Raw genomic sequence first — 56095 nt, forward strand, 5'->3', positions numbered from 1 at the left:
ATGGCGGCATCCAGCGACGCGGAACAGAAGTTCGAACGGGTCAAGGCCCAGTTGAAGGCGCGTCTTGGGGCGGAAGTCTATTCGAGCTGGTTCGGTCGCATGAAGGTTGCCGAGGCGTCCCGCGGCATTGTCCGTATCTCGGTGCCCACCGCCTTCCTGCGGTCGTGGATCAACGGCCACTATCTCGACCTTATCGCCGAGCTGTGGAGGCATGAGGATGCCGACGTTCTCAAGATCGAGATCGTCGTGCGGACCGCGACGCGGCAGGGCCGCAATCATGTCGAGCCGGAAATCGCCCCGGCGCGCAAGATGACCAAACAGACACAGACCGTCCTTGCCGCCGGCACCGCGACCGCAGGCCGGGTGGAACGGGCGCCTGCGCCGCGCCCGGGCGCGGCGGTGGAGACCGAGTTCCGCCACAACGTGCTGGGCTCGCCACTCGACCCCCGCTACACCTTCGCTTCCTTTATCGAGGGGCCCTCGAACCGGGTGGCCTTCGCGGCCGCCAAGGCGGTGGCGGAATCGCAGTCGAGCGCGGTGCGTTTCAACCCGCTCTTCCTTCACGCGACCGTCGGGCTGGGCAAGACGCACCTGCTGCAGGCGATCGCGGCGGACTCGCTGCGCCACAACCCGAAGTCGCGCGTCGTCTACCTGACGGCGGAATATTTCATGTGGCGCTTCGCCACCGCCATCCGCGACAACAATGCGCTGACGCTCAAGGAGCAGCTGCGCGACATCGATCTCCTGATCATCGACGACATGCAGTTCCTGCAAGGCAAATCGATCCAGCACGAGTTCTGCCACCTGATCAACATGCTGCTCGACAGCGCCAAGCAGGTGGTGGTGGCCGCCGACCGGCCGCCGTCGGAGCTGGAATCGCTGGAGCCTCGCGTGCGCTCGCGCCTCAATGGCGGCGTGGCGCTTGAAATGTCGGCGCCGGATTTCGCCATGCGGCTTGCCATGCTCAAGCTGCGCCTGGCGACCGCCAAGGTCGACGACGCCTCGCTCGCCATTTCGGAGGAGATCCTGAACCACGTCGCGCGCACGGTGACGGGAAGCGGACGCGAGCTCGAAGGCGCCTTCAACCAACTCTTGTTTCGCCAATCCTTCGAGCCGCAGATCACCATCGACCGGATCGACGAGATCCTCGGCCACATCTACCGCTCGGGCGAGCCGAAGCGGGTACGCATCGAGGACATCCAGCGCATCGTGGCGCGCCACTACAACGTGTCGAAGACCGAACTGCTCTCCAACCGGCGCACGCGCACCATCGTCAAGCCGCGGCAGGTGGCGATGTATCTGTCGAAGGTGATGACGCCACGCTCGCTGCCGGAAATCGGGCGGCGTTTCGGCGGCCGCGACCACACGACGGTGCTGCACGCGGTCCGCAAGATCGAGGATCTTTCCGGCGCCGACAATACGCTCGCACAGGAGCTCGAACTGCTCAGAAGGCTGATCAACGAGCAGGCCTGAGCGGTCCGAAAACGGCGAAGCGCGTCGCGCGACGCGCTTCGCCGGCTTTATCCCCAGAAAGCCCGCGCAACCGGCCGGAACCGGTGTCGCGGGCTTGCGTTTGCAGGTTTTTTACTATCAGCTTACACAGATTCTGAGCTTTTCGGAGCTTTCGCGGGCGCCGCATGCCGGAGACCCGTCCATTCATTGAAGCGAGCCTGTTTGGTCATGCGTGTTATCCTGGAACGGTCAAATCTCCTGAAGTCCCTCAACCATGTTCACCGGGTGGTCGAGCGGCGCAACACCATACCGATCCTGTCGAATGTGCTGCTCAACGCCGAAGGCGGCAGCCTCGAAATGAAAGCCACCGACCTCGACCTCGAAGTGACGGAGGCGACGCCCGCCAAAGTCGAGCGCGGCGGGGCGACGACGGTTCCGGCGCATCTGCTTTACGACATCGTGCGCAAGCTCTCCGACGGCGCCGAGGTGATGCTGAAGACGGACGAGGACGGCAACGCGATGACGGTGACGTCGGGCCGCTCCAGCTTCCGCCTGCAGTGCCTGCCGCAGTCCGATTTCCCGGAACTCTCGGCGGGATCCTTCTCGCACATCTTCCGGCTCGATTCGGTGGCGCTCAAAGGCCTGATCGACAAGACGCAGTTTGCCATCTCGACCGAAGAGACACGCTACTATCTCAACGGCATCTTCCTGCACACGCATGAAGCCGGCGGCAAGCTGAAGCTCCGCTCGGTGGCGACCGACGGGCATCGCCTGGCGCGCGCCGAGATCGATGCGCCGGCCGGATCGGAGGGCATGCCCGGCATCATCATTCCGCGCAAGACGGTGAGCGAGCTGCAGAAGCTGGTCGATGACCCGGATGTGGCGGTGACCACGGAATTGTCGGACACCAAGATCCGCTTCACCATCGGCAGCGTCGTTTTGACGTCGAAGCTGATCGACGGCACCTTCCCCGACTATCAGCGCGTCATTCCGACCGGCAACGACAAGAAGCTGATCATCGACCGCCAGAGCTTCGCCGCCGCCGTCGACCGCGTCTCGACCATTTCCTCCGAGCGCGGCCGCGCGGTGAAGCTTTCGATCAATGAGGGCCAGGTGACGCTTGCCGTTAACAATCCCGATTCGGGCAGCGCCACCGAGGAACTGGCAGCCGACTATTCGTCGGACCCGATCGAGATCGGCTTCAATGCCAAATATCTGCTCGACGTCGCCGCCCAGCTCACCGGCTCGGAAGCGAAGTTCATGCTGGCCGATGCCGGCTCGCCGACGCTGATCCACGATATGGCCGACGAGACCGCGCTCTACGTGCTGATGCCGATGCGGGTCTAAGGCCCGCGCCGGCCAGACATGCCGCCGTGATCGGGGATGCCAAACAGCTTCGGCAACAAAGCTACATAAGTAAGCTTACACTTACGAATTTCCGCAATTATGCGACGCTCTCCCTTGACCTTGCCGCCGGCGCGGTGGTGCTCTCCGGCGACAATGGCGCCGGCAAGACCAACCTTCTGGAAGCCATCTCGCTGCTGACGCCGGGGCGCGGGCTGCGCCGCGCACCCTACGCCGATGTGGCGCGCGAGGGCGGCGACGGCGGCTTTGCGCTGCACGCCCGCATCGAAGGGCCCGAAGGCGAGGTCGAGATCGGCACCGGCGTTGCCGGCGGCGATGCCGCCGGAGAAGGCGGCAGGCGGGTGCGGATCAACGGTGCCGCGGCGCGCTCGGCCGAGGACATGCTGGAATGGCTGCGGGTCGTCTGGCTGACGCCGGCGATGGATGGGCTGTTTCCCGGGCCGGCGGCCGACCGCCGCCGCTTCCTCGACCGGCTGGTGCTGGCGATCGATCCCGGCCACGGCCAGCGCGCAATCGACTACGAGAAAGCCATGCGTGGCCGTAACCGGTTGCTTACGGAAGGCTCGCGTGACGGCGCCTGGTTCGATGCGATCGAGACGCAGATGGCCGAAACCGGGGTGGCGATCGCGGCAGCGCGAACGGAACTGGTGCGGCTGCTCGCCGCCATGATCGACAGGCTGCCGGGCAGCGGCCCGTTTCCCCAGGCCGATATCAGCCTATCCGGCGAGCTGGAGAGCGAGATCGCCTTTGCCCCGGCGGTCGATGTCGAGGAACGATACCGGGCGACACTTGCCAACGGCCGCGAGCGCGACCGCGCCGCCGGCCGCACGCTCGACGGCCCGCATCGCTCCGACCTGATGGTGCGGCACCGGCCGAAGTCGATGCCGGCCGAGCTCTGCTCGACCGGCGAGCAGAAGGCATTGCTGGTCGGCATCGTGCTGTCGCATGCAAGGCTGACCGGCGAGATGTCGGGCCTGACGCCGATCCTTTTGCTCGACGAGATCGCCGCGCATCTGGACAGCGGCCGGCGCGCGGCGTTGTTCTCGATCCTGGAAGAACTGAACTGCCAGGCCTTCATGACCGGCACCGACGCGGCGCTGTTTTCCAGCCTTGCCGGCAGAGCGCAATTCCTGACGGTCGATCATGGCAGCGTCGAGCCGACCGGCTGAAAGTCTTGACGGGCTCAGGGCGCGTCGCCACCTGCCGGCGCATGACAAGGTTTGCTACCCGCTATATGGTCCGCCTATGACCGAGGCCGCCCTCACCGACGAAGAGCTCGAGCGCTATGCCCGCCACATCGTGCTGCCCGAGATTGGCGGCGCCGGCCAGCAGAAACTGAAGCGCGCACGTGTGCTGGTCATCGGCGCCGGCGGGCTGGGCGCGCCGGTGCTCGAATATCTCGCAGCAGCCGGCGTCGGCACGCTCGGCATCGTCGATAGCGACACCGTTTCGCTGTCGAACCTGCAGCGGCAGGTGATCCATGACAGCGACGCGATCGGCATAGCCAAGACCGACAGCGCCTCGGCGGCGATCATGCGCATCAATCCCAATGTCGCGGTGGAATTGCACCGCCTCAGGCTGACGGCGCAAAACGCCCCTGCCCTCGTCGCCCGCTACGATATCGTCGTCGACGGCTCCGACAATTTCGAGACGCGCTATGCGGTGGCCGATGCCTGCGCTGCGGAAAAGAAGCCCCTGGTGCACGCCGCGGTCGGCCGCTTCGACGGCTCGGTGACAGTGCTGAAACCGTTCGAGACGGGCACCGACGGCATACCCAATCCGAGCTATCGCGACCTTTTCCCGGAAGCGCCGCCGGAGGGACTGGTGCCGTCCTGCGCCGTCGCCGGCATTGTCGGCGCGCTGACCGGCGTCATCGGCACGCTGCAGGCCATGGAAGCGATCAAGCTGATTGCCGGCATCGGCGAGCCGCTGGTCGGGCGGCTGCTGCTTTACGATGCACTGACCGCCCGCTTCGACACCATCCGCTACAAGGCGGTCTGAGCGCATGGAACGGCCGATCTCAATCACCATGCGCAAGGTGCTGCCGTGAGTCTTGTGCTCAGTGCCGAAGAACAGGCAATTGCAGCCGGGAACGACGGCGCGGCGATGGCGATGCGCATCGTTGCCGAAAGCGGCCGCCTGCTCGGCGCGCCGCGGCTGATCCCGATCGCCTCGGCGCACATCGATGGGGCGCTTTACCACGGCGATTCCGGCACGCTGTTTGCCGAGCGGCTGGTCGTGGGCGGCGCAAAAGTCGCGGTGCGCTCGACGCTCAATGTCGGCGCGCTCGACCTCATGGGCTGCTCGCGCGTCCGCCTGGAAGAGCCGCAGCGCGGCATGGCGCGGCGAATGACGGAAGCCTATCGCAAGCTCGGCTGCGAGCAGAGCTGGACCTGCGCGCCCTATCAGGCCGGGCACCGGCCGGCGCAGGGCAGCGACGTCGCGTGGGGCGAATCGAACGCGGTGGTGTTCTGCAACTCGGTGCTGGGCGCGCGCACCAACCGCTACGGCGATTTCCTCGACATAGCCTGCGCCATCACCGGCCGCGCGCCCGACTATGGCCTGCATCGTGCCGAGAACCGGCGGGCGCGGCTGGTGTTCGACGTCTCGGGGCTTCCGGCCTCCTTCCTCGGCTCCGAGATCGCCTGGCCGGTGCTGGGCAGCCTCTACGGCCGCGAGGTGGGCAATACGATCGGTGTCGTCACAGGCGTGGCCAATCATCCTGGCGAGGACGCGCTGAAGGCCTTCGGCGCCGCCGCAGCATCATCCGGCGCAGTCGGCCTCTTCCACATTGCCGGCGTGACGCCCGAGGCACCCGACGCCCGGAGCATCCTTGCCGACGCAAAACCGGAGACGGTGATCCGCGTCACGCCTGAGATGACGGCGAAGGCGCGCGCCGGCCTGTCGACCGCCGCGACGCCGCCGACAATCGATGCCGTGGCGATCGGCAGCCCGCATCTGTCGCTTGCCGAATTCGAGCTGCTGGAGCGATTGATCGCCGGACGGCGTCTCGGCGTGCCGATCTATGCCTGCACCGGCCGCCATGTGCTGCCCGCGATCGAGCAGAGCGGTCGGCGCAAGGCGCTCGAGGCATGCGGGGTCATCATCGTCGCCGACACCTGCGTGGTGGTGACGCCGATCATGCCGGACCTTGCCGGCGGCACCTTGATGACCAACTCGGGAAAGTTCGCGCATTACGCGCCGGGAAATACCGGCTATGCGGTGCTTTACGCCTCGCTCGCCGACTGTGTTGAGAGCGCAGTGCTTGGCAGGCCGGTATTCACGGATATAGCGGCATGAGCGCGACCGCGGAAATCCTGGTTCCAGGCAAGGCCGGCGCGGGCGAAGCGCTGGTGCTGACGGCGCCGATCAGCTTCTGGGGCGGCGTCGATGCCAAGAGCGGCCGGATTGCCGACGTCCGCCATCCGCAGCATGGGCAAAGCATATCCGGCCGCGTGCTGTTCCTGCCGGGCACCATCGGTTCGTCGTCCGCATCGGCCGTGCTGATGGAGCTTGTCCACAGCGGTCACGCGCCGGCGGCGCTCGTGCTGCACGAGCCTGATGCGATCCTTTTGCTCGGGCTGATCGTCGCCAGGGAAATGGGCTGGGAGACGCCGATGGCGGTCCAGCTGGCTCGAAACCTGTTCGAGACCTATCGCGGAAGGACTTTGACGGTCACCGAGGACGGCGCCCTCATCGCCAGGTGAAAAAAGCTCAGGTCCGCAGCGGCAGCACGCGATCCGGCGGGCGGTGGCCGTCGAAGAAGGCGCGGATGTTGATGATCACCTTCTCGCCCATGTCGATGCGGCCTTCGAGTGTCGCCGAGCCCATATGCGGCAAAAGCACGACCTTGCCCTTGTGAGCGAGCTTCAAGAGTTTGCTATTGAGCGCCGGCTCATGCTCGTAGACATCGAGCCCGGCGCCGGCGATCTTGCCGTCCTGGATAAGCTTGATCAGCGATTCCTCGTCGATGATGTCGCCGCGCGCGGTGTTGACGATGTAGGCAGAGGGCTGCATCAGCGCCAGGCGCCGCGCCGAAAGCAGGTGAAAGGTCGCCGGCGTCGAGGGGCAGTTGACCGAGATGATGTCCATGCGGGCAAGCATCTGGTCGAGGCTTTCCCAATAGGTCGCTTCCAGTTCCTCCTCGACCGCCGGCAGCACGCGGTGGCGGTTGTGGTAGTGGATCGACAGGCCGAACGCCTTGGCGCGCCTGGCAACCGCCGTGCCGATGCGGCCCATGCCAACGACGCCGAGACGTTTGCCCCAGATGCGCCGGCCGAGCATCCAGGTCGGCGACCAGCCGGCCCATTTCCTGTCGCCGGTGAGCACATTGGCGCCTTCGGCCAGCCGCCGCGGCACCGCCAGCATCAGCGCCATCGTCATGTCGGCGGTGTCCTCGGTGAGCACATTCGGCGTGTTGGTGACGGTGACGCCCTTCTTGGCCGCCGCCGCCACATCGATCTTGTCGACGCCGTTGCCGAAATTGGCGATCAGCTTGAGGTTCTCGCCGGCCTGGGCGATCAGCGCCGCGTCGATATGGTCGGTGATGGTCGGGACAAGCACATCGGCTTCCTTGACGGCGGCGACCAGCTCCGGCTGCGTCATCGGCCGGTCCTCGACATTCAGCCGCGCGTCGAACAGCTCGCGCATGCGGGTTTCGACCGGATCGGGCAGCTTGCGCGTTATGACGACGAGGGGCCTTTTCTTGCCTGCCATTTTATTCCCGAAGCTTCCTCGAAGGCGATCTCGTTGAGACCTCTTTAACCAAGACAAGCGAAACTTGTAGCCAGTCGCGGTATCAGCCCACTCCTGTAACAAGCGGTGCCGCCGAAGACAAAGAAAAAGGGGCGCTCCTGCCGACGGCAGGCGCCGAAAGGAATGAAAGTGTCTGCTTTCGCGTCGCTTCGCCTGGCCTTCAGCGCAGCCGCTCTCGGCGCGCTCATTTGTGCGCCGCAGGCCTCGGCGCAAAGCGCGGCGGCCGCGCCCGCGCAAACAGTGACGCTGGGACCGAGCGGCCTGCCGCTGCCGCGCTTCGTCAGTCTGAAGTCCGGCCGCGTCAACTCGCGCGTCGGCCCCGGCGCCAATTACTCCGTCGACTGGATGTACATGAAGGCCGGGCTGCCGATGGAAATCATCCAGGAGTTCGACACCTGGCGCCGCGTGCGCGATGCCGATGGCTCCGAGGGCTGGATCAATCAGTCGCTTCTCTCCGGCCGCCGCACGGCGATCGTCGCGCCGTGGCAGCGCAGCAAGGGCAACCGAATCAATCTGCTCGACGATCCCGATAAGGATGCCGGCGTCGTCGCTATCCTCGAGCCGGGCGTTATGGGCGCCATCAAGAAGTGCGATGGCCAATGGTGCGAAATGACCTTCGATGGTCATACCGGCTGGATCGCCCAGTCGCAGGTCTGGGGCGCTTATCCGGGCGAGAAGGTCAAGAACTAGGGCCCCTATCGGACCGCGCCAGCGCGCTCGCGACCGATGCGGCCGAGATGGGTGTCCTGAAAACCCGTGGACAACTTTAGACCATATCCCAGCGCCCGGTCGATGGCGATGTGGGCAAGCCAGATCAGTGCGACAGCGGTGGTGGTTGAGCTGGCAAGCGGGCTGCCCGCGAGCAGCAGGGCAAGCGAAAAGATCAGCGTGTGGAAGGCATTGTAGGCGATCGCACCGACGCGCGGTCCGGCCAGATAACCCAGCATCGAGAGATCCGGCGCCAGGATGAGCAGCGCAAACAGCCACCAGGACACGCCGGTCGCCGCATAAAAAACGACGGCCGCGACAGTGGCGGCAAGCCATTCGAGTCGTATCACAAGGTCGACGGGGCGCATCGCAGGCAGATCAATCGCGGCTCTTGGGGCGGAGCCTCACCACAATGTCGACATTGGCGATTTCCATGCCTTCCGGGGGGTCCGGCAGGTTGGAGACGCTCACCGGGCCGCCGGCGATATCGAAAATCCTGTTCTCGCCTTCGATATAGAAATGATGGTGGTCGGACGTGTTGGTGTCGAAATAGGTTTTCGACCCCTCGACCGCGAGGATGCGCAGCAGGCCGGCCTGGGTGAACTGGTGGAGGGCGTTGTACACGGTGGCCAGCGAAACGGGCACCCCGGCGGCGATCGCCTCCTCGTGCAATTCCTCGGCCGACAGATGGCGGTCGCCCTTGGCGAAAAGCAGATCGGCCAGCGCGATGCGCTGGCGTGTCGGCCTCAGGCCGGCTTCGCGAACCCGCTTGTCCACAGTGACTATTTCCTTCCGGCAGCCCGAATCCATCTATCCCGTCGAAGCTTGTGGCCCAGCCCCTCTAAACAGGTCCGCAATGGCGAAAAAACGTCAAAAGCCAAAAACGAACGCCACCCGACATATATTCTGTCGCCCGAATGCGATCAATAGCGCGCATTGACCCCGGCAGGCGCACGGGTTAAGCGCAAACGCCGGTTTCCGGCCACAAACAGAGTGTGTTAGGAAACCAGCGAAAATGGGCGCCCTGCCGCCCGGGACGAACACGGGGTCAGAATAGATGGCGGGTCAAAAGTCCAGCTATGATTACGAGGAACTGCTTGCCTGCGCCCGCGGCGAGCTGTTCGGACCGGGCAACGCCCAGCTGCCCTACCCGCCGATGCTGATGTTCGACCGCATCACCGAGATCAGCGAGACCGGCGGCGCCTTCGACAAGGGTTTCATCCGCGCCGAATTCGACATCAAGCCGGACCTGTGGTTCTTCGCCTGCCATTTCATCGGCAATCCGATCATGCCGGGCTGCCTCGGCCTCGACGCCATGTGGCAATTGACCGGCTTCTATCTCGGCTGGCTCGGCGAGCCGGGAAAGGGCATGGCGCTGTCGACCGGCGAAGTCAGATTCAAGGGCATGGTGACGCCTTCGGTCAAGAAAGTCGAATATGGCGTCGACTTCAAGCGCGTGATGCGCGGGCGCCTGGTGCTCGGCATCGCCGATGGCTGGCTCAAGGCGGACGGCGAACCCATATACGCAGCAACGGATCTGAAGGTCGGCCTGTCCAAGCAGCCAGCCGCCTGACCGTTTTTCGCCACGGCGCTCGAGTCCCAACGGAGGGGAAAGGGTGCCGTCAGCTGTTTATTTTGCGTATGAACCCTGGCCAAAACCGATTACGGTCCTCGGGAAATACGCTGGAAGGAGTTGCGAATGAGACGGGTCGTTGTGACAGGCCTAGGCATCGTGTCGTCGATCGGCAACAATGCCAATGAGGTGCAGACCTCGCTTCACGATGCCAGATCCGGCATCAGCTTCTCCAATTCCTTCGCCGAGCACGGCTTCCGCTGCCAGGTGTGGGGCGCGCCGACGCTCGACCCGTCGGCGATGATCGATCGCCGCGCCATGCGCTTCCTGAGCCAGGGCGCTGCCTGGAACCATGTTGCCATGGACCAGGCGATCGCCGACGCCGGGCTCGGCGAGAGCGACATAACCAACGAGCGCACCGGCATCGTCATGGGTTCGGGCGGACCGTCGACCCGCACCATCGTGGAGGCCGCCGAAACCACGCTCAAGAACGGCAGCCCGAAGCGCATCGGCCCGTTCGCCGTGCCGAAGGCGATGTCGTCGACGGCCTCGGCGACGCTTGCCACATGGTTCAAGATCCACGGCGTCAACTACTCGATCTCGTCGGCCTGCTCGACCTCGGCGCATTGCATCGGCAACGGTTACGAGCTGATCCAATGGGGCAAGCAGGACATGGTCTTTGCCGGCGGCCACGAGGATCTCGACTGGACGATGTCGGACCTGTTCGACGCCATGGGCGCGATGTCCTCGAAGTTCAACGACAAGGCATCCACTGCATCGCGCGCGTATGACGTCAACCGCGACGGCTTCGTCATTGCCGGCGGCGCCGGCGTGCTGGTGCTGGAAGAGCTGGAGCATGCCAAGGCGCGCGGCGCCAAGATCTATGCCGAGATCGTCGGCTATGGCGCGACCTCCGACGGCTACGACATGGTCGCGCCGTCGGGCGAAGGCGCTGTCCGCTGCATGCGGCAGGCGCTTGCCACCGTCTCCTCGCCGGTCGACTACATCAACACCCACGGCACCTCGACGCCGGTCGGTGATTCCAGGGAAATGGGCGCCATCCGCGAGGTGTTCGGCGACAAGATGCCGTTCATCACTTCGACCAAGTCGCTTACCGGCCATTCGCTGGGCGCGGCCGGCGTACAGGAATCGATCTATTCGATCCTGATGATGCAGGGCGGCTTCATCGGCGAGAGCGCCCATATCGAGGAGCTCGATCCGGAATTCGAGGGCATGCCGATCGTGCGCAAGCGCATCGACGACGCCAGGATCGACACCGTTTTGTCCAATTCCTTCGGTTTCGGTGGCACCAACGCAACGCTGATTTTCCAGCGCTATTCCGCATAGGCCAGCGTTTTTTAACAAGGATTGCCGGGCATGGACGGGCTGATGAAGGGCAAGCGCGGGCTTGTCATGGGTGTTGCCAACGATCATTCGATCGCCTGGGGGATCGCCAGGAAACTGTCCGAGCACGGGGCTGAGCTTGCCTTTACGTACCAGGGCGACGCGTTCGGGCGCAGGGTCAAGCCGCTTGCCGAAAAGCTCGGCGCCTCGCTCGTCGTGCCTTGCGACGTCGAGGACAGCGTCTCGGTCAGCGCGACGTTCGAGACGCTCGGCAAGGCCTGGGGCGAGCTCGATTTCGTCGTCCACGCCATCGGCTTTTCCGACAAGAACGAGCTCAAGGGCCTCTACGCCGACACCAGCCGCGACAACTTCGTGCGCACCATGGTGATCTCCTGCTATTCCTTCACCGAGGTCGCCCGCAATGCCGCCGCGCTGATGGCGAAGGGCGGCTCGATGATCACGCTGACCTATGCCGGGTCAGTCAGGGTGATGCCGAACTACAACGTCATGGGCGTCGCCAAGGCCGGACTCGAGGCCAGCGTGCGCTATTTGGCCAACGATTACGGCCCGCGCGGCATCCGCGTGAACGGCATCTCGGCCGGACCGGTGCGAACGCTTGCCGGCTCCGGCGTTTCCGACGCGCGCCACATGTTCTCCTACCAGCAGCGCAACTCGCCGCTGCGGCGCACGGTGACCATCGACGAGGTCGGCGGTTCGGCGCTCTATCTGCTCTCCGATCTGTCTTCAGGCGTCACCGGCGAGATCCACTATGTCGATTCAGGCTATCACATCGTTTCCATGCCGGCGCTTGAGGAATTGAAGCAGAACGACGGCGCCCGCGAATAATTCGCCGTTACAAATAATACCTTCCAGTAAAATTGGATTCATCGGCGGAAACTCATTTTAAGAAGATTTCCGCTAAAAGGCCCTGTAATTCAGGGACCTTGTATGCCTGCTGTCAGCAATCCGAAGCGAACTCCGCTGTTCCGGCTGATCACCGTCGCCAGCTCGGGCATGGGCAGTTTTATCCTCGGCCTCTGGGGGCTGCGTTACGGCTTCGGCGACGGTCTGGCCGGCATGCCGGCCGAAACAATGGCGGGCGTTATTGCCGCCCTCTGCGCCCTTTCGGCCGGCGGCGCCGCGTTGTCTTTCTTCGCCGGCGTCGATGAATCGGCCGACTACGTCTTCAAGGAAACGCATTTCGACAAGCTGACCGGCCTGTTGTCGCGCCCGGCCATGGTCGGCAGGATCGCCAAGGCCGCATCGGAGACGGTTCTGACGGGCGAACCGGTCTTCCTGATCGACATCGACATCGATCGTTTCAAGCAGATCAACGATGCCATCGGCTACAGCAATGGCGACGAGTTAATCCGCGTCTTCACCGGGAGGCTGACGGAGAACATGCCGCAGGGTGCGGTGATCGGGCGCATCGGCGCCGGCGAATTCGCCGTGCTGCTGCCCGACAGCGAGATCAAGGGATCGCTCGAAACGTTCGTCGAGAAGTTCATCAACGACATGATGGAGCCCTATCAGCTGCAGACGCATCTGCAATCGGTCAGCATGTCGGTCGGCATCGTGGCGATGCCTAAGGACGGCGTTGATCCGGTCCTTGTCCTGCGCCGCTCAAACCTGGCGCTGCAGAATGCGCGCGCCAGCGGCATCGGCAACTGGTCGGTGTTCCATGCCGACATGGGGCGGGTGGCGGACTACCGGCAATGGATCGAGTCCGAGCTGAAGACCGCATTCGACCGAGGCGATTTCGATCTTCATTACCAGCCGCAGTTCGACCTGCCGAGCGCGCGGGTCGTCGGTTACGAGGCGCTGATACGCTGGAAGCACCCGGAACGCGGCATGATCCCGCCGATGGAGTTCATTCCGATCGCCGAGGAAACCGGCATGATCAACCCGATCGGCGAATGGGTGCTGCGCAAGGCCTGCAGCGATGCCCGCTTCCTGCCGGAGGATTGCTTCGTCGCGGTCAACATCTCGCCGGTTCAGTTCATGACCAAGGATTTCGTCGGCATCGTGCGCGCGACGATAGCATCGACCGGCATCAAGCCGTCGCGGCTGGAGCTGGAGGTCACCGAGACGGCGATGATGCAGGACCGCGACCGCGCGGCCATCATCCTGCAGCAGCTCGCCGATATGGGCATCTCGGTGGCGGTCGACGATTTCGGCACCGGGTATTCCAATCTGAGCTACCTGATCGATTTCTCGTTCGGCAAGCTGAAGATCGACCGCTCCTTCGTCAGCCGCATCGATACCGATTCCAGCTCGGGCGCGGTGGTCTCGACCATCGTGGGATTGTCGCGGGCGCTGGGCGTCGGCATCATCGCCGAAGGTGTCGAGACCGAGAACCAGGCCACGATGCTGCGCGCGGCTGGCTGCGAACTGGTGCAAGGTTATCTGTTCGGCCGGCCGGCACCGCTCAAGGTTGAACGCGGCCAGGCGCGCGTCGCCCATGGCACACGCCAGCCGGCACGCATCGTCAGTCTGCAATAAGCAAGTCGTCCCCGCTTACCGGCGCGCCGACAACACCTTGAACATGCCGTCGCGGGCGATTTCGGCATGGCTGGAAAAGGCTGTCGCCAGCACCTCTTCATAAGGAAGCTGGCGGTTGGCGACCATGAACAGCCGCCCGCCCGGTTTCAGCGCTTTTGCCGCCGCACGGATCATGCCGGCGCCGATGCCCGGCTCGGCCGCCCGGCCGCTGTGAAAGGGCGGGTTCATGACGACCGTATCATAGCGCCGCTCGACCGCCTCGGTGAGCAGGTCGATCCAGAAGAAATTTCTCGCGACCGATAGACCGGCAGCGTCAAGGTTGGCCTTGGCCGCTTCGAGCGCCGCGAAGTCGGCCTCGTAGAGATCGAGTGCCGAAATGCCGGGGGAACGCGCTGCGATCTCGGAGGCCAGATAGCCCCAGCCGGAACAGAAATCGGCAACGCCGCCGCGCAGGTCGGTTGGAAGATTGTCCGCCAGCAGTTTCGACCCGGCATCGATCCGGTCGAACGAAAACATGCCGGGCGCGGTGCGGAAACGGCCCTCGACAACCCCATCGGGATTGGCCGCGCGAAGCGCCGCAGCCGCCTCGGAACCTGCCCGGCGGAACCAGAAGGCGACGCCATGATGTTTCGGCAGGTGAGCTTCGAGCGCCGCCAACGCATCGATGCGCCTGCGCAGGCTGTCGATGCCGTCGTCCTTGCCGCCGGCAACCACGATCAGCCCGCCCGGGGCGACACGTTCTATGGCCTCTGCTATGCGCAGCTCGTTCTGGCCGCGGTGGCGGCCGGCGAGGATAAATGCCGCATCGAAGGCCGAGCCTTCCGCTTGCGGGGTGACCTCATGGCCATTGGCTTGCAGGGCACGGAAATATGGCCGGAAGCCTTGCACCAGATGAAGGGACGCATCGAAGCCTTCGGGCAAACGGAAACCGGGTTCGGCGCCAAGAAAGAGAATGCGCGCGCCCTCTTGCGGCAGGGGCAGCGCCTCGGCCTCGAAGGGGTGGAACAGTGTCTTGAGCGGTTCTGCGGACATTCGCGCAGTCCTTCAAACAAAACGGGCGCGACCTCGCGGCGCGCCCGTTTCAATTCACCCGGTCAGACCGATCAGGCGGCGTCTTCCTCGCCGTCGGCCTTCTTCTCGCGCACGATTTCCTTGCCGGTCGCCTGGTCGACGACCTTCATCGACAGGCGAACCTTGCCGCGCTCGTCGAAGCCCATCAGCTTGACCCAGACCTTGTCGCCTTCCTTGACGACGTCCGAGGTCTTGGCAACGCGCTCATTGGCGAGCTGCGAGATGTGGACGAGACCGTCGCGCGGGCCGAAGAAGTTGACGAACGCGCCGAAGTCGGCGGTCTTGACGACGGTGCCTTCGTAGATCTCGCCGACTTCCGGCTCGGCGACGATGGTGTGGATCCATTTCCTCGCCGCCTCGATCTCCTTGGCGTTCGACGAAGCGATCTTGACCGTGCCGTCGTCCTCGATGTTGATCTTGGCGCCGGTCTTCTCGACGATCTCGCGGATCACCTTGCCGCCGGAGCCGATGACATCGCGGATCTTGTCGGTCGGGATATGCATGACCTCGATGCGCGGCGCGAACTCGCCGAGCTCGGCACGCGCGCCGGACAGCGCATGCGCCATTTCGCCGAGGATATGCAGACGGCCGTCCTTGGCCTGGCCGAGCGCGACCTGCATGATCTCCTCGGTGATGCCGTCGATCTTGATGTCCATCTGCAGCGAGGTGATGCCGTTGGCGGTGCCGGCGACCTTGAAGTCCATGTCGCCGAGATGATCCTCGTCACCAAGGATGTCGGAGAGCACCGCGAAGCGCTCGCCTTCCTTGATCAGGCCCATGGCGATGCCCGCGACAGGCTTTGCCAGCGGCACGCCGGCATCCATCAGCGCCAGCGAGGTGCCGCAGACGGTGGCCATCGACGACGAGCCGTTGGACTCGGTGATCTCCGAGACGACGCGCAGCGTGTAGGGGAACTGGTCGGCGGTCGGCAGCATCGGCCGGATGGCGCGCCAGGCGAGCTTGCCATGGCCGATTTCGCGGCGGCCCGGCGAACCCATGCGGCCGGTTTCACCGACCGAGTAGGGAGGGAAGTTGTAGTGAAGGAGGAACTTCTCCTTGTACATGCCGGTCAAGGAATCGACATACTGCTCGTCCTCGCCGGTGCCGAGCGTTGCGACGACCAGCGCCTGGGTCTCGCCGCGGGTGAACAGCGACGAACCGTGGGTGCGCGGCAGGACGCCGACTTCGGAGACGATCTTGCGGACGGTCTTGAGGTCACGGCCATCGATGCGCGAGCCGGTGTCGAGGATGTTCCAGCGCACGACCTTGGCCTGGAGCTCCTTGAACACGCTGCCGATCTGCTCGGACGTGTACTTCGCATCCTCGCCTTCGGCGGGCGCGAATGCAGCCTTGACCTTCGCCTTGACGGCATCGACGGCGGCATAGCGCTTCTGCTTGTCGGTGATCTTGTAGGCGTCGCGCAGCTCGTCGCCGACGATCTTCAGCATCTCGCCTTCGAGCTCGGAATAGTCGGGCGCGGTGAAGTCGCGCGGGTCCTTGGCGGCGACCTCGGCCAGCTTGATGATCGCCTCGATCACCGGCTGGAAGCCCTTGTGGCCGAACATGACGGCGCCGAGCATCAGCTCCTCGCTGAGCTCCTTGGCCTCGGATTCGACCATCAGTACGGCGTCGGTAGTGCCGGCGACAACGAGGTCGAGCTTGGATTCCTCCATCTCGTCGATATGCGGGTTGAGCACATATTCGCCGTTGATGTAGCCGACGCGGGCGCCGCCGATCGGGCCCATGAAGGGCACGCCGGAGAGCGTCAGGGCCGCCGACGTGGCGACGATCGACAGGATGTCCGGATCGTTCTCGAGATCATGCTGGACGACGGTGACGACGATCTGGGTGTCGTTTTTGTAGCCGTCGGCGAAGAGCGGACGAATCGGGCGGTCGATCAGGCGGGAAACCAATGTTTCCTTCTCGCTCGGACGGCCCTCGCGCTTGAAATAGCCGCCCGGGATCTTGCCGGCGGCATAGGTCTTTTCCTGGTAGTTGACGGTGAGCGGGAAGAAATCGAGGCCAGGCTTTGGCTCCTTCATCGAAACGACGGTGGCCAGAACCACGGTCTCGCCGTAGGTGGCGAGCACCGCGCCGTCAGCCTGGCGCGCGATCTTGCCGGTTTCCAGGATGAGCGGACGGCCGCCCCATTCGATTTCCACTTTGTGGTGATTGAACATATCTTGTCCTTCATATGCGGAAAGGCCGCACCGTCTTGACGGTTGCGCTTATCCCTTCCCTGGCTTCCTTCTCGGGCAGCCACGGGCAAGACAACGGGAAGCTCGAATGGTCCGGCCTCAAAAGCCAAGCGAGCGTCCTGCAATCCTGCCCCATGACCGTCCATGGGTTGGCTCCGAGTGGCCCTCTGCACTCCCGGAACCGGGTCTGGCCGACCGCTCGGCCGGCCTCGCGCATGACGCCGAAAACCCGTGTTTTCGGACCGCGCCCGGCGCGAATGCGAATTCCCGGAGCGCGTTCGCGCTCCACTTCCAGCATCTGCGCACCAGACCTTCCGATGCGCCAATGCGCGACCGGCGGACCCTCCGAGGAGAGCCCGCCGGTCAATTCGTCAGCGACGGAGACCGAGCTTCTCGATCAGCGTCTGGTAGCGCGCGTCATCCTTGCGCTTGAGATAATCAAGCAGGCTGCGGCGCTGGGAGACGAGAGCGAGCAGACCACGGCGGGAATGGTTGTCCTTCTTGTGGTCCTTGAAGTGGTCCGTCAGGTTCTTGATGCGCTCGGAAAGGATGGCAACCTGGACTTCCGGAGACCCGGTATCGCCCTTTGCAGTTGCAAATTCAGCCATCAATTCCTTCTTGCGCTCGGCAGTAACCGACATCGTGCTTTTCCTTATCTGTTCGAGGAAACGGGACGCCCACAGCCGGGATGTCGTCCAGCAGGGGCCAGTGCGAGCAACGCGTCAGGGCGCGAAGCTGCGGCGCATATAGTGCAATTCCGGACAAAACACCAGCATAATTCACAAGCCGGCTTTGTCGCAGGCCGGCGCGGCCGAAATCGCGGATTTTGCGTTCTGCTACAACCACTTCTTCCATTTGAAGAAAGCGACGAGCCCGACGGCGACAATTGCCATGAACACCAGTGCCGCCGGATAGCCGTAATAGGCCTTCAGCTCCGGCATATTCCAGGGCGAGGTGCCGGGGTCGAAATTCATGCCCCAGACGCCGACGAGGAAGGTGAGCGGCATGAAGATCACCGAGACGATCGTCAGATAGGAGATGACGTCGTTGGTGCGCGCCTGGGTCAGCGACAGATGCATCTCGATCAGGCCGGTCAGCATGTCGCGCTGGTTCTCGACCAGCTCGATCAGCCGCAGCGCATGGTCGAGCGTGTCGTTGACGAATATCTTCGTCTCGGCCTTGACGAAGGACACGTCGTTGCGGATCAGCGTCGCCAGCGCATCGCGCATCGGCCACAGCACACCCTTCAGCACATTGGCGTCGCGGCGCAACTCGTGCAGCTGCCGCATCTGATGCTTGTGCGGCGTGTTGAGCATCTGGTCCTCGATGCCGTCGACCAGCTCGCTCGCCGCCTCGATCGGCGGGAAGTAGCTGTCGACAATGGCGTCGATGAGCGCATAGGCGAGGTAGTCGGCATTGCGCGAGCGCAACCGGTTGGGCATGGCGCTGGCGATGCGCTTGCGCACGGGGTCGAACGGGTCGCCCTCGCGCTCCTGGAAGGTGACGACGAAAGTCTTGCCGAAGAACAGCGAGATCTGCTCGTAGCGATGCGCCGTCACATCGTCGATCATGCGCATGACGACAAAGGCATGATCCTCGAAGAAGTCCACCTTCGGCCGCTGGCCGGTGTTGACGACATCCTCCAGCGCCAGCGGATGCAGGTTGAAAATCCGGCCGATCTCTTCGATCAGCTGAATGTTGGCAAGCCCGGTGCAGTCCAGCCAGACGACAGGCCAGCTGTGGCAATGGGTGTTGAGGTCGTCGATGCTGGCGTTGTCGATGGTCTTGAATTTTTCCGGCGAGATCAGTGTCAGCCTGAGCTCGCTGCGCCGCGCTCCCGGGTCGGCGATCAGTGTGCCGGGCGACGCACCGACAGGTGGCCGTCGGGTTTTCAGCGGCGCCCGTTTCCTGGCGGTATCAGCCTTTGCCATGTGCCTTCACCCGATTCCCCACCGAGATTAGCGCATGGGCCTTGCAACCGGTATTGGTTTGCGGACAGATCATGCGCGAATTCAAGATGTTAGGTGGAACTTAGCCGGTAAAGACACGCTTGGGCTTGAACATGCCCTGCTCGACGGCGCCGATGGCGACGAGCTTGCCGCGCGCGGTGGCGCAAGCCTCCTCGGCCTCGACCGGCGCGTCGCGGCCGCGGATGATGACCGGATTGCCGAGCCGGATCTTGGTCGCCGCGTCGTCGCTGACCGCGATCTGCGGCAGGCAATCGAGCGCAACCGCGGTGTCGACGAGCAGCGCGTCGATGGCGCTGAAATCGGCCGGGTGATCAGTCGCCCCCGTGGCCGCACTGCCTTCCTCGCCGTCGAAGCGGGCCGCCTCGAGTTCGGCGACGGTCACCAAATCCTCGGGCGTAAACGGCTCGACCTCGACGCGGCGCAGTTCGGCGATGTGGCCGAAACAGCCGAGGTCGCGGCCCATGTCGCGCGCCAGCGAGCGCACATAGGTGCCCTTGCCGCATTCGACCTCGAAGATCGAGCGGTCGACGCCGTGTTCGACCATTTCGAGGCGGCCGATCTCGATCTCGCGCGCGGGAATATCGACCGTCTCGCCGTCGCGGGCGAGGTCATAGGCGCGCTCGCCCGATATCTTGATGGCCGAGAATTGCGGCGGCGTCTGCATGATGATGCCGGTGTATTTCGGCAGCAGCGCCCTCACCTCGGCTTCCGCCGGGCGGCGGTCCGAGCTCCTGGTCACCGGACCTTCGAGGTCGTCGGTCGAGCGCTCCTCGCCCCAGGCGACGGCAAAGCGGTAGACTTTGGCGCCGTCCTGCACGTAGGGCACAGTCTTGGTCGCCTCGCCGAGCGCGATCGGCAGCATGCCGGAGGCAAGCGGATCGAGCGTGCCGGCGTGGCCGGCCTTCTCGGCCTGGAACAGCCATTTGATCTTGGAGACGGCCTCGGTCGAGCCCATGCCGACCGGCTTGTCCAGCACCACCCAGCCTGAGACCGGCCGGCCCTTTTTCTTGCCGCGACGCGCCACTATTCCTCGTCCTCGTCCTCGTCCTTGTTCTCGTCTGCGGGGCCGAGATCGCGCGCCACTTCGGGCGACTTCAGCAGTTCGTTGATCCTGGCGAAATTGTCGAAGGAGGTATCGAGCCGGAAGCGGAACTCGGGCATGTATTTCATCTGCCGCAGCGCGCCGGAGACGCGGCCGCGGACGAACTTGGCGTGGCTGTTCAGCGCCTCGACCACCGCGTCGGCGTCGCCCGCGCCGAGCGGCGAGACGAAAGCGGTGGCGATCTTGAGATCCGGCGACATGCGCACCTCGGAAACGGAGACGACGCTGTTCTCGATAACCGGATCGATGATCTCGCCGCGCTGCAAGGTTTCGGACAGCGCATGGCGCACCTGCTCGCCGACGCGCAGCATGCGCTGGGAGGGGCCTGAAGTGGTTGGACGGGGCATATTTTCTCGATCCGGAAAGCGTGAGGCGCGGGATAGGACCATGCCGCATGTCTCAAAGGGGTTGGGCGGCAGTCTCTCGACCACCGCCCGGTCTGTTTCGGCGTGATACTCGCACTTAGAGCGTGCGGGTCACCATCTCGATGCGGAAGCACTCGATGACGTCGCCGACACGCATGTCTTCGTAGTTCTGGAAGGCCATGCCGCATTCCTGGCCGGCCGGCACTTCCGACACCTCATCCTTGAAGCGCTTCAGCGTCTTCAGCGTGCCTTCGTGGATGACGACGTTGTCGCGGATCAGGCGTACGCCGGCGCCGCGCTCGACCTTGCCTTCGGTGACACGGCAGCCGGCGATCTTGCCGACCTTGGTGATGTCGAAGATCTCGAGGATCTCGGCATTGCCGATGAAGGTTTCGCGCCGTTCCGGCGAGAGCAGACCGGAGAGCGCCGCCTTCACGTCATCGACGAGATTGTAGATGATCGAGTAGTAGCGGATCTCGATGCCGGCGGCGGCCGCGGCTGCACGCGCCTGCGCATTGGCGCGGACGTTGAAGCCGATGATCGCCGCACCGGAGGTTTCCGCCAGCGAGACGTCGCTTTCGGTGATGGCGCCGGCGCCGGCATGGACGATGCGCGCGCGAACCTCGTCGGTGCCGAGTTTCTCCAGCGCCGCGTTGATCGCCTCGATCGATCCCTGCACGTCGCCCTTGATGACCAGCGGGAATTCCTTCAGCCCGCTCGTCTGCAATTGCGACATCATCTGCTCGAGCGAGCCGCGCTGGCCGGCATGCCTGGCCACCGCCTTCTCGCGCGCCAGGCGCTGACGATATTCGGTGATCTCGCGGGCGCGGGCCTCATTGTTGACGACAGCGAAGCGGTCGCCGGCCAGCGGCGTGCCCTGGAGGCCGAGCACCTCGACCGGCATTGCCGGCGGCGCTTCCTTCACATGCTCGCCGCGATCGTTGACCAGCGCGCGGACACGGCCCCATTCGTTGCCGGCAACGAGGATGTCGCCCGGCATCAGCGTGCCGGTCTGGACCAGCACGGTGGCGACGGGACCGCGGCCCTTGTCGAGTTGCGCCTCGATGACCACGCCTTCGGCGGTGCGGTCCGGATTGGCCTTGAGGTCGAGGATTTCGGCCTGCAGAAGGATCGCTTCGAGCAGCTTGTCGATGTTGGTGCCCTTGATCGCCGAAACTTCGACGTCCAGCACCTCGCCGCCCATGGATTCGACGAAGACCTCGTGGCGCAGCAGTTCGGCCCGCACCTTCTGCGGGTCGGCATCGCGCTTGTCGATCTTGTTGATCGCCACGATGATCGGAACGCCGGCAGCCTTGGCATGGCTGATCGATTCGATCGTCTGCGGCATCACGCTGTCGTCGGCGGCCACCACCAGCACGGCGATGTCGGTCACCTGGGCGCCGCGGGCGCGCATCGCCGTGAAGGCGGCGTGGCCGGGGGTGTCGATGAAGGTGATCTTCTGGCCGTTCTTCTCGACCTGGTAGGCGCCGATATGCTGGGTGATGCCGCCGGCTTCGCCGGAGACCACATTGGCGTTGCGGATCGCGTCGAGCAGCGAGGTCTTGCCGTGGTCGACATGGCCCATGATGGTCACGACCGGCGGACGCGACACCAGGTCTTCCGGACGGTCGGCGATGTTGAACAGGCCTTCCTCGATGTCGGACTCGGCGACGCGGCGCACGGTGTGGCCGAATTCGGTGGCGACCAGTTCGGCCGTGTCGGCGTCGATGACGTCGCCCGGCTTCATGATCTGGCCCTGCTTCATGAAGAACTTGACCACGTCCACGGCGCGCTCGGACATACGCTGCGCCAGCTCCTGTATGGTGATGGTTTCAGGCAGGATCACTTCGCGCATGACTTTCTCGCGCGGTTCATTGTGCATCGCGCGCTTGAATTTTTCCTGGCGGCGCCGCATCGACGACAGCGAGCGAGCGCGCGCATCTTCATCCGACAGCGCCGAGTTCAGCGTCAGCTTGCCGCGGCGCCGGTCTTCCTCGCCCTTGGTGGGCTTGGCCGGACGCGCCACTTCGGGAGTCGCCAGGCGGCGCACCGGCGAACCGGGACCAGCCCCGGTGCGTCTCGGCTTCGCCTCCTCGTCATCGGTGGCGACATCCACGGCCATCGGGGCGCGGCGGCGGGCCTCTTCCTCGGCACGGCGGCGGGATTCGGCTTCGGCCTGCAGGCGTGCCTCTTCCTCGGCCTGGCGGCGGGCGGATTCCTCGCGCTCGCGGCGCCGGCGTTCCTCATCCTCGGTGCGGCGCTTGGCCTCTTCCTGGGCGCGCTGGCGATCCTCGACCTCGCGAGCCTTGGAGCCTTCGAGCGCCTTGCGGCGTGCTTCCATTTCGCCGCGCGACAATTCGTTCAGCACCATGCCGGAGCGTTCCCGCGGCGGCGCAGGCGGCTCCTTGGGCGCTTCCTGCACGACGGGCGCGGCCGCAGCGACGGGCTTCGGCGTGAAGACGGACACGGGTGCCGCCGGCTCCGGCTTGTCGCCGGGCAGCGAGAACTTGCGCTTCTTGGTCTCGACGACGACCGACTTGGTACGGCCGTGCGAGAAATTCTGGCGCACGGTGCCCGTTTCCATGCCGGGGCGCTTCAGCGTCAAGGTCTTCTTCGGCGTAACACTCAACGTCTTGTCGTCGCCCGATTTCGTATCGCTCATTCCATATCCTCTGCGGCATCATCTTCGTCAGCAACGGCCGCAAGCATTGCCAGATCGTCCGGGGTACCGCCCCGATACCGGTCGAGCGCAACTATGCGCTTCTCAACCGCCTTACCCGCGTCTTGCGCGAGGACGGCAGCATGTATCACATTTGTACCCCCCAATGCCAAGCTCAACTCGGCCTCGGGGAAAAGTTTGTAGGCAAGGATGGCGGGGCCGCCGAGATGGACGGTTGCCCGCCGTGCCTGACTGATTTTGCGGACGCCATCGTCCGACGCTTCGGTCGCGTGCAGCACGAAAAGCGCCTGCCCGTCGCGCACCGAACTCTCGACCTTGGCAGCACCGAGGACGACGGCGCCGGCCTTGCGAGCAAGGCCCAGCATGCCCAGAGCGGATCTGGAAAGCAGCCCGTCGACCATGCCGCCGAGATCGGCTGGAACCGTGACCTGCGCCTTGAAGGCGCGGGCAAACAGGTTCTTCGCCGCTGCCTTCTCGATATGTAGGCGGTCGGCGGTGACCCAGCAACCACGGCCAGGCAGATTTCTCTTGATGTCGGGAACGACGGCCGAATCCGGGCCGACGACGAAGCGGATCAGCTCATCCGCTTCGGTCTGCCTGCGGGTGACGATGCAGGTGCGATCGTTCATCTCGTCCAAGGGCCGGTTCTGTGCGATGCGGTTTCACCTCACGCACCGACGGCTTCGTCAGCCGGCGCTTCCTGCGCGGCAAGCTCGTCCTCGGAGATCCAGCCAGCCTTGAGACGGGCGGCCAGAACCATCTGTTCGGCATCGGCGCGCGTGACGCCGTGGCTGGCGAGAACGCCGGGATAGACCTTGGTCTCGCCGTCCTTGCGTTCCTTCCAGCCGGTCAGGTCGTCCGCCGCATAGCCGGCGAAATCCTCGATCGTCTTCACGCCGTCCTCGCCGAGCGTCACCATCATGGCGGTGGTGATGCCGGGAATTTCGCGCAGCTCGTCCTTGACGCCGAGCGCCTTGCGCTTCTCGTCGTGCTCGGCCTCGATCTTCTCCAGATATTCGCGGGCGCGGGTCTGGATTTCCGAAGCGGTGTCCTCGTCGAAACCGTCGATCGAGGCGATCTCGCCGGAATCGACATAGGCGACTTCCTCGACGCTGGTGAAACCTTCGGAGGCAAGCACCTGGCCGACCATCTCGTCGACGTCGAGGGCTTCCATGAACAGCGCCGAACGCTCGACGAATTCCTTCTGGCGGCGTTCCGACTCTTCCTGCTCGGTCAGGATGTCGATATCCCAGCCGGTGAGCTGCGAGGCAAGGCGCACATTCTGGCCGCGGCGGCCAATGGCCAGCGACAGCTGGTCGTCCGGCACCACCACCTCGATGCGCTCGGCATCCTCGTCGAGCACCACCTTGGCAACCTCGGCCGGCTGCAGCGCATTGACGATGAAGGAGGCGGCCGACGGCGACCACGGGATGATGTCGATCTTCTCGCCCTGCAATTCGCCGACCACCGCCTGGACGCGGCTGCCGCGCATGCCGACGCAGGCGCCGACCGGATCGATGGACGAGTCACGCGAGATGACGGCGATCTTGGCGCGCGAGCCCGGGTCGCGGGCCACCGACTTGATCTCGATGATGCCGTCGTAGATTTCCGGCACTTCCATGGTGAAGAGCTTGGCCATGAACTGCGGATGGGTGCGCGACAGGAATATCTGCGGGCCGCGCTGTTCGCGGCGCACGTCATAGACATAGGCGCGGACGCGGTCGCCATATTTGTAGTTCTCGCGCGGGATCAGCTCGTCGCGGCGGATGATCGCCTCGCCGCGGCCGAGGTCGACAATGACGTTGCCGTATTCGACGCGCTTGACGGTGCCGTTGACGATCTCGCCGATGCGGTCCTTGTACTCGTCATACTGGCGGTCGCGCTCGGCCTCGCGCACCTTCTGGACGATGACCTGCTTGGCCGACTGGGCGGCGATGCGGCCGAAATCCATGGGCGGCAGTTGTTCGGCGATGAAATCGCCAAGCTGGGCATCGGGGTTGCGCTCGCGCGCCGTGGAAATGGCGATCTGGGTCGCATAATCGTCGACCTGCTCGACCACCTCCATCAGGCGCTGCAGCTTCATCTCGCCGGTGTTGGGATTGATGTCGGCGCGGATGTTGGTCTCCTGACCGTAACGCGAACGCGCCGCCTTCTGGATCGCATCGGCCATGGCGGCGATGACGATCTGCTTGTCGATCGACTTTTCACGCGCGACCGCATCGGCGATCTGCAGCAGTTCAAGCCTGTTGGCACTTACAACCATCTTTTTTCTCCCGAGCCTGTTTGCCGGGCCTTTGCGCCCGGCAGCTCAATCAAAGTTCGTGTTCGTTTTCTTCCGTGGCGTCCCCGGAAGCATCATCTTCCGGCTCGCCGCGGCGTTTCTTGGCTTCCTTGCGGGCCCTGTTGTCCTTCGACAGCGCCTCGCGGATGAGATCGTCGGTCAGCACCAGCCGCGCCTCGGCAATCGCGTCATAGGGCACGCGCACCGTCGGTGCTTCGCCATAGGCCGCCTTGTCGCGCTCGATCAGCACGCCGTCGGCGTCGCTCTCGGCGATCTTGCCCTTGAAGCGCTTGCGGTCGCCGACAAGGACCGACGTCTCCAGCTTGATCAGATGGCCGGTCCAGGCGGCGAAATCCGATTTGCGCACCAGCGGCCGGTCGATGCCGGGCGACGACACTTCGAGATGATACGCCTTTTCGATCGGATCCTCGACATCGAGCGCCGGCGACACCGCGCGGCTGACCTCTTCGCAATCCTCGACGGTCATGGTGCCATCCTCGCGCTCGGCCATGATCTGCAGCGTCAGCCCGTTCTGGCCGGTCAATTGCACCCGCACGAGGCGAAAACCGATAGCCTTCAGCACCGGCTGAATAATCAGCGCAATGCGCGCATCGATGCCGCTTTCGCGGATGATACGGTCGTCGGCCTCGCTTGCCGCTGCAGTCATCAGTTTCCTGTCGCCTTATCGCTTCCGGCCGGCAGGTAATAAAAAAGAGCGGGACCGGGTGGACCCACTCTTCGTCATACCGACCAAGAATTTGAGGCTGATATAGACGATCCGGGCACGTGTTTCAAGCCTGCAGGCAGATTGCGGCGGCAGTCTACAACTGGCGCGGCCATCGCTGGGCCGTATGCATCACGGTGAGTATCTCGATCTCGCCGCCGACAACACGGTAGGAAATTATGTATGGGATGTCAGCGAGGACCAGCTCTCGCGTCCCTTTCACCCGCCCGACCCGTCCCATAGCGGGGTGCCCGGCGAGATTGTCCGCAGAAGAAACGATTCGCGCAACGACCCGTGCCGCGGCTGTTGGACTGTCCTTTTCGATGAAAGCACCAATCTGGTCGAGGCGACGCACGGCGCGTTGGGTCCAGCGGATCCGCATCATCGTTCGAAGGCCGGCCTGACGTATTTCGCTATGACGCCGGCCAAATCCCGCTCACTCGCAAATTCTCCTCGATCGGCTTCGTCAAGAGCGGCCTCGATCTCGGCAAGCTGCCATTCTTCCCTGGCGACATAGTCTTCGATCGCCTGAGCCGCTACGTAGGAACGGGAGCGGTCCACCTTTTCGGCCAATTGGTCGAGCTTGGCCACAGTCTCGTCAGGAAGCCGTACGGTGAAGGCACTCATCATCCTGTCTCCATTCTGGTTCACTGTGAATGTGATGGAACCAAAGTGGTTCGTCAACTCCGCATGTCGTGAGGCGGCCCGCTTGAGCTGCGTTGCGCCGCGCATGGCGGCGGCCATGCAATTCTTGGTGAACCGACATGTCGTCATCACCCATGTTGCAGCGCAAAGGAAGGACGCGTGCGGTGGCGCGCGAGACCAATCATATGGACCGTGGACTGTTTTTCTTCATCGGTGATTTCTTCAACGCATTCGGCAGCGCGGCAGCCGCGTCGCGGGCTGTCGAGGCCGGTCGCAAGTCGCGCCGAGGCGACTTGAAGAAGCTCGCCATCAATCCGGCCGCCTTCGACAGGATCGGCCGCGTCTGAGCAGCTGAAGTTGGGAACTGCCGACTACTTCCGGATGAAAGTCAGATAGGCGGGGCGCCGTCCCTCGCGGATGGCTTTCGCTTCGTAGCGCGTGCCGGGCCAGCCCTCATAGGGCCGGTGCCAGTCGGCGGCGTCGCTCGCCTGCCAGGCGAAAGCGCCGTGCTCGCGGCAGTGCAACAACGTCCAGTTCACATAGGTACCGATGTCGGAGGCGAAGCGGAATTTTCCGCCAGGTTTCAGCACGCGCGCGAAGCGGTCGAGATTTGCCGCACCGACGAAGCGCCGCTTCCAGTGCTTCTTCTTCGGCCAGGGATCGGGATAAAGCAAATCGATGCCGTCGAGCGAGGCCGGCGGCAGCCAGTCGAGCAGGCGCGTGGCGTCGTCGTCGTAGACTCTCAGATTGGCGAGCGGCCGATTCTCAAGCGCCGTCATCATCTTGGCCATGCCGTTGACGAAGGGCTCGACGCCGATGAAGCCGGTCGCCGGCGCTTCCGTCGCACGATGCAAGAGATGCTCGCCGCCGCCGAAGCCGATCTCGAGCTGCAGCGCCGAAACCTCCGCCTTGAACAGCGTTTTGAGGTCTGCCGGCGCTTCCGCCGTCAGGTCGAGCCGGTAAACGCGCAGGCCGCTTTCAAGCGCGGCCGCCTGATGCGGGCGAATGGTCTTGCCGCGCCGGCGGCCGAAAAATCCTTCGGTCGCGCGGCTCGGCCTGTCGTTTGGCTCCATGGATAAGGCTTGGCGACGCCGTCAGGCGGCAATCGCATCGGCGACCGCGTCCTTGAGCGCTTTTGCCAGGTCCGTCTTCTCCCAAGAGAAGGAACCGTCGCGGCCGGCCTTGCGGCCGAAATGGCCATAGGACGAGGTCTTGGCATAGATCGGCTTGTTGAGGTCGAGATGACGGCGGATGCCGGACGGCGACAGGTCCATCACCTTGCGCAGCGCTTCCTCGAGCCTGGCCTCGTCGACCCTGCCGGTGCCGTGCAGGTCGACATAGACCGACAGCGGCTGGGCGACGCCGATGGCGTAGGAGAGCTGGATGGTGCAGCGGTCGGCGAGCTTGGCCGCCACAACGTTTTTGGCGAGGTAGCGCGCCGCATAGGCCGCCGAACGGTCGACCTTGGTGGTGTCCTTGCCGGAGAAGGCGCCGCCGCCATGGGGTGCCGCACCGCCATAGGTGTCGACGATGATCTTGCGGCCGGTGAGTCCGGCGTCGCCGTCAGGTCCGCCGATGACGAACTTGCCGGTCGGGTTGATGTACCAATTGCAGTCTTCGGCGATCTTGAGGTCGCCAAGCGCCTCGCGGATGTAAGGCTCGACGACCTTGCGGACTTTCTTGGAATCCCAGCTGTCGTCGAGATGCTGCGTCGACAGCACGATCTGCGTCGCTTCCGCCGCCTTGCCGTTGACATAGCGCACGGTGACCTGGCTCTTGGCGTCCGGGCCGAGCTTGCCGGCTTCGCCATTGCCTTCATGACGCGCGGCGGCCAGCAGTTCGAGGATCTTGTGGCTGTAGTAGATCGGCGCCGGCATCAGGTCGGGCGTCTCGCGGCAGGCATAACCGAACATGATGCCCTGGTCGCCGGCCCCTTCCTCGCCCTGGCGGTCGGCGGCGTTGTCGACGCCCTGGCCGATGTCGGGCGACTGGCCGTGCAGCAGGACTTCGATCTTGGCCGTTTTCCAATGGAAGCCGGCCTGCTCGTAGCCGATCTCGCGAATCGCCTTGCGGGCGACCGACTTGAATTTGGCCGGATTGATGACAGGGTGGCCGGCCGCATCCGTGAGGATGTTGCCCGCCTTGTCCTTCTTCAAAAGGGTGTCGGGAACCCTGACCTCGCCGGCGATGACGACGCGGTTGGTGGTGGCCAGCGTCTCGCAGGCAACGCGCACCTTCCACGGGTCCATGCCTGTCTTCTTGGCCTCGCGATAGACGAGATCGACGATCTCGTCGGAGATACGGTCACAGACTTTGTCGGGATGGCCCTCGGCAACGGATTCCGAGGTGAAGAGATAATTCTGCCGCGTCACGGGTGTCCCCTCTTGAAAAAATATCGGCAGGGCTGCCGATTTTGGCGCGCCACGTGTTAGCGGTGCCGGGCGCCGCTCGTCAAGCGGCGCGACGGCTCTGGCATGAATGTCGGCATGGCAGGCTTGTGCCAACCGGCACATAGCAGGCTTGTGCCACCGGCGCATAGCAAACTTGTGCCAAACCGGCGGCAAAGCGCCGCCGGCTGCCATCAGCCTGGAATCACTCGGCGTCGTCGGTCGAGAGCGATTTCACCAGATCGATGATCCTGCGCCGAACCTTGACGTCGGGAATCTTGACGAAGGCACGGTTGAGCTGAAGTCCCTCCGGGCTGCCGCAGAATTCGATGGCGAATGCCATCGACGAGTCTTCGGCGAACCCCCGATTGCCAGCCCCGGCCTCCTGACCGGGTGCATCCTCGAAGAAGAAGGCGACGGGAACGCTCAATATGGAGGCGATCGCCTGCAAACGGCTGGCGCCAACCCTGTTCGTCCCCTTTTCGTACTTCTGAATCTGTTGAAACGTGATGCCGAGATTCTCACCCAGCTTTTCCTGGCTCATTCCAAGCATGTTGCGGCGAAGCCGGATGCGACTGCCGACATGAATGTCGATCGGATTCGGCTTTTTCTTGTTCTCTTCTGTCATTTTTTTCCTCGCCGAATTTTTCCGGCTTTTTCTATTTTTCTCGCCCAATAGAAGCCGGAGCCACCTGCCCCAACAGAACCCCTCCAACCGACTTCGAGAAAATTTTAGGCGTTACAGTATGAGTTTCTAATGTGCCGACTGTCAATTCACCCGTAGCCGTTGCCTTACATTCAATGCGAAGGCTCCCAGGCCAAACAGCAACATGATCAGCAATCCGTTAATGCGCCGCTGGTCGGCGGATAGCAGGGCATGGCCCGCAACCGGCACATGCGCATCGATGGCCCCGCGCGCGTCGACCGCCAGCGCATCGACAATGCGCCCGCGCGAATCGACGACGGCCGAGATGCCATTGTTGGCAGCACGCAACAAAGGCAACCCGTTCTCCACCGCACGAATCTGCGCCTGTCTGAAGTGCTGATACGGGCCTGGCGTGTCGCCGAACCAGGCGTCGTTGGTGACGTTCACAATAAGCCCGGCTGACGTTGCGTCAACTGCCACGAGGTCAGGAAAGATGACTTCGTAACAGATGAATGGAACGGCGCGCAGACCATTGGGCACAATGATCGGATGGCGCTCATTGCCGGCGGCGAAATTCATCGGCCCGGCGACGAGCTGGCCGATGCCGAAATGCTCGAACAGGTCGGCGAAAGGCAGGTATTCGCCGAACGGCACCAGATGCACCTTGTCGACGGCATCGGTGATCTCGCCCTTGTCGTTGATCGCCAACACGGAATTGTAATAGCGGCTGCCGGCATTGGCCGATCCGCCCTCCTCGCGCACGACGCCGGCGATCAGCATCTGGCCGTCGCCCAGCATGTCGCCCAAAGCGGTCAGCGCGTCCGGGCGCTCCGTGAACAGGAACGGCACCGAGGTTTCCGGCCACAGGATCAGTTGCGGCCTGGCATGGCCCGGCTCCGGCGATTGCGCCGAAATGCCCATCAGGGTGGCGAAGATACGGTCGCGCACCGAGGCATCCCACTTCTCGCTGAGGTCGACGGCCGGCTGAACGATGCGAACGTCGATCGAGCGGGCGGCCGGTTCGGCCGGCGCGGTAAGCCTGACGTAGCCGAAACCGACATGAGCGGCCACGAGGATGACGAATAAGGCCGCGCCGAGCCTCAGATGCTTGCGCGCAGCGGCAAGCGCCGGCAGGGAAAAGACAAAGACGGCGAGCGCATTCATGCCGATCATGCCGGTCACCGACACGCTCTGCATCAGCAGCGGCACCGGCATCGCCGCGTAGCCGACGGCATTCCAGGGGAAGCCGGTGAAGAGAAAATCGCGCAGCCATTCGACGAGGCCAAAGCCGAAGGCGAGCGCGGCGATGCGGCCGATGTCGCTGCTCCAGAAAAGCCGCGCCACGATCGTTGCCAAGCCATAGAAGAAGGCGAGCGCGAAGGGGATGCCGACGACGGCAAAGGGCAAGGCCCAGGCGAATTCATCGGCCTCGACCAGGAGCGCGGAGCCGATCCACCAGAGGCCGGCGAGGAAATAGCCGAAGCCGAACCACCAGCCGGTGGCGAAGGCCGGCCGCAGGCGCCGCAGCCAGCCGTCGGAGGCTTCGCCGGTGGCGCCGTCGAGCAGCCAGACCAGGACCGGGAACGAGATGAAACAGGCGGCGAAGAAATCGTAGGGCGCCTGGCCAAGGACCGCCAGCGCTCCGGCGAGAAACGCCACCAGCGCCCGCCGCCATCCCCACAGCAGAATTATCCGGCCGGTAAAGCGCTGCATATAGCTTCCAAGTCGCGCGAATCAGCGAAGAAGAGGTTTATCAGGCCGCGCCGCCTGCTCCAAATCAGTGTTTTGACGGAAGCCCGCCTATTGATGCCAGCCTTCGATCCGCAGACCACTCAGCCGCTCGGCCTCCTCCCTCGGCACTACGCGCACGGTCTGTGTGAAGGTCCAGACGTGGCCTTCCGGATCACGAGCCCGGTATTGACGCTCGCCGTAGAACTGGTCCGCCGGCGCTTCGACGATTTCGGCGCCCGCCGCGCGTGCCTGCTCGCAATGAGCGTCGATGCCGTCCTTCAAGCGGACATAGACCGACTGGGTGTTCCGGCCACCGACCGAGGCCGGGCTGGCAATGCGCTCGGCCCATTCTGAGTCGACGATGATGTAGCCGTCGCCGAACCGCATTTCTGCGTGAACAAGCCGTCCCTCGGCGTCGCTCACGAGCATGCTCGGCTCGAAACCGAAGGCGGCCTCCAGCCAGACCAAAGCCGCCCGCGGATCCCTGTAGAAGACGCCGGAGCCCAGGACGGCGTGCTTGAACGGGTCTTCAACTGACATTGGGGACTGGGTCAGGCCTGCTCGGTGCGGGCGGCGCGGCGGCGCTGCCGCTCGCCTTTCGGGCTCTGCACGATGCGCACGCGCTTGACGCGGCGCGGGTCGGCGTCGAGCACGTGGAATTCGAAGCCAGGTATGGCCTGCACCACCTCGCCCCTGGCCGGGACGCGGCCGAGCGTGTTGAAGATCATGCCGCCGATGGTGTCGACATATTCGCCATGCTCGCCGGCGGTGAAATCCTCGCCGATCATCCTGGCCACTTCGTCGATCTCGGCCTTGCCGTCGACGACGAAGACACCGTCGCCGGTCTGGGTGATCATCGGCTCGTCGTCATCGTGCTCGTCCTCGATGTCGCCGACCACCATCTCGACGATGTCTTCCAGCGAGGCGAGGCCGTCGGTGCCGCCATATTCGTCGATGACCAGCGCCATCTGGGTGCGCGTCGTCTGCATGCGGCCCATCAGGTCGGAAGCGAGCATGGAGGGCGGCACGAACAGCACCGGGCGGATCAGGTTCAGGTCGCCGATGGTGCGCGCCAGATCGACCTGGGCAAGATCGAGCGCGGTCGTCGCCGGCACCTTCCGGCTGGCGCGGCCTTTTCTGACGCGCGCCACCTTGGTGATGTGGGCAAGCACGTCGCGGATATGGACCATGCCGCGCGGGTCGTCGAGCGTCTCGGAATAGACCGGCATGCGCGAATGGCCGGATTGCTCGAACAGGCTGAGCAGTTCGCCGAGCTTGGTGGTGATCTCGACCGCCTCGATGTCGGCGCGCGGCACCATCACATCCTCGACGCGCACTTCGCGCAGCCGCAGGATGTTGTTGAGCATGGCCCGCTCGCCGGGCGAGAAGGCGCCCGCGTCGGTCGTCGTTTCGGCGAGCGCGCCGGCGATCTCCTCGCGCAGGCTGGTGCCGTTGCGGTGCCGGAACAGGCCAAGCACGCGGTCGAACAGGGAAGGACCGGCAGGCGACGGCTCGCTGGCCGCGCCGCCGGTCGCAATACTCGGACTGGAGCCCTCTTCCGTCTTTTCGGAAGGCTTGGCCACACTGCCGGCGTCCGCACGGGCGGCAGTTTCAGGTTTGTCGTTCATCGTCGTCCGGTCAATTGGTCTTTTTTGTTACGCGTAGGGATCGGGAATGGCAAGCCTCGCAAGCGCCGCGCGCTCGATCATCTCCATCTCCTCAGCCTCGGCGTCGGTCTCGTGATCATGGCCCAGAAGATGCAGCAGGCCATGGATGACGAGATGGGTGATATGGTTCTCGACTGGCTTTTCTTCCAGTGCCGCTTCGCGTGCGACCGTCTCGGACGCAAGCACGATGTCGCCGAGCATCGGCGGCAGCGGACCGCCTTTCGCGAAGGGAAAAGCCGGGAAAGACAAAACGTTGGTCGGTTTATCCTTGCCGCGCCATTCGGCGTTGAGGGTGCGGATATGGGCATCATCGGAAAAAACGACGCTGAGCTCGGAGGCACCGCCCACACCGGTCTCGGCAAGCGCAGCCGCGACGGCGCGATCGACGAGGCTGGTCAGTTCGGCTTGCGCCGGCCACGCGCCCGCCTCAATGAAAATATCTATCTCGACGGGCGCCCCGCCGGCGGATTTCGCGCCTTCAGCCATGCGGCTTTTGTCTTCTTGTTTAGAGCATGATCTTTCCCGAACCGGAGGTCAGCGAAGAAAAAACGCCGCGCACTTTTCGGGATCATGCCCTAGAGCCGTTCAGCGTTTGATAGAATCGCTGACCCGCTCTAAGTATTTGTTTTCACGCAATTCCGAACGGAAAACCGCTACGCACTTTTCCTGGAATTGCTCTAGCTTTCCGCGCCAAGCCCCCTGGCGAGCTTGCCGTCGCGGTCATAGGCCTTGACGATCTCGGCAACCAACGGATGCCGCACCACATCGCCTTCGTTGAAGCGCACCGTGACCATGCCGGTGACGCCGTCGAGGATCCTCAGCGCCTCGACAAGGCCCGACTTGGTGTTGGGCGGCAGGTCGATCTGGGTCGGATCGCCGGTGACGATCATGCGCGAGTTCTCGCCGAGACGGGTCAGGAACATCTTCATCTGCATCGGCGTGGTGTTCTGCGCCTCGTCGAGGATGACCGCGGCATGCGCCAGCGTGCGGCCGCGCATGAAGGCCAGCGGCGCGATTTCGATCACTTCGGCTGCGATCGCCCGCTCCACCTTGTCCGCCGGCATCATGTCGTAAAGCGCGTCGTAGAGGGGTCTGAGATACGGGTCGACCTTTTCCTTCATGTCGCCGGGCAGGAAGCCAAGCCGCTCGCCGGCCTCGACGGCGGGACGCGACAGCACGATGCGCTCGACCATGCCGCGCTCCAGGAGCATCGCCGCATGCGCCACCGCCAGGTAGGTCTTGCCGGTGCCGGCGGGACCGATGCCGAAGACGAGCTCCGAGCGCTCCAGGGCACGCATATAGGCGTCCTGTGTCAGCGAACGGGCATAGATCGTCTTCTTTCGCGTCGTGATCTGGGCTGCCGAGACCTTGCCCTTGCGCTCCAGGGTGGGCAGCGTCAGCTGGTCGTCGGCGGCGATCGCCATGCGCACGGCGCCATCGACATCCGACTGACCGATGTCGGCGCCCTTCTGCAGGATGCCGTAAAGGGTGTCCAGCGCACGGCGCGCCTGCTCGGCGGCGGTGGCCGAGCCCTTGATGGTCAGCTGGTTGCCGCGCGAGCGGATATCGACGCCGAGCTTCTGCTCGAGCCGCGCCAGGTTCTCATCGAACTGTCCATAGAGGGCACTGGCAAGCTTGTTGTTGTCGAAGGTCAGAACGATGTGCGCCATGTCGGAGGCCCCGGATGCCTGGTTCGGGGTCACGTTCTTCAGTTCAGCAGCGCTCAACCGTCTCTCCTCATCTGCCGAGGCCATCAGACCAATTCGGCGAACAGGCTGTTCTGGCCCGTTCTCGTGATTCGTACATCGATAATGTCACCGATTTCGCCGGCCTTGTCGTCAACAATAACCGGCTGCAGCCACGGCGAACGGCCGACCTTCTGGCCCGGACGGCGGCCCGGCTTGTCGATCAGCGTGCCGATGGTTTGCCCGACAAGGCTGGCGATGAAATCCTGCTGCTGAGCGCTGATCAGCGCCTGCAGGCGCCGCAAGCGCTCTTCCTTCACCGCCTCCGGCAGATGGCCGTCCATTTCGGCGCCCGGCGTGCCGGGGCGCGGCGAATATTTGAAGGAGAAAGCCGAAGCGTAGCTCACCTCGCGCACCAGCTTGAGCGTCGCCTCGAAATCGGCCTCCGTCTCGCCGGGGAAGCCGACGATGAAATCGCCGGACATGGCGATGTCGGCGCGGGCGGCGCGGATGCGATCGATCAGCTTGAGATAGTCGCGTGCCGTATGTCTACGGTTCATCGCCTTCAGGATCCGGTCGGAGCCAGACTGCACCGGCAAATGCAGATAGGGCATCAGGGCGGGCAGGTCACGGTGCGCGGCGATCAATTCGTCATCCATGTCGCGCGGGTGGCTGGTGGTGTAGCGCAGCCGCGCCAGGCCGGGAATTTCCGCCAGGCGGAAGAGCAGGCGGCCGAGGCCCCATTCCTCGCCATCCTCGCCCTCGCCGTGCCAGGCATTGACGTTCTGGCCGAGCAGCGTCACCTCGCGCACGCCGGCCTCGGCCAGGCGCTGCGCCTCGGCTACGATCTGGGCCACCGGCCGCGAAACTTCGGAGCCGCGCGTATAGGGCACCACGCAGAAGGTGCAGAACTTGTCGCAGCCTTCCTGGACGGTGAGGAAGGCGGTGACGCCGCGTTTGACGAGTTCGGCGCGCTTGGGCTGCGGCAGATGCTCGAACTTATCCTCGACGGCGTAGTCGGTCTCGACGATCTTCCTGCCGCCGCGGACCCTGGCCAGCACGTCGGGCAGGCGATGATAGGTCTGCGGGCCGATGACCAGATCGACGGCAGGCGAACGGCGGATGATCTCGGCGCCTTCGGCCTGCGCCACGCAACCGGCGACGCCGATCAAGAGCTCGCGGCCGGCTTCGGCGCGCTCGGCCTTCATATCGCGGATGCGGCCGAGCTCGGAATAGACCTTTTCCGCCGCCTTCTCACGGATGTGGCAAGTGTTGAGCAGCACCAGATCGGCATCGTCGATGGCGTCGGTAGCGACATAGCCGTCGGCGGCCAGCGCATCGGTCATGCGCTGGGAATCGTAGACGTTCATCTGGCAGCCATAAGTCCTGACGAAGACCTTCTTCGCCGCCGGGGCGGCGCTCACCGGGTGCTCGGGCGCGATGCCGATGTCGTGACTTTCAGTCGTATTCAATTCCATCAGGCGGCTTCTAACGCCTTTCCGTGACAAAAAACAGACGATTCTGCCCGTCTAGCGACTTGGAAGCGGATCGGTAAGGGCTGCCTGCATCATCTCGCGCACCTTGGCTTCCATCAATCGCGCCGTTTCCTTGCGGTTCGAGCCCTTGGCGAAAGGGATCGGCTCACCGAAATGCACCTCGACATCGAACGAACCTTCGGCAAGCAGCGCCTTGAGATGCGGCATCAGATCCTGATCGCCGATCCAGGCGGCGATCGGCCGGTGGCGGCGGCCCATCGGCACGCCGTGCAGCCGCGTATAGGCGATCGCCACCGGCTGGATGAACACTTTTTGCGCCGCCCCTTCCGATATCGCCATCGAAGCGGCGCCAAACAAGGTGCTCTTGAACGGCAGCGCGAGATTGCCATCGCCGGTCGAACCCTCGGCGAACAGCACCATGGCATCGCCCTTGGCCATGCGGCCGGCAATCTCGCTCGCCTGATCGCCTGAAGTGCGCTTGCGCTCGCGCTCGATGAAGACGGTGCGCTGCAGTTTGGACAGCATGCCGATCAGCGGCCAGCCTTCCAAGTCGGCCCGGGCGATGAATTTCACATCGGCAAAAGAGCCCAGCACCATGATGTCGGTCCAGGAAATGTGATTGGCCGCCACCAGCAGCGGACGCTCGGTGGCCAGCGCGCCTTTGATGTGGACGCGCATGCCGAGCGCCCTGAGGATCATGCCGTGCCAGATTTTCAGGATGACCGTCTCGGGCCAGAGACCTGTCTTCATCGACAGTATCTGCAGCGGCACCAGCACCAGCGAGCTCGCAACGACAAGGCCGAGCGCCAGGAAAACCCTCAACTTCTTGATCATTCGCTCCGGCCCTAGTCCCGGGCGACTGGCTAGCGAAGATCGCGGCGCATGACAAGCGCGCCGGTCGGGCCGTTCTCGGTCGACCTGTAGTAGTTCGGCCGCTTGCCGACCTGGCGGAAGCCGAGCCTGCGGTAGAGCGCAATGGCCGGCGCGTTGGTCTCGTCGACTTCGAGGAACAGCGCCTCGGCGCGCTGCGCATGCAATTCGCGCAGCACCGCATCCATCAATTGCCAGCCGAGCCCCTGGCGGCGATGCGTTCGCGCCACCGCTACCGTCAGGATTTCGCCCTCGCCGGCCGCAAGCCGCGCCAGCACGAAACCGACCGGCGGTTTCGATCCTTGCCCGGTCTCACGCGCGGCGTAGCCGAAGACGGTGTCCTGTTCGAGCAGCGCCGCAAACTCGCCATCGGTCCAGGGCCGCACGAAGTCCTCCTGATGCAGCGCCGAGACGGCGGCGCTGTCCGAAACCGTCAACGGTTCCAACGCATAGTCCCTGCGGCGCGGCTGAAAGAAAGGGATCCGCATCAGGACTTCTTCCTCCTCTTTCTGGCATCATCATCCTGTCGCGGCAGAATGAAGCCGGCCTGCGGCTTGGCGTCGGCGCCGCGCAGATAAAGCGGCTTCGGCCTTTCGCCCGGCCCCTTGGCGGCAGCCAGCCTGGCGTAGGTGGCGATGTCGGCGGTGGCGGCTACGGGGCCAATATCGAACGCGCGTCCTGCCGCCGAAGCTATGTGCGGCGCGGCGGTGCCGGCGAGGACCGCACCCGCGTCGAGAGCCATGGCAGTCGCTTCCGCGAGGGTGGTCACGGCTGGACCGTAAGTCAAGCCTAACGCTTTGTCGAAAAGGGCCGCATGGATTTCCGCGCGGCCGGCATCGAGTGCCGCAAGTACTGCGCGGCCGGGGAAGGCCGCGGCCGCTTCCGCCGCCAGCGCTTCCAGCGTTGTCACGCCGATGGCTGGGATTTTCAACGCCAAAGCCAGGCCGCGCGCGGTCGAGACGCCGACGCGAAGGCCGGTGAAAGAACCGGGTCCGGTGGCGACGGCGACTGCATCGAGATCGTGATAGCCGATCCCGCCAGCTCTCAACGCCGCCTCGATGGCGCTCATCAGGCGCTCGGCATGCCCCTTGCCGAGATCGAGCACGTGACGGCCAAGTTCACGGCCGGCGGCTGCGTCATAAACGCAGGCGGCACAGAGATTGGCGGCGCAGTCGATGGCAAGTAATTTCATAGGGGCGGCTTCATGTGGCCGGTTAACGAACAATTCCCTGTGCCCGCCATGGCCCGCCGCCGCAAGGGCCACCACGCATAAATGTTAAGCGGCTTCGCTTCCAGGGCGACGGCCTGGCGGGTTTTCCCAGGCGATCAGGCTGCGGGGGCGATACGCAGCATGTGATTGTCCCAGACATAGTCGGGCTCCGAGCGCGCCGCGCCGGTGCCGCCGACGATCGCGCCGGCGCCCGTCGTCGCCATGAAGCCCGAGCCATCCGGGGCCAGGCCGCAAACCTCGACCAGCGCTTTCGTCGCCATCACACGGCCGCTGGCGGCATCGATGACGGCCAGCGAATTGCCTTCCGGCGAGGTGACGGCGACCGTGCCGGCCGCAGGATTGGCGGCGACCGAGCCGATATAGTTGCGGAAGCCGGAGAGCACATCCCGCGGCATATCGAGCAATTCAAGCGCTTTGCCGCGCGCGGCGCGGCCGACCAGCGCCGGACGATCGCCGCCCGGCCCGCGATACTGACAGCCAAACCAGACCGTGCCGGCCTGGTCGCGATCCATGTGCCGGATCGACAGCTGATGCAGCGCCGGCGGCAATTCGTGCTTTTCGATCAGGTCGCCGGTGATGCGGTCGACCAGCACATAGGACGGTTTCATCGTCGCGATGTTGAGTTCGGCGCGGCCGAAATCCGGATGCGTCTCGATGCCGCCATTGGCAATCGCCAGCGTCCTGCCGTCGCCGAGCAGCAGCAATTCATGCGGACCCGTGCCGTAGGTCGGGAATTCGCCGACGCGGTTGAATTTGGCGCGCGCATCGTAGATGCCGACGACACCGGCGGCGTTGTCGAAATCGTTCTCGGTGGCATAGAGAAGCGCACCGTCTACCGAGAAGACGCCATGGCCGAAAAAATGCCGGCCGGCGATGCTGGCGATGGTCAGCGGCTGGTCCCGGCCGGTATGGTCGAAGACGACAGCGAACGTACCAGGCTGGCGGGCAAAGACGACCGACCGCTTCGACACCGGGTCGAACGTCACGTCATGGCCGCGGTCGGGCAGGCCGATTGTGTGCAGGATCTGGCCCGCCTCGGAAAGGACGGCGGCGCCGAAGCTGCCATCCCGCTTGACGAAGGCCGTGGCAAAAACCGCATCCGAGGCAAGCGTATCAGCCCAGGCGCGCGGCGCCATCGCCGCGGCGAAGCTTACGCCGGCGGCCCGCAGGAAATCACGACGATCGATGAGCGGGGTTTGCAAGGTTCAATCCCCGTCGAGTGAAGAGAAGCCGGCGGTCAGGCCGAATTCGGCGGTCATCCTTGTGCCGATCAGGGTCGACAGGCTCGAGGTTATCAGCGCGAAATGCTCGAGCTTGTCGCGCAACGCCTGATCGGTAAGCGCCTTGTCGACCGGACCGGTGACCGATTTGGCGGTGACGATGCCGTTGGTCAGCTGGATGTGGATGGATTCGGCCATCCATCGGGCTTCGGCCGGCAGCGCATCGCCAAGCTTCGAGGCCTGGAAAAGCGTATCGATGCCCTGGAGATTTCCGGCCAGCGAATTCGTGGTGTTTTGCGAGCGCCAGTAGATCGCCTGTTTCGGTTTGTCGGCATCCGGCTTGGAGCCAAGGAAGCCTTTGAGGCGCACGTCGCGGACCATTTCCAACTCGTTGATGAAGACGCCGACCAGCTCCGTCACCGCTTCGGTACCGTCGCGGTAGAGTGGGTTGTTCGGCCCTGGATTGGCCCAAAGCGAAGCAAAGCCGTCCGGCTTGTTCCAGGCGTCGCGGACCTCGCCAGCAAACGCTTCGATGTTGCCGGCGACCGCCGTGCCGTAGGCACAGCGATAGGGATCGTCCTTGCCGGCGAGGCTTTCCGCGCCGTCGCCGAAAAGCACGAATTCCAGCGCGCCGAGCCCTTGCATGGCGACGCTCTTTCCCGCCAGTTGCGCGGGATCGGCAGCGGCCGGATCCTTCGAGGCGAGTGTCCCCTGCACCTGCCGCAGGCCGATGCTCTTGCGGTCCGGCCAATAGAGCATCCGCTCCAGCCGGTTGTTTTCCTTGATCGGCCCGAAGCCGATGATTTCGGCCACCGACCAAGCCTCGACCGTGGCCGAGAAATCCGCGCGGGCCGCTTCGAGGTTCTGCGGGGACGGCGCACCGCAGAGCATGTGCATCGCCTTGGTCAGGCCTGCCGCATGATCGTCGAGGCTGGCATAAGCAGGGCGGACAAAGCCGTCGATCGCGCGCTGGATGACGTCGGAGGCTTTGACCGCCGCGGGCGCCGGCAAGGCGCTGGCCAGAATGAGCGGCAGAGCGAGGATGGCAGCCAGGCGGTTCAACATCAGAGCGACTCCAGGAATTTGATCAGCGCATCGCGGTCCGCTGCGTTGGCGGCGGCAAAGCGGTCGCGGGCTTTTTGGCCTTCGCCGCCGTGCCAGAGGATCGCCTCGGCAAGCGAGCGCGCGCGCCCGTCATGCAGATAGAAAGTGTTGCCGTTGACCGTCGCTGTCAGGCCGATGCCCCACAGCGGCGGCGTGCGCCATTCGCTGCCGCTGGCTTCCCCGACCCGCTGCCCGTCGGCGAGGCCGGGGCCCATGTCGTGCAGCAGGAAGTCGGAATAGGGCCAGATCAGCTGGAAGGCCTGCGCCTTATTGGGCGTGCCGCGCAAGGTGACGAATTTCGGCGTATGGCAGGAAATGCAGCCCATCTCGTAGAACTGTTTCTTGCCGGCGAGCACATCGGGCTCGTCGAGATCGCGCCGTGCCGGCACGGCCAGGTTCTGCGCATAGAAGGTGACGAGATCCATTACCGGCGGCGGTGCCTCGGCTGTGCCCAGGCGTTGTTGCATGCCATTCGGCAGGGCAAGGCAATCCCTTTGCGCCTGCGTGCAATCGCCCCAATGCTTCGGCATTTCCGGCGTGGAAATGCCGATGTCGCCGGCGAAGGCGTCGGCCGCCTGCTGGCGGATCGACGCGGTCTGCGCCTTCCAGCCGAAACGGCCGAGCGTCAACTCGCCGCCCAACTCGTCGCGAACGATATTCGGCCTGCCCGAAATGCCGTCGCCGTCGCGGTCGTCCGGGTCGGCATGGGCAAGAATGTCGGCCGGCGAAATCTGCTCGATGAGGCCGAGGCCGATCATCGGCGGTGTCAGCCGCGGCGACAGCGTTGTGCGGGGATCGAGCGGGCCATAGCCGAGACCCTCGACCGAATAGCTGGGCTTGCGCAGCGAGACCGCGGCGCCGTCGCCGAGCGTCACCTTCTGTTCGGAATAGTCGACATGCATGCGGCCCTCGCCCTTGAGGCCCGGAACCGCCAGTTCCTGCAATTGCGAGCCATAGACCGGATCGGGGAAGTTCAGCGCCTGATGGCCGGCAAGCGCGGCCTTTTCGTCCTCGCTGCTCGCATCGCGGGCCAGACGCAGGAACATCGAGGTCGAACCAGTGCCGCCCGCCGGCGGCCGGCCGCGACCATCCTGCAGATGGCAATTCTGGCAGGCGCGTTCGTTGAACAGCGGGCCGAGCCCGTCGGAGGCCTGCGTCGATGATGGCGACGACACCCAGTTCTTGCGGAAGAGCGCATTGCCGAGTTTGAAACTGCCCTCTTCCTCGAAGGTGATGTTGGCCGAAGATTGCGAGAAGGCGTCGCGGTTGACGTCTTTCCTTGACGTACCGGCGCCGCCCTGCATCAGCTCGAACGGTTCGGGTCTGGAAAAGTCCGAAGTCGGCCTGGTGACGGCCAGAACCCGCGCCTGGTCTTTCGGCGTCAGATCGGTGCGGCTGGTCGGCAGGCGGACCGGCTCGCCGGCCAGGGCCGAGGCTGAAAGCGTGACCGCCAGCAAAAGCGAAGCCCTGCGAAACACCTGGCGTCGCGGGTTTTTTTGGGACGGCAGGCCACGAACCTTGAACCGCGGGCGGCGCAAAAGATTTACGGGGCGCCGCATTCCCGCATATCCTTTACTCCGCCTCGTTGGCTGAGTCGGCGTTGAGCTGGCCGTACTTTTCCTCGCCGATCGAGGCAAGCAGGTCGAGCTGCGTCTCCAGAAAGTCGATGTGACCTTCCTCGTCGGACAGCAGATCCTCGAACAGCTTCATCGTTACGAAGTCGCCCGCCTCATGGCAGATCTCGCGCGAGCGCTTGTAGGCGGTGCGCGCGTCATATTCGCCGGCCAGATCGGATTCGAGCACTTCCTTGACGTTCTGGCCGATGCGCAGCGGTGCGACCGACTGCAGGTTCGGATGGCCTTCGAGAAAGATGATGCGGGCCACCAGCCGGTCGGCATGATGCATCTCCTCGATCGATTCGGCGCGCTCCTTCTTGGCCAGCTTGGTATATCCCCAATCCTCGAGCAGACGGAAATGGACCCAGTACTGATTGACGGCTCCGAGCTCCAGAAACAGGGCCTCGTTAAGCTGCTCGATGATTTCCGGTTCGCCTTTCATGGAATCTGCTCCCGTATTGAACCCGCAGGCCTCTGACGCGATCCAGGTGTGAAACGACGTCCATGCCACTCCCCTCCGAGCGGGCATGATAGTTCTCGGTGACCCGAATGATCGTTTCCACCACATTCGGGAAGCAGCCGCAACAACGGCCGCGCTTGCGCATGGCGTGATAGACTTTGGCAGGCACGATAAGTTGCCAGGGGTCCTCATCCAGCAGGCCGACGATCGTCTGCTCGATCTCCTTTTCGGTGATGATGTTGCAATGGCAGATCAGCATTTACTTGCTCTGGCTGACGGCCCCGCTCCGGCGTCGCTTGGCTATGGGCGCTATTTGAACACCTTGTCCGGTGCGTCGAGGCTGTCGGAGCCTTCGAACGCGATGCTGTTCAGCTTCAGCGCACCGACGGCGCGTTCGATCGACTTGGTCTGATCGATCAGCGCGTCGATCGCCGCCTGCACGGTGGCGTTGCCCGCGGCGTTGCCTTCGGCGATCTGCTGGTCATAGGCCTCGCCGGCCAGCGCACGCGCCTTGATGGCTTCCATCTTGGCGACGGTGACGTCCAGCTTATCGGAGAGTTCCTTGTCGATCGCCGGGTCGGCCGTCTTGACCATGTCGGACACGGAAGCACCCGAAACCACGGTGCCGTCGAGACGCGTATAGCTGGCATGATAGGCGGCGCGGATGCCGATCGCGTCATAGAGATGGGAATTATAGGTGTTGTCGGAGAAGCAGTCGTGCTCCTCCTCCGGATCGTGCAGCAGGAGGCCGAGCTTCATGCGCTCGCCGGCCAGTTCGCCATAGGAAAGCGAGCCCATGCCGGTGAAGATGGTGGAGATGCCGGCGTTCGGCTCGCCATCGACGAGGTTCTTGCGCGCGGCGCCGTCCTCCTTCCAGTTGCCGACCATTTCCTGCAGGTCGGAGACCAATAGGTCGCTCACCGACTTCAGATACTCGGCACGGCGGTCGCAATTGCCGCCGGTGCAGTTTTTGAGATCATAGTCGGTATAGGGACGCTCGCCGGCGCCGGGCCCGGTGCCGTGCAGATCCTGGCCCCAGAGCAGGAATTCGATGGCGTGATAGCCGGTCGCCACATTGGCCTCGACGCCGCCGGCCTCCTGCAGCGTGCCGGAGAGGAATTCAGGCGAAAGCTTCGAGGCGTCGACCTTCTTGCCGTTGATCTCGATTTCCTTGTTGGCGATGACATTTGCCGTATAGAGCGCGTTTTCATCCGACTCCGTGCCGTAGCTCTTGGCGACATAGTCGATCAGGCCTTCATCCAGCGGCCAGGAATTCACTTTGCCTTCCCAGTCGTCGACGATCTTGTTGCCGAAGCGGTAGACTTCGGTCTGCTGGTAGGGAATGCGCGCCGCCTTCCAGGCCTCGCGGGCGGCTTTCAGCGTATCGGCCGACGGCTGGGCGAGAAACGCGTCGACAGCCTTGTCGAGCGCCTGCGCGGTGGTCAGCGAATCCTCGTATTTGGCCAGCGCGATGTCGGCATAGGTCCTGATTACCGCTTTGGCGTCGGTCTCGGCTTTCGCCGGCAGCACGAAGACAGCAGCCGTCAGCGCCGCGGTGGCGCCGATCGCAGCAAGCCTGCTGCCGAAACGTGGCGCAATTATCGCTCTCATCAATCCCGTCTCTCCTGGAAATTCAATGACATAAGCGCGCCGAAGCGGGCGCGCGGCGCCGGGGCGAACACGAACGATCGGAATGGCAAGGACGCCGCGCCGTGGCGCGGCTCATGGACAAAAGACATTCGAAATGCCTCCAATCGAAAGGGTTCAAGGCCCCGACATCAAAGGAATGCGCTTTGCGCGCAGCTCCTCATAAACCGATGGAGCGGCCAGAAGTCAATTGTCGAAAGAAAGAAAAAATCAATTGAAACAATAGTTTAGAATTATTCTAAACTGCGACTGTCAACTTTACCGGTGCTTTCGCCCGATCGCGTCACCTGTGCGGCGATTGACAGGCAGCAGTCCTGGGTGCGACCCGGACTGAAGCCCTTGCGGCGGCGGCAGACAATCGCCACTTGGCGGAAGTCCCTAGATTTGAAGGAAAAAAGGACAGCGATGAAGAACGGGGTGGTCATTGTCGGTGCGGGTCATGCCGGCGTGCAGGCAGCCGCCAGCCTGCGCGAAGAGGGCTATGACGGTCCCGTTGTGCTGGTCAGCGACGAGAATGAGCTGCCCTATCACAAGCCGCCGCTGTCCAAGACCTTCATCAAGGATGGCGACGCAAAGCCGCAGCCCTTGCGCGGCGAAGCTTTCTACTCTGGCAGCAGCATTGATTTCCGGCCGGGCGTGCGCATCGCTAGCATCGACGCCAGCGCTCGCAGGCTGGACATTGCGGGCGGCGGCTCGCTCGGCTTTGCCCGACTGATCCTGGCGACCGGCTCTCGGCCACGTCTTCTCAAATTCGAGGGCACGGAGCTTTCCGGCGTCGTGTCGCTGCGCTCGCTGGCCGACGCGCGGCTGATCCGCGAGCTCAGCGCACAAAGCGAGGATGTGGTCATCCTCGGCGGCGGCTTCATCGGGCTGGAGATCGCGGCGACGCTGAGGGCTGCCGGCCGCAAGATCACCGTCGTTGAGGCGGTGGACCGCCTGCTCGGCCGCGCGGTGGCGCCGGTGATCGCGGCTCATGTGCGCCAGCGCCTGGAAGCGATGGGCGTGCGCATCCTGACCGGCACCACGATTTCCAGACTGGAGCGCGAAGGCGGCCGCGTCTCGGCCGCGATCACCTCGACCGGCGAACGCCTGCCGGCGCAAATGGTGATCATCGGCATCGGCGTGGTGCCCAATGTCGAGCTGGCCGAAGCCGCCGGCGTCGCCATCGCCAACGGCATCCGTGTCGACCAGCATATGCAGAGCTCGATCCCCGAAATCATTGCGGTCGGCGATGCTGCCTCCTACCGGCACTGGTTCACCGGCGGCGACGTGCGGCTGGAATCGGTGCAGAACGCGACCGACCAGGCGCGGCTTGCGGCGCGCACGATCGTTGGCCATGCCGAGCCTTTTTCGGCCGTGCCGTGGTTCTGGTCCGACATCGGCGACATGAAACTGCAAATGGTGGGACTGACGCAAGGCGGCGACAGCCATGTCGTGCTGGGCGACCTCGCAGAGAACAGGTTCTCGATCTATCACTACGCCGGAAGCCGGTTGCTCGGCATCGAATCCGTCAACCGCCCAGGCGACCATATGCTCGGCCGCAAGATGCTCGGCGCCGGCTTCTCGCCGAGGCCGGAGACGGTGGCCGCAGGGCCGGAAGGGCTCAAGGCGGCGCTTGCCGCGTTTCAGGATACAGTGCCGGTAAAGGCCACCGCGTAGATTGCCAAATTTTGCCATAAGCCATAAATTGGCTGAATGAGCACGATGAATATCTCACTGCCCGACAGTTTGAAGCAGTTTGTCGACCAGCAAGTAACGGATCGCGGCTATGGCACGAGCAGCGAATATGTGCGCGAGCTGATCCGTCGCGATCAGGATCGTCAGCTTCTGCGGGGCTTGCTTCTCGAGGGCGTGTCGTCCGACCCGGGCACTCCGGCTGACGATGACTATTTCGCAGCGCTGAGAAAACGAGCGCGGGGCCAATAAGTTAGTGGCCACAAAGGCAATTGTTCCTCGAACCCTTGCTCTGCGGGATATCGAGAACGCCGTCGATTATTATGCACGCGAAGCTGGTCCGCACGTGGCGTTGGGCTACGTCGATGATCTTCAAAGCGCTTACGAACTGATAACCAGCCATCCGGCGTCAGGGTCTCTGAGATATGGCTACGAAGTCGGACTGCCCGGTCTGCGCAGCGTGCAACTCAAGCGCTATCCATACCTGATCTTCTATCTTGAGCAGGCCGACCATATCGATGTGTGGCGGGTTCTGCACGCCAAGACGGATATTCCGGCTTGGTTACAGAATCCGAATTCCTGACGGTACATTCAATCGCTTCGGCGTAAGCCTTCAGGAAATGTGGACCGCCCTTCAGGCGGCGCGCACCTCGCGGATCGAGCTCTCCAGGACATTCAGCGCTTCGTTCATAACGCTGTCCTGAATGGTGATCGGCGACAGGAAGCGGATGACGTTGCCGTAGACGCCGCAGGTGAGCAGGATCAGGCCCTTGTCGAGCGCCTTCAGCCGGACCGCATTGGCGAATTCGGCCGACGGCAGGTTCCTCTTGACGTCATTGAACTCGACCGCGTTCATGAAGCCGGGACCGCGGATGTCGACGATCTCCGGCACGTCCTCGCGGATCGACTGCAGCCGCTGCTTCAGCCTGGCGCCCAGCGCATTGGCGCGGTCGCAGAGCTTTTCCTCCTCGATGACATCGAGCACGGCATGGGCGGCGGCAACCCCGATAGGGCTGCCGCCATAGGTGCCGCCAAGCCCGCCCGGGCCGGGCGCATCCATGATCTCGGCGCGGCCGGTGACCGCCGACAGCGGGAAGCCGCCGGCGAGGCTCTTGGCCATGGTGGTGATGTCCGGCGCCACATCGTGGTGGTCCATGGCGAACATCTTGCCGGTGCGGGCAAAGCCGGTCTGCACCTCGTCGGCGATCAGCAGCATGCCGTGCTGGTCGCAGATCTTGCGCAGCGCCGCCATGAAGTCGCGCGGTGCCTCGTAGAAGCCGCCCTCGCCCTGCACCGGCTCGACGATGATGGCGGCGACGCGGGCCGGATCGACATCGGCCTTGAACAGCTTGTCGAGCGCGGCGAGCGAGTCGGCGACAGTGACGCCGTGCAGCGCGACCGGGAACGGCGCGTGGAAGACGTCGGCCGGCATGGCGCCGAAGCCGACCTTATAAGGCACGACCTTGCCGGTCAGCGCCATGCCCATGAAGGTGCGGCCGTGGAAGCCGCCGGAAAAGGCGATGACCGCCTGGCGGCCGGTGGCGTTGCGCGCGATTTTTATCGCGTTCTCAACCGCTTCGGCGCCGGTGGTGACGAAGACCGTCTTCTTCTCGAATTTTCCCGGCAGCATGCCGTTCAGCCGCTCGGCCAGACGCACATAGCTCTCATAGGGCACGACCTGATGGCAGGTGTGGGTAAAGCGGTCGAGTTGAGCCTTGACCGCCTCGATCACCTTCGGGTGGCGGTGGCCGGTGTTGACCACGGCGATGCCCGAGGAGAAGTCGATATAGCGGCGGCCCTCGACATCCCAGATTTCCGAGTTCTCGGCGCGGTCGGCGTAGATTTGCGTGGTCATGCCGACGCCACGCGAGATCGACTGGTTCTTGCGTTCGGAAATGGCTGAATTCTTCATGTCATCCCTCATCGGGCCGGCGCCCGTTCTTGTTCGATGAAGCTGTTCTGGCCTTATTTCAGGTTTTCCTCAAGTCGGCACCATGGCCCAGTCGATTGGGCCTGCCCATGATCGGCGACTTACCAGCCGGGCACTGATCCCGATCGCGAAGTGTTCCGGAGACCAAAGGGCGAGGCTGGAAGTGGTGGGTTTTTGCTGGAGAGCGGTGCAGTCCATGGCTTGCACGCTGTGTACACAGTCTATTGTCCCTTGACCAATCTAGACCCGAAGCTGACCGAAAAACCGTGAATCCATTGCTGTGGGCAGCCTTGGACAGTCACCCCACAACTATACAGCAGATAAGACTCTGAGTGAGCAGAAACATACAGCATACGCGACGGCAAAAATTGTCATTATTATTGACATAGCTAATCTAATGGACGAAATCTCCTCGTTGCCAAATCCAGAGTTTCTGAATCTTTCATTTTGTTCATCAAAATTTGCTATTCCGAGCCAAAACATAAGAATTAGAGTTGGAAACAGTACAAAAGAAACAAATAGCAGACCTCCACCGTTTTTAGCGACGTCCGGATTGCTTCTGGTCGAAAGCGACGCAGCGAAAACCATCATTGCCAGCCAAGATAAGATAGCTATAAACATCCCTAACTTGAGCGAAAACCTCTCCGGCCTAAACTGATCTTCATTTGTTCTAAATTTTTCAAAGATCATTGCTTAATTCTCGCGCTTCTGAAACACCTCGTCCCGGCGTCTCTCGGTTAAGCTCTCACAAAACCCTCGCTGGCCCGGAGCAGATTGCGCGTATAATCCTGGCTCACGCGGTGCGCGATCAGTTGGCTGGCGTTGAGAGTCTCCACCGCCACGCCGTTCTGCATCACCATCAGCCGCTCGCACATATGGGTGATGATGGCGAGGTCGTGGCTGACCATCAGGAAGGTGAGCTTGCGACGCCGCCGCACTTCCTCAAGCAAATTCAATACCTCGGCCTGCACCGAGGCGTCGAGCGCCGAGGTCGGTTCGTCGAGCAGCAGGATCGACGGTTCAAGGATCAGCGCGCGGGCAATCGCCACGCGCTGGCGCTGGCCGCCGGAGAGCTGGTGCGCGTAGCGGAAGCGGAAACCGGTGCCGAGACCGACCTCGTCCAGCGCGCGCTCGATGCGTTTTTCGCCGTCGGCAAAGCCGTGGATGGCAAGCGGCTCCTGCAGCAACCGGTCGACGGTCTGGCGCGGATGCAGCGAGCCGTAGGGGTCCTGGAAGACCATCTGCACCTCGCGGTAGAAGGCCTTGTCGCGGCGCTTGCCGAGCATCTTGCCGTTGACGGCGATGGTGCCCGAGGAGACCGGCGCCAGGCCGGCGATGGCCCGCAGAAGCGTCGATTTGCCGGAGCCGCTTTCGCCGACCAGGCCGTAGGATTCGCCTTCGTTGACCTCCAGGCTGACGCCCTTCAGCGCGCGAAAGCGGTCGAAGGTTACTTCCAGGTCCTTGATGGAGAGCGCCGCCGTCACGCCGCCCACTCCGGCTTGCGCTCCAGCACCGGCAGCGGATGGCGCTCGAAGCCTATCCTAGGCATGCAGTTGAGCAGGCCGCGCGTATAGGGATGCCGGGCATCGCGGAGTTCGGACGCCTTGAGCTGCTCGACCACCTTGCCGGCATACATGACGATGACGCGGTCGCAGAAGGAGGAGACCAGGCGCAGATCGTGCGAGATGAAGATCAGCCCCATGCCACGTTCGCCGACCAGCTTGTCGAGGATGTTTAGCACGTCGAGCTGCACGGTGACATCGAGCGCCGAGGTCGGCTCGTCGGCGATCAGCAATTCCGGACCGGCGATCAGCATCATGGCGATCATGGCACGCTGGCCCATGCCGCCCGAGACTTCATGAGGGTGAAGGTCGAAGACGCGCGCGGGGTCACGGATTTGCACCGCTTCCAGCATTGCCAGCGCCCGCTCGCGCGCCTCGGCCCTGGACACCTTCTCATGCGTGCGCAGCGTCTCGACGATCTGGCGGCCGATGCTCATCACCGGATCGAGCGAATATTTCGGATCCTGCAGGATCATGGCGATATGGTTGCCGCGCAGCGCCCGGCGCCGACTGGGCGACGTCGAAAGCAGATCAATACCGTCGAAGCTGAGCTTTTTCGCCGATACTTCAGCTTGCGGCGGGGTCAGCCCCATGATGGCGCGGCCGGTCTGCGACTTGCCGGAGCCGCTCTCGCCGACAATGCCGAGCCGCTCGCGGCCGAGCGAGAAGGACACGCCGCGCACGGCTTGCACAAGGCCGGTGCGCGTCGGGAAGGTGACGCGCAGATCGTCGACTTCAAGCAATGCCCTGGTGTCATCGCTTACTGGCCGCCCGCTCATTGGTCGCCGCTCCTTGGATCGAGCGCATCGCGCAGGCCGTCGCCGAGCAGATTGAAGCCGAGGCTGACGATGAGGATGGCGAAGCCCGGCGCGCCGGCCACCCACCACTGGTCGAGGATGAAGCGGCGGCCGGACGCGATCATCGTGCCCCATTCGGGCAGCGGCGGCTGCGCACCGAGGCCGAGGAAGCCGAGGCCGGCAGCGGTGAGGATGATGCCCGCCATGTCGAGCGTTACCCTGACGATCAGCGAGGAGATGCAGAGCGGCATGATGTGACGCAGCACGATGCGGAACGACGAGGCGCCCATCAATTGCACCGCCTTGATGTAATCGGAGTTGCGCACCGTCAGCGTCTCGGCGCGCGCGATGCGGGCATAAGGCGGCCAGGAGGTGATGGCGATGGCCAGCACCGCGTTCTCGATGCCGGGGCCGAGCGCGGCGACGAAGGCCAGCGCCAGCACCAGCTTGGGGAAAGCGAGGAAGATGTCGGTGATGCGCATCAGGATGGCATCGGTCCAGCCGCCGGCGTAGCCGGCGACGGTGCCGACCAGAAGCCCGATGGGCGCGGCGATGATGGCGACCAAGATGACGACATAGAGTGTCCAGCGCGAGCCATAGAGGATGCGCGAATAGATGTCGCGGCCGAGGTCGTCGGTGCCGAACCAGTGCGCGGCGCCCGGCGCCAGCAGGCGGGCGTTCTTCAAATCGCCGACAGTCGGCGAGTAGGGTGCCAGCACATCGGCGAAGGCGGCGACGAGCAGCAGCGCGATAATGATCAGCAGGCCGACAAAGGCCAGCCGGTTGGCTGAAAAGCGCCGCCATGTGACATAGGCGCGGCCGAGCCTTGCCTGCATGCGCGAGGCCGGCCGCTCCGACAGCAGCCACTCGCGACGGCTCTGGACGACCTCAGCACTCATCCGGCTTTGGTCCTTGGATCGAGCAGCCGATAGAGCAGATCCGACAGAAGATTGATGCCGATGAAGACCGAGCCGATGATGATGGTGCCGCCGAGCACCGCATTCATGTCGGCGTTCTGCAGCGAATTGGTGATGTAGAGGCCGATGCCCGGCCAGGAGAAGACGGTCTCGGTCAGCACCGAGCCTTCGAGCAGGCCGGCATAGGAGAGCGCAATCACAGTGACCATCGGCACCGCGGCGTTGCGCAGCGCGTGGCCCCAGATGATGCGCGTTTCCGACAGGCCCTTGGCGCGCGCCGCCACGATATATTCCTGCGCCAGCTCGTTCAGCATGAACGAGCGCGTCATGCGGCTGATATAGGCAAGCGAGAAATAGCCGAGCAGCGAAGCCGGCAGGATGATGTGGCGGTAAGCGTCATAGAAGACGTCCCACTGCCCCTGCATTGCCGCGTCGAGCAGGTAGAAGCCGGTGATCGGCGTGAAGGTGTATTCGTAGACGACGTCGAGCCGCGCCGGAAAGGCGACCCATTGCAGCTTGGCATAAAACAGCACGAGCCCGAGCAGCCCGAGCCAGAAGATCGGCACGGAATAGCCGATCAGGCCGATGATGCGCACGATCTGGTCGATGAGGCTGCCGCGCCTGACCGCGGCCAGCACGCCAAGCGGCACGCCGAGCACCGCGCCGATCAACGTGCCCAATGTCGCAAGCTCGATGGTTGCCGGAAAGGCGCGGCGGATGTCTGTCATGACCGGGTTGGTGGTCAGCACCGAGGTGCCGAAGTCGCCATGGATGGCGTTTTTCACATAGATGTAGAACTGCTGGATCAGCGGCAGGTCGAGGCCCATTTCGCGGCGCGTGCGCTCGACGACGGCGGCCGGCGCCCGGTCGCCGAGCACGGCCAAAACCGGATCGATCGGGATGACGCGGCCGATGAAGAAAGTCACCGCGAGCAGACCGAGATAGGTGGTTATCGCGATGACCAGGAAACGGCCGAGCGATGATAAAATGGCGACGGCGCGGGCGCTACCGCGCCCGGCCGCCGCCTGGTTTTCAGCTACACTCACGCAGCGGGTCCGCCGGCACTATTCCTTGGAGACCGGGCCGACGAAGTTGGTGTCGAAGCTCGGGCCGAGCGCAAAACCCTTGAGGTTCTTGCGCAGGCCAGCCACTTCCAGCTGCTGGTGGATGATGACGAAGGGGCTGGTGTCGAGGATCTTCTGCTGCAGATCCTTATACATATCGGCGCGCTTGCCGGCGTCCTTCTCCAAAAGGGCGGCTTCCGTTTCCTTGGTCAGCTCCGGAATGTCCCACGAATTGCGCCAAGCGAGCGTATGGGACTTGCCGGCATCCGAATTGTCCGGGTTCGAGGCGAAGGTCTGGGCATTGGAATTCGGATCGAAATAATCCTGGCCCCAATTGCCGATATAGATGTCATGGTTGCGGGCGCGGTACTTGGTCAGCGTCTGCTTACCATCGCCGGGGATGATCTCCAGCTTGATACCGGCCTGACCGAGCGTCTGCTGGATCGATTCAGCCATGCCGGTGGTCGGCTGGCCGGTGCGCACGTCCATGGTCACCTTGAAGCCGTCCGGCAGGCCGGCCTTGGCCAGCAATTCCTTGGCCTTGGCGACGTCAAGCTTGAACGGGTTGTCGTCGACGGCGCCAAGATCGCCCTTGGGCAGGAAGGATTGGTGGATTTCGCCGATGCCCTTGAGGATGGTCGAGGCCAGCGCATCGTAGTCGACCAGATACTTGAATGCCTGGCGGACCTCCGGCTTGGCGAGAGTCGGGTTCTTCTGGTTGAGGCTGATATAGTAGACGGTGCCCTTCGGTGCGCTGGTGGTGGTGAGGTCGGCATTCTTGGCGATGGCGTCGAGATCGTTCGGCTCGAGGTTGCGGGCAACGTCGATGTCGCCCGCCTCCAACGCAAGGCGCTGCGCCGAGCTTTCCTTCATGTTGCGGTAGATGACGCGGGCGAGCTTGGCCTTGTCGCCGTAGTAATTGTCGTTGCGTTCCAGCACGACCGCCTCGTTGGCCCGCCATTCGCGCAGCTTGAACCGGCCGGAGCCGGCATAGCCGGTCTTCAGCCAGGCATTGCCGAAGTCGTTGTCATATTTGTAGTCAGCGCTCGGCGTCACGGCGGCGACATGTTCCTTGACCAGCTTGCTATCAACAACCGAGCCGACCGACGCCGACAGGCAGTTCAGCACGAAGCTCGGCGCATAGGCCTTGTCGACCGTGAACTGGAATGTCGTGCCGTCGACCGCCTTGGCCTTGTCGGCAACGTTGTCGCCGCTAATGCCGAATTGCTCGATGATGAACGCCGGGCTCTTGTCGAGCTTGACAACGCGCTCGAACGTATAGGCGACGTCGGCCGCGGTGATCGGATTGCCCGAGGCAAATTTCAGGCCAGGCTTGAGCTTGAAGGTGTAGGTCAGGCCGTCATCCGAAACGGTCCAGCTTTGGGCGAGGTCGCCCTTGACCTTGGAGGTGTCGCTGAGGTCGAGGCGAACCAGAAGGTCATAGGTGTTGCCGGTGACCTCGGCGGTCGAAAATTCGAACGCCTCGCCCGGATCCATCGAGATGATGTCGTCGATGGCTAAGCCCTCGACCAGCGTGTCGGCGGGCGTGACGGCGAAGGCGGGCGATACGAGCAGCGCCGACATGGCCGCGCCCGCAAGCAAGCTGCGAGAGCGCTGAGCAAATTTTTCCAGCATCATGGTGATTGTTCCCTGTTTTGTTGACCTGAGTTCCCGGCTCAGGGCGGCATTTTCTCTTTGGACCGAAGGCGGCCGGACCACTTACCGTCGTGGTTTTTGTCCAGTTGGTCAACACCATATATCCGGCGACCCTCGACCCGGCAACGCGCATTTGCAAGACGGCATTGGGCCAGAACGGGCGGCAGCCAGTCGATGCACAAGCCGGCTGTCTGAAGCCGCCATTCGAGAAAAATCTGCTTGGAAGGCCATCCCCGCTACCTCAGCTGCGCGACCAGCGCTGCGTCGGGAAAACAGGTCGCAGGCCTGCCGTTCTTCGACTGCCACAGGCCGATCGAGCGACGCGTCTTGAAGCCAGGCAGGCCATCGGCGCTGCCGACGTCATAGCCCTTGGCTTCCAGCGCGTGCTGCAGCGCGGCGATATCGGAGCGGTGCAGATCGCCGACCGGACCCCAACCGCCGGCGAAGGCGGCATCGCCCTTGGCGATGCGATCGGCGGCATGGCCGATGAACAGCGCGTAGAGATCGCTGGTGTTGTATTGCTTGAGCACATAGAAATTCGGCGTGACGATGAAGGCAGGACCGCTGCGACCGGCCGGCATCAACAAAAATCCCTCGGCCTTCAACTCGCCCGCCGCGAAGGCTTTGTTGTCGACGCGACGGATGCCCATCGCCACCCAGTCGGCAATCTTCTTGCCCTGGTCGGGACCTTCGAGCGAGCAGGAGACGTTTGCCGGCACGGTGACCTCGACGCCCCAGCCGCGCCCCCTCACCCAGCCATAATGGACGAGATAATTGGCGATCGAGGCGAGCACGTCCGGCGTCGAACTCCAGATGTCGGGGCGACCATCGCCGTCGAAATCGACGGCGTGCTTGAGGAAAGACGTCGGCATGAATTGCGGCTGGCCGAGCGCGCCGGCCCAGGACGATTTCATCGCGTTGACCGGCGCCAGCCCGCGCTCGACGATATCGAGCGCCGCCAGCAGCTCGGTGCGGAAGAAATCCTTCTTCGCCGACATGAACGCCTTGGTGCCCAGCACCTCGAAGGCATCGTAAGGCATCCTGGCCGCGCCGAAGCCGGTCTCGCGGCCCCAGATCGCCAGCACCACTTCGCCAGGAACCCCGTAATGTTTCTCGATCAACCCCAGGACCCTGGCGTTGGCGCCCGCGCGCGCCCGTCCGCCGGTCGTGACGGCGCGAATGATCTTCTCGGCGAAATAGGCGCCGGGTGGGCCGAACTCGGCCTGATGCTGCTTTTCCGGCGTCGTCGGCTGCTCGCCAGGCATGACAAGGTCCGGCAGCGTGAGGTTCGGCTTCACGCCGATGAAGGCGTCGTCGAAGGTTTTCCTGGAGATGCCTTTCGCCTTGGCCTCGGGCCAGAGGTCGGTCTGCAACCAGGCGCGGAACTGATCGTCGATCGGGGCGGCGAAGGTGGGCTTAGCGAAAAGGAGTGCGGCTAGCACCGCAAAAAGAAACACCAAGCCGAATTTACGAAGGCCGCGTTCTGTCGCGCCCCCCTCTGCCCTGCCGGACATCTCCCCCACAAGGGGGGAGATTAGCAGCTTCGCGGCTGGAGCTTTTCCTTCGACGTTGGTGATTGGCGAAAGCCGCGACGACAGCTGATCTTCCCCCTTGTGGGGGAGATCTCCGGCAGGACAGAGGGGGGCGCGAAGGAACTCAGTCATCGCCAGGAGCCCCTCGCACCACCTCAAAACGCCGTGCGCGATCTTAGCGCGGCGGCCAGCGTGCCTTCGTCGAGATAGTCCAGCTCGCCGCCGACGGGCACGCCATGCGCCAGCCTTGTCACCTTGACGTCGAAGCCTGAGAGCTGGTCGGTCAAATAATGCGCCGTCGTCTGGCCCTCGACGGTGGCGTTGACGGCGAGGATGACCTCCTTCACCTCGCCGCCGGAGACGCGGTCGACCAGCGAGCGGATGTTGAGCTGGTCGGGGCCGATGCCATCGAGCGGCGACAGCGTGCCGCCGAGCACGTGGTAGCGCACATTCATGGCTGCAGCGCGC

General features: G+C 63.9%; 56 protein-coding genes and 1 pseudogene (1 of these 57 cut by a window edge). 16 read left to right on the plus strand and 41 right to left on the minus strand.

Annotated features, from left to right (window positions below; genetic code table 11):
- Positions 1-64 precede the first annotated feature (64 nt).
- From dnaA to FJ974_RS00030, 6 genes and pseudogenes are all read left to right on the plus strand, one after another.
- Positions 65-1470 (plus strand): annotated as a pseudogene (gene dnaA, locus FJ974_RS00005) (chromosomal replication initiator protein DnaA); the annotation flags it as partial.
- Between the two features lie 210 nt (positions 1471-1680).
- Complete coding sequence (dnaN, locus tag FJ974_RS00010) at positions 1681-2799, plus strand: DNA polymerase III subunit beta (protein WP_140533305.1); 1119 nt, start codon at positions 1681-1683, stop codon at positions 2797-2799.
- A gap of 29 nt (positions 2800-2828) precedes the next feature.
- The gene (recF, locus tag FJ974_RS00015; protein ID WP_140533398.1) at positions 2829-3986 is read left to right on the plus strand and encodes a DNA replication/repair protein RecF; all 1158 of its coding nucleotides are present in this window, start codon (positions 2829-2831) and stop codon (positions 3984-3986) included.
- Positions 3987-4062: 76 nt separating this feature from the next.
- Entirely contained in the window at positions 4063-4818 is a 756-nt protein-coding gene (locus FJ974_RS00020) for a molybdopterin-synthase adenylyltransferase MoeB (protein WP_140533306.1), read from the plus strand.
- 45 nt (positions 4819-4863) lie between these two features.
- On the plus strand, positions 4864-6117 hold the full coding sequence (locus tag FJ974_RS00025) for an aconitase X (RefSeq protein WP_140533307.1): 1254 nt from the start codon (positions 4864-4866) through the stop codon (positions 6115-6117).
- Positions 6114-6524, plus strand: coding sequence for an aconitase X swivel domain-containing protein (locus FJ974_RS00030; RefSeq protein ID WP_140533308.1), 411 nt, complete (start codon positions 6114-6116; stop codon positions 6522-6524). Before FJ974_RS00025 ends, FJ974_RS00030 begins: the two co-directional genes overlap by 4 nt.
- A gap of 7 nt (positions 6525-6531) precedes the next feature.
- On the opposite strand, the gene FJ974_RS00035 is transcribed toward FJ974_RS00030, so the two are convergent.
- Positions 6532-7533: a 2-hydroxyacid dehydrogenase gene (locus FJ974_RS00035; protein ID WP_140533309.1), complete on the minus strand. Its 1002-nt coding sequence runs from the start codon at positions 7531-7533 to the stop codon at positions 6532-6534.
- Between the two features lie 168 nt (positions 7534-7701).
- Here FJ974_RS00035 and FJ974_RS00040 point away from each other — a divergent pair, with 168 nt between their 5' ends.
- Positions 7702-8262 carry an SH3 domain-containing protein gene (locus tag FJ974_RS00040; RefSeq protein ID WP_140533310.1) on the plus strand — a complete coding sequence of 187 codons (561 nt, stop codon included), beginning with the start codon at positions 7702-7704 and terminating at the stop codon, positions 8260-8262.
- A 5-nt stretch (positions 8263-8267) separates the two neighbouring features.
- On the opposite strand, the gene FJ974_RS00045 is transcribed toward FJ974_RS00040, so the two are convergent.
- Positions 8268-8648 carry a DUF4260 domain-containing protein gene (locus FJ974_RS00045; protein ID WP_140533311.1) on the minus strand — a complete coding sequence of 127 codons (381 nt, stop codon included), beginning with the start codon at positions 8646-8648 and terminating at the stop codon, positions 8268-8270.
- 10 nt (positions 8649-8658) lie between these two features.
- Complete coding sequence (gene irrA, locus FJ974_RS00050; RefSeq protein WP_140533312.1) at positions 8659-9090, minus strand: iron response transcriptional regulator IrrA; 432 nt, start codon at positions 9088-9090, stop codon at positions 8659-8661.
- 247 nt (positions 9091-9337) lie between these two features.
- On the opposite strand from irrA, the gene fabA reads away from it, so the two are divergent.
- The 4 genes from fabA (at position 9338) to FJ974_RS00070 (ending at position 13699) form a co-directional block, all read left to right on the plus strand.
- Positions 9338-9853, plus strand: coding sequence for a 3-hydroxyacyl-[acyl-carrier-protein] dehydratase FabA (gene fabA, locus FJ974_RS00055; protein ID WP_140533313.1), 516 nt, complete (start codon positions 9338-9340; stop codon positions 9851-9853).
- Positions 9854-9979: 126 nt separating this feature from the next.
- Positions 9980-11200, plus strand: a complete 1221-nt coding sequence (fabB, locus tag FJ974_RS00060; protein WP_140533314.1) for a beta-ketoacyl-ACP synthase I — start codon at positions 9980-9982, stop codon at positions 11198-11200.
- A 30-nt stretch (positions 11201-11230) separates the two neighbouring features.
- Complete coding sequence (gene fabI / locus FJ974_RS00065; protein ID WP_140533315.1) at positions 11231-12043, plus strand: enoyl-ACP reductase FabI; 813 nt, start codon at positions 11231-11233, stop codon at positions 12041-12043.
- A gap of 102 nt (positions 12044-12145) precedes the next feature.
- Positions 12146-13699: a putative bifunctional diguanylate cyclase/phosphodiesterase gene (locus FJ974_RS00070; protein WP_140533316.1), complete on the plus strand. Its 1554-nt coding sequence runs from the start codon at positions 12146-12148 to the stop codon at positions 13697-13699.
- Positions 13700-13714: 15 nt separating this feature from the next.
- On the opposite strand, the gene FJ974_RS00075 is transcribed toward FJ974_RS00070, so the two are convergent.
- The 12 genes from FJ974_RS00075 to FJ974_RS00130 form a co-directional block, all read right to left on the minus strand.
- Positions 13715-14731, minus strand: coding sequence for a class I SAM-dependent methyltransferase (locus FJ974_RS00075; protein ID WP_140533317.1), 1017 nt, complete (start codon positions 14729-14731; stop codon positions 13715-13717).
- Between the two features lie 71 nt (positions 14732-14802).
- Positions 14803-16950 carry a polyribonucleotide nucleotidyltransferase gene (gene pnp / locus FJ974_RS00080; RefSeq protein WP_140533318.1) on the minus strand — a complete coding sequence of 716 codons (2148 nt, stop codon included), beginning with the start codon at positions 16948-16950 and terminating at the stop codon, positions 14803-14805.
- A gap of 389 nt (positions 16951-17339) precedes the next feature.
- A complete protein-coding gene (gene rpsO / locus FJ974_RS00085) occupies positions 17340-17609 on the minus strand; it encodes a 30S ribosomal protein S15 (RefSeq protein ID WP_140533319.1) in 270 nt (89 codons plus the stop codon).
- A gap of 195 nt (positions 17610-17804) precedes the next feature.
- Entirely contained in the window at positions 17805-18899 is a 1095-nt protein-coding gene (gene corA, locus FJ974_RS00090; protein WP_140533320.1) for a magnesium/cobalt transporter CorA, read from the minus strand.
- Between the two features lie 100 nt (positions 18900-18999).
- Positions 19000-19962: a tRNA pseudouridine(55) synthase TruB gene (truB, locus tag FJ974_RS00095; RefSeq protein WP_140533321.1), complete on the minus strand. Its 963-nt coding sequence runs from the start codon at positions 19960-19962 to the stop codon at positions 19000-19002.
- Positions 19962-20387 carry a 30S ribosome-binding factor RbfA gene (gene rbfA, locus FJ974_RS00100; protein WP_140533322.1) on the minus strand — a complete coding sequence of 142 codons (426 nt, stop codon included), beginning with the start codon at positions 20385-20387 and terminating at the stop codon, positions 19962-19964. The genes truB and rbfA overlap by 1 nt, the downstream gene beginning before the upstream one ends.
- Positions 20388-20502: 115 nt before the next feature.
- Positions 20503-23067, minus strand: a complete 2565-nt coding sequence (gene infB / locus FJ974_RS00105; protein WP_140533323.1) for a translation initiation factor IF-2 — start codon at positions 23065-23067, stop codon at positions 20503-20505.
- Positions 23064-23714 (minus strand): RNA-binding protein, encoded by a 651-nt coding sequence (locus FJ974_RS00110; protein WP_140533399.1) that lies wholly within the window; start codon positions 23712-23714, stop codon positions 23064-23066. The genes infB and FJ974_RS00110 overlap by 4 nt, the downstream gene beginning before the upstream one ends.
- Positions 23715-23752: 38 nt before the next feature.
- Positions 23753-25348, minus strand: coding sequence for a transcription termination factor NusA (nusA, locus tag FJ974_RS00115; protein WP_140533324.1), 1596 nt, complete (start codon positions 25346-25348; stop codon positions 23753-23755).
- Between the two features lie 49 nt (positions 25349-25397).
- On the minus strand, positions 25398-26033 hold the full coding sequence (gene rimP, locus FJ974_RS00120) for a ribosome maturation factor RimP (protein ID WP_140533325.1): 636 nt from the start codon (positions 26031-26033) through the stop codon (positions 25398-25400).
- A 154-nt stretch (positions 26034-26187) separates the two neighbouring features.
- On the minus strand, positions 26188-26475 hold the full coding sequence (locus tag FJ974_RS00125) for a type II toxin-antitoxin system RelE/ParE family toxin (protein ID WP_140533326.1): 288 nt from the start codon (positions 26473-26475) through the stop codon (positions 26188-26190).
- The gene (locus tag FJ974_RS00130; protein ID WP_181177125.1) at positions 26472-26720 is read right to left on the minus strand and encodes a CopG family ribbon-helix-helix protein; all 249 of its coding nucleotides are present in this window, start codon (positions 26718-26720) and stop codon (positions 26472-26474) included. The genes FJ974_RS00125 and FJ974_RS00130 overlap by 4 nt, the downstream gene beginning before the upstream one ends.
- A 134-nt stretch (positions 26721-26854) precedes the next feature.
- Here FJ974_RS00130 and FJ974_RS00135 point away from each other — a divergent pair, with 134 nt between their 5' ends.
- A complete protein-coding gene (locus tag FJ974_RS00135; protein WP_140533327.1) occupies positions 26855-27082 on the plus strand; it encodes a hypothetical protein in 228 nt (75 codons plus the stop codon).
- 24 nt (positions 27083-27106) lie between these two features.
- On the opposite strand, the gene trmB is transcribed toward FJ974_RS00135, so the two are convergent.
- From trmB to FJ974_RS00225, 18 genes are all read right to left on the minus strand, one after another.
- A complete protein-coding gene (gene trmB / locus FJ974_RS00140) occupies positions 27107-27808 on the minus strand; it encodes a tRNA (guanine(46)-N(7))-methyltransferase TrmB (RefSeq protein ID WP_140533328.1) in 702 nt (233 codons plus the stop codon).
- Positions 27809-27829: 21 nt separating this feature from the next.
- Positions 27830-29107 carry a methionine adenosyltransferase gene (gene metK, locus FJ974_RS00145; protein WP_140533329.1) on the minus strand — a complete coding sequence of 426 codons (1278 nt, stop codon included), beginning with the start codon at positions 29105-29107 and terminating at the stop codon, positions 27830-27832.
- Between the two features lie 220 nt (positions 29108-29327).
- The gene (locus FJ974_RS00150; RefSeq protein ID WP_140533401.1) at positions 29328-29750 is read right to left on the minus strand and encodes a helix-turn-helix domain-containing protein; all 423 of its coding nucleotides are present in this window, start codon (positions 29748-29750) and stop codon (positions 29328-29330) included.
- Positions 29751-29891: 141 nt separating this feature from the next.
- Positions 29892-31481 carry an apolipoprotein N-acyltransferase gene (gene lnt, locus FJ974_RS00155; protein WP_140533330.1) on the minus strand — a complete coding sequence of 530 codons (1590 nt, stop codon included), beginning with the start codon at positions 31479-31481 and terminating at the stop codon, positions 29892-29894.
- A gap of 87 nt (positions 31482-31568) precedes the next feature.
- Positions 31569-32039 (minus strand): VOC family protein, encoded by a 471-nt coding sequence (locus tag FJ974_RS00160; RefSeq protein ID WP_140533331.1) that lies wholly within the window; start codon positions 32037-32039, stop codon positions 31569-31571.
- A gap of 11 nt (positions 32040-32050) precedes the next feature.
- On the minus strand, positions 32051-33127 hold the full coding sequence (locus tag FJ974_RS00165) for a hemolysin family protein (RefSeq protein ID WP_140533332.1): 1077 nt from the start codon (positions 33125-33127) through the stop codon (positions 32051-32053).
- Between the two features lie 27 nt (positions 33128-33154).
- Complete coding sequence (ybeY, locus tag FJ974_RS00170; protein WP_140533333.1) at positions 33155-33652, minus strand: rRNA maturation RNase YbeY; 498 nt, start codon at positions 33650-33652, stop codon at positions 33155-33157.
- Between the two features lie 191 nt (positions 33653-33843).
- A complete protein-coding gene (locus FJ974_RS00175) occupies positions 33844-34836 on the minus strand; it encodes a PhoH family protein (protein WP_413468368.1) in 993 nt (330 codons plus the stop codon).
- Positions 34837-34919: 83 nt separating this feature from the next.
- Positions 34920-36329, minus strand: coding sequence for a tRNA (N6-isopentenyl adenosine(37)-C2)-methylthiotransferase MiaB (gene miaB / locus FJ974_RS00180; protein ID WP_140533335.1), 1410 nt, complete (start codon positions 36327-36329; stop codon positions 34920-34922).
- A 51-nt stretch (positions 36330-36380) separates the two neighbouring features.
- Positions 36381-37181 carry a lysophospholipid acyltransferase family protein gene (locus FJ974_RS00185; RefSeq protein WP_140533336.1) on the minus strand — a complete coding sequence of 267 codons (801 nt, stop codon included), beginning with the start codon at positions 37179-37181 and terminating at the stop codon, positions 36381-36383.
- A 29-nt stretch (positions 37182-37210) separates the two neighbouring features.
- The gene (gene rimI / locus FJ974_RS00190) at positions 37211-37705 is read right to left on the minus strand and encodes a ribosomal protein S18-alanine N-acetyltransferase (protein WP_140533337.1); all 495 of its coding nucleotides are present in this window, start codon (positions 37703-37705) and stop codon (positions 37211-37213) included.
- Complete coding sequence (gene tsaB, locus FJ974_RS00195; RefSeq protein ID WP_140533338.1) at positions 37705-38409, minus strand: tRNA (adenosine(37)-N6)-threonylcarbamoyltransferase complex dimerization subunit type 1 TsaB; 705 nt, start codon at positions 38407-38409, stop codon at positions 37705-37707. The genes rimI and tsaB overlap by 1 nt, the downstream gene beginning before the upstream one ends.
- A gap of 134 nt (positions 38410-38543) precedes the next feature.
- Positions 38544-39650, minus strand: a complete 1107-nt coding sequence (locus FJ974_RS00200) for a DUF1513 domain-containing protein (protein WP_140533339.1) — start codon at positions 39648-39650, stop codon at positions 38544-38546.
- Between the two features lie 3 nt (positions 39651-39653).
- A complete protein-coding gene (locus FJ974_RS00205) occupies positions 39654-40733 on the minus strand; it encodes an imelysin family protein (protein ID WP_140533340.1) in 1080 nt (359 codons plus the stop codon).
- Complete coding sequence (locus tag FJ974_RS00210; protein WP_140533341.1) at positions 40733-42331, minus strand: di-heme oxidoredictase family protein; 1599 nt, start codon at positions 42329-42331, stop codon at positions 40733-40735. The genes FJ974_RS00205 and FJ974_RS00210 overlap by 1 nt, the downstream gene beginning before the upstream one ends.
- Positions 42332-42344: 13 nt before the next feature.
- Positions 42345-42830, minus strand: a complete 486-nt coding sequence (gene bfr / locus FJ974_RS00215) for a bacterioferritin (RefSeq protein ID WP_140533342.1) — start codon at positions 42828-42830, stop codon at positions 42345-42347.
- On the minus strand, positions 42796-43107 hold the full coding sequence (locus FJ974_RS00220; protein WP_140533343.1) for a (2Fe-2S)-binding protein: 312 nt from the start codon (positions 43105-43107) through the stop codon (positions 42796-42798). The genes bfr and FJ974_RS00220 overlap by 35 nt, the downstream gene beginning before the upstream one ends.
- Before the next feature lie 50 nt (positions 43108-43157).
- Positions 43158-44459: an imelysin family protein gene (locus tag FJ974_RS00225; RefSeq protein ID WP_181177121.1), complete on the minus strand. Its 1302-nt coding sequence runs from the start codon at positions 44457-44459 to the stop codon at positions 43158-43160.
- Positions 44460-44900: 441 nt separating this feature from the next.
- On the opposite strand from FJ974_RS00225, the gene FJ974_RS00230 reads away from it, so the two are divergent.
- From FJ974_RS00230 to FJ974_RS00240, 3 genes are read left to right on the plus strand one after another with little or no spacing between them, the layout of a single operon-like run.
- Entirely contained in the window at positions 44901-46154 is a 1254-nt protein-coding gene (locus tag FJ974_RS00230; RefSeq protein WP_140533344.1) for an NAD(P)/FAD-dependent oxidoreductase, read from the plus strand.
- A gap of 45 nt (positions 46155-46199) precedes the next feature.
- Positions 46200-46421, plus strand: coding sequence for a type II toxin-antitoxin system ParD family antitoxin (locus tag FJ974_RS00235; protein WP_226891432.1), 222 nt, complete (start codon positions 46200-46202; stop codon positions 46419-46421).
- 4 nt (positions 46422-46425) lie between these two features.
- Positions 46426-46752, plus strand: a complete 327-nt coding sequence (locus tag FJ974_RS00240) for a type II toxin-antitoxin system RelE/ParE family toxin (protein ID WP_140533346.1) — start codon at positions 46426-46428, stop codon at positions 46750-46752.
- Positions 46753-46803: 51 nt separating this feature from the next.
- Here FJ974_RS00240 and FJ974_RS00245 read toward each other — a convergent pair whose 3' ends face one another.
- Complete coding sequence (locus FJ974_RS00245) at positions 46804-48081, minus strand: 4-aminobutyrate--2-oxoglutarate transaminase (protein WP_140533347.1); 1278 nt, start codon at positions 48079-48081, stop codon at positions 46804-46806.
- 298 nt (positions 48082-48379) lie between these two features.
- On the opposite strand from FJ974_RS00245, the gene FJ974_RS00250 reads away from it, so the two are divergent.
- Positions 48380-48757 (plus strand): hypothetical protein, encoded by a 378-nt coding sequence (locus tag FJ974_RS00250; protein WP_140533348.1) that lies wholly within the window; start codon positions 48380-48382, stop codon positions 48755-48757.
- Between the two features lie 79 nt (positions 48758-48836).
- On the opposite strand, the gene FJ974_RS00255 is transcribed toward FJ974_RS00250, so the two are convergent.
- The 7 genes from FJ974_RS00255 to recR all read right to left on the minus strand — a co-directional run.
- A complete protein-coding gene (locus FJ974_RS00255; RefSeq protein ID WP_140533349.1) occupies positions 48837-49583 on the minus strand; it encodes an ABC transporter ATP-binding protein in 747 nt (248 codons plus the stop codon).
- Positions 49580-50440 carry an ABC transporter ATP-binding protein gene (locus FJ974_RS00260; RefSeq protein ID WP_140533350.1) on the minus strand — a complete coding sequence of 287 codons (861 nt, stop codon included), beginning with the start codon at positions 50438-50440 and terminating at the stop codon, positions 49580-49582. The genes FJ974_RS00255 and FJ974_RS00260 overlap by 4 nt, the downstream gene beginning before the upstream one ends.
- Positions 50437-51357 carry a nickel transporter permease gene (gene nikC, locus FJ974_RS00265; RefSeq protein WP_140533351.1) on the minus strand — a complete coding sequence of 307 codons (921 nt, stop codon included), beginning with the start codon at positions 51355-51357 and terminating at the stop codon, positions 50437-50439. Before nikC ends, FJ974_RS00260 begins: the two co-directional genes overlap by 4 nt.
- The gene (locus FJ974_RS00270) at positions 51354-52421 is read right to left on the minus strand and encodes an ABC transporter permease (RefSeq protein ID WP_140533352.1); all 1068 of its coding nucleotides are present in this window, start codon (positions 52419-52421) and stop codon (positions 51354-51356) included. The genes nikC and FJ974_RS00270 overlap by 4 nt, the downstream gene beginning before the upstream one ends.
- Before the next feature lie 18 nt (positions 52422-52439).
- Positions 52440-54077 (minus strand): ABC transporter substrate-binding protein, encoded by a 1638-nt coding sequence (locus FJ974_RS00275; protein WP_140533353.1) that lies wholly within the window; start codon positions 54075-54077, stop codon positions 52440-52442.
- Between the two features lie 254 nt (positions 54078-54331).
- Positions 54332-55609, minus strand: coding sequence for a lytic murein transglycosylase (locus FJ974_RS00280; protein ID WP_140533354.1), 1278 nt, complete (start codon positions 55607-55609; stop codon positions 54332-54334).
- Between the two features lie 173 nt (positions 55610-55782).
- Positions 55783-56095, minus strand: partial view of a recombination mediator RecR gene (recR, locus tag FJ974_RS00285; protein WP_140533355.1) — the 3' portion only. The gene runs 293 nt beyond the window's last position; the window shows 313 of its 606 coding nt (coding positions 294-606); the start codon falls outside the window, past its right edge; the stop codon is at positions 55783-55785.

The sequence above is a fragment of the Mesorhizobium sp. B1-1-8 genome (assembly GCF_006442795.2).
GTDB lineage: Bacteria > Pseudomonadota > Alphaproteobacteria > Rhizobiales > Rhizobiaceae > Mesorhizobium.

Excerpts from the sequence above, each read along its gene's own strand:
- rbfA (WP_140533322.1), bottom strand. The coding sequence starts at position 20,387 with ATGCCCCGTCCAACCACTTCAGGCCCCTCCCAGCGCATGCTGCGCGTC.
- FJ974_RS00275 (WP_140533353.1), bottom strand. The coding sequence starts at position 54,077 with ATGATGCTGGAAAAATTTGCTCAGCGCTCTCGCAGCTTGCTTGCGGGC.
- FJ974_RS00205 (WP_140533340.1), bottom strand. The coding sequence starts at position 40,733 with ATGTTGAACCGCCTGGCTGCCATCCTCGCTCTGCCGCTCATTCTGGCC.
- FJ974_RS00160 (WP_140533331.1), bottom strand. The coding sequence starts at position 32,039 with ATGTCAGTTGAAGACCCGTTCAAGCACGCCGTCCTGGGCTCCGGCGTC.
- FJ974_RS00075 (WP_140533317.1), bottom strand. The coding sequence starts at position 14,731 with ATGTCCGCAGAACCGCTCAAGACACTGTTCCACCCCTTCGAGGCCGAG.
- corA (WP_140533320.1), bottom strand. The coding sequence starts at position 18,899 with ATGGCAAAGGCTGATACCGCCAGGAAACGGGCGCCGCTGAAAACCCGA.
- tsaB (WP_140533338.1), bottom strand. The coding sequence starts at position 38,409 with ATGAAATTACTTGCCATCGACTGCGCCGCCAATCTCTGTGCCGCCTGC.
- FJ974_RS00045 (WP_140533311.1), bottom strand. The coding sequence starts at position 8,648 with ATGCGCCCCGTCGACCTTGTGATACGACTCGAATGGCTTGCCGCCACT.
- irrA (WP_140533312.1), bottom strand. The coding sequence starts at position 9,090 with ATGGATTCGGGCTGCCGGAAGGAAATAGTCACTGTGGACAAGCGGGTT.
- FJ974_RS00030 (WP_140533308.1), top strand. The coding sequence starts at position 6,114 with ATGAGCGCGACCGCGGAAATCCTGGTTCCAGGCAAGGCCGGCGCGGGC.
- fabB (WP_140533314.1), top strand. The coding sequence starts at position 9,980 with ATGAGACGGGTCGTTGTGACAGGCCTAGGCATCGTGTCGTCGATCGGC.
- dnaN (WP_140533305.1), top strand. The coding sequence starts at position 1,681 with ATGCGTGTTATCCTGGAACGGTCAAATCTCCTGAAGTCCCTCAACCAT.
- FJ974_RS00125 (WP_140533326.1), bottom strand. The coding sequence starts at position 26,475 with ATGATGCGGATCCGCTGGACCCAACGCGCCGTGCGTCGCCTCGACCAG.
- infB (WP_140533323.1), bottom strand. The coding sequence starts at position 23,067 with ATGAGCGATACGAAATCGGGCGACGACAAGACGTTGAGTGTTACGCCG.
- FJ974_RS00280 (WP_140533354.1), bottom strand. The coding sequence starts at position 55,609 with ATGTCCGGCAGGGCAGAGGGGGGCGCGACAGAACGCGGCCTTCGTAAA.
- fabI (WP_140533315.1), top strand. The coding sequence starts at position 11,231 with ATGGACGGGCTGATGAAGGGCAAGCGCGGGCTTGTCATGGGTGTTGCC.
- FJ974_RS00235 (WP_226891432.1), top strand. The coding sequence starts at position 46,200 with ATGAATATCTCACTGCCCGACAGTTTGAAGCAGTTTGTCGACCAGCAA.
- FJ974_RS00135 (WP_140533327.1), top strand. The coding sequence starts at position 26,855 with ATGTCGTCATCACCCATGTTGCAGCGCAAAGGAAGGACGCGTGCGGTG.
- rimI (WP_140533337.1), bottom strand. The coding sequence starts at position 37,705 with ATGCGGATCCCTTTCTTTCAGCCGCGCCGCAGGGACTATGCGTTGGAA.
- FJ974_RS00230 (WP_140533344.1), top strand. The coding sequence starts at position 44,901 with ATGAAGAACGGGGTGGTCATTGTCGGTGCGGGTCATGCCGGCGTGCAG.
- FJ974_RS00150 (WP_140533401.1), bottom strand. The coding sequence starts at position 29,750 with ATGACAGAAGAGAACAAGAAAAAGCCGAATCCGATCGACATTCATGTC.
- FJ974_RS00035 (WP_140533309.1), bottom strand. The coding sequence starts at position 7,533 with ATGGCAGGCAAGAAAAGGCCCCTCGTCGTCATAACGCGCAAGCTGCCC.
- fabA (WP_140533313.1), top strand. The coding sequence starts at position 9,338 with ATGGCGGGTCAAAAGTCCAGCTATGATTACGAGGAACTGCTTGCCTGC.
- rimP (WP_140533325.1), bottom strand. The coding sequence starts at position 26,033 with ATGACTGCAGCGGCAAGCGAGGCCGACGACCGTATCATCCGCGAAAGC.
- rpsO (WP_140533319.1), bottom strand. The coding sequence starts at position 17,609 with ATGTCGGTTACTGCCGAGCGCAAGAAGGAATTGATGGCTGAATTTGCA.
- FJ974_RS00070 (WP_140533316.1), top strand. The coding sequence starts at position 12,146 with ATGCCTGCTGTCAGCAATCCGAAGCGAACTCCGCTGTTCCGGCTGATC.
- FJ974_RS00165 (WP_140533332.1), bottom strand. The coding sequence starts at position 33,127 with ATGAACGACAAACCTGAAACTGCCGCCCGTGCGGACGCCGGCAGTGTG.
- FJ974_RS00220 (WP_140533343.1), bottom strand. The coding sequence starts at position 43,107 with ATGCTGATCTGCCATTGCAACATCATCACCGAAAAGGAGATCGAGCAG.
- FJ974_RS00175 (WP_413468368.1), bottom strand. The coding sequence starts at position 34,836 with ATGGCGCACATCGTTCTGACCTTCGACAACAACAAGCTTGCCAGTGCC.
- trmB (WP_140533328.1), bottom strand. The coding sequence starts at position 27,808 with ATGGAGCCAAACGACAGGCCGAGCCGCGCGACCGAAGGATTTTTCGGC.
- FJ974_RS00185 (WP_140533336.1), bottom strand. The coding sequence starts at position 37,181 with ATGATCAAGAAGTTGAGGGTTTTCCTGGCGCTCGGCCTTGTCGTTGCG.
- FJ974_RS00225 (WP_181177121.1), bottom strand. The coding sequence starts at position 44,459 with ATGAGAGCGATAATTGCGCCACGTTTCGGCAGCAGGCTTGCTGCGATC.
- nusA (WP_140533324.1), bottom strand. The coding sequence starts at position 25,348 with ATGGTTGTAAGTGCCAACAGGCTTGAACTGCTGCAGATCGCCGATGCG.
- FJ974_RS00110 (WP_140533399.1), bottom strand. The coding sequence starts at position 23,714 with ATGAACGATCGCACCTGCATCGTCACCCGCAGGCAGACCGAAGCGGAT.
- FJ974_RS00260 (WP_140533350.1), bottom strand. The coding sequence starts at position 50,440 with ATGAGCGGGCGGCCAGTAAGCGATGACACCAGGGCATTGCTTGAAGTC.
- ybeY (WP_140533333.1), bottom strand. The coding sequence starts at position 33,652 with ATGGCTGAAGGCGCGAAATCCGCCGGCGGGGCGCCCGTCGAGATAGAT.
- FJ974_RS00245 (WP_140533347.1), bottom strand. The coding sequence starts at position 48,081 with ATGAAGAATTCAGCCATTTCCGAACGCAAGAACCAGTCGATCTCGCGT.
- miaB (WP_140533335.1), bottom strand. The coding sequence starts at position 36,329 with ATGGAATTGAATACGACTGAAAGTCACGACATCGGCATCGCGCCCGAG.
- bfr (WP_140533342.1), bottom strand. The coding sequence starts at position 42,830 with ATGAAAGGCGAACCGGAAATCATCGAGCAGCTTAACGAGGCCCTGTTT.
- FJ974_RS00210 (WP_140533341.1), bottom strand. The coding sequence starts at position 42,331 with ATGCGGCGCCCCGTAAATCTTTTGCGCCGCCCGCGGTTCAAGGTTCGT.
- lnt (WP_140533330.1), bottom strand. The coding sequence starts at position 31,481 with ATGCAGCGCTTTACCGGCCGGATAATTCTGCTGTGGGGATGGCGGCGG.
- pnp (WP_140533318.1), bottom strand. The coding sequence starts at position 16,950 with ATGTTCAATCACCACAAAGTGGAAATCGAATGGGGCGGCCGTCCGCTC.
- FJ974_RS00020 (WP_140533306.1), top strand. The coding sequence starts at position 4,063 with ATGACCGAGGCCGCCCTCACCGACGAAGAGCTCGAGCGCTATGCCCGC.
- FJ974_RS00130 (WP_181177125.1), bottom strand. The coding sequence starts at position 26,720 with ATGATGAGTGCCTTCACCGTACGGCTTCCTGACGAGACTGTGGCCAAG.
- nikC (WP_140533351.1), bottom strand. The coding sequence starts at position 51,357 with ATGAGTGCTGAGGTCGTCCAGAGCCGTCGCGAGTGGCTGCTGTCGGAG.